The 55,648-nt window shown below is 64.8% G+C and carries 56 protein-coding genes and 1 pseudogene (1 of these 57 running past the window's edge); 43 read left to right on the top strand and 14 right to left on the bottom strand.

What is annotated here, in order from left to right:
- From GGI48_RS30060 to GGI48_RS30000, 13 genes are all read left to right on the top strand, one after another.
- A protein-coding gene (locus GGI48_RS30060; protein WP_179601609.1) for a polysaccharide biosynthesis/export family protein crosses the window boundary here: on the top strand, positions 1 to 651 show its 3' portion. 369 nt of this gene lie to the left of the window's left edge; only the last 651 of its 1,020 coding nucleotides appear in the window; the start codon falls outside the window, past its left edge; the stop codon is at positions 649 to 651.
- An 11-nt stretch (positions 652 to 662) separates the two neighbouring features.
- A complete protein-coding gene (locus GGI48_RS30055) occupies positions 663 to 2,255 on the top strand; it encodes a lipopolysaccharide biosynthesis protein (protein ID WP_179601607.1) in 1,593 nt (530 codons plus the stop codon).
- The gene (locus GGI48_RS30050; RefSeq protein WP_179601605.1) at positions 2,252 to 3,367 is read left to right on the top strand and encodes a glycosyltransferase family 4 protein; all 1,116 of its coding nucleotides are present in this window, start codon (positions 2,252 to 2,254) and stop codon (positions 3,365 to 3,367) included. Before GGI48_RS30055 ends, GGI48_RS30050 begins: the two co-directional genes overlap by 4 nt.
- Positions 3,364 to 4,725 (top strand): O-antigen ligase family protein, encoded by a 1,362-nt coding sequence (locus GGI48_RS30045; RefSeq protein ID WP_016965628.1) that lies wholly within the window; start codon positions 3,364 to 3,366, stop codon positions 4,723 to 4,725. Before GGI48_RS30050 ends, GGI48_RS30045 begins: the two co-directional genes overlap by 4 nt.
- Positions 4,726 to 4,752: 27 nt before the next feature.
- The gene (locus tag GGI48_RS30040) at positions 4,753 to 5,718 is read left to right on the top strand and encodes a glycosyltransferase (RefSeq protein WP_103740406.1); all 966 of its coding nucleotides are present in this window, start codon (positions 4,753 to 4,755) and stop codon (positions 5,716 to 5,718) included.
- Entirely contained in the window at positions 5,711 to 6,847 is a 1,137-nt protein-coding gene (locus tag GGI48_RS30035; protein ID WP_047304499.1) for a glycosyltransferase, read from the top strand. The genes GGI48_RS30040 and GGI48_RS30035 overlap by 8 nt, the downstream gene beginning before the upstream one ends.
- A 1-nt stretch (position 6,848) precedes the next feature.
- Positions 6,849 to 7,847, top strand: coding sequence for a polysaccharide deacetylase family protein (locus GGI48_RS30030; RefSeq protein ID WP_179601603.1), 999 nt, complete (start codon positions 6,849 to 6,851; stop codon positions 7,845 to 7,847).
- Positions 7,844 to 9,151, top strand: coding sequence for a lipopolysaccharide biosynthesis protein (locus GGI48_RS30025; RefSeq protein WP_179601601.1), 1,308 nt, complete (start codon positions 7,844 to 7,846; stop codon positions 9,149 to 9,151). The genes GGI48_RS30030 and GGI48_RS30025 overlap by 4 nt, the downstream gene beginning before the upstream one ends.
- Positions 9,151 to 11,079, top strand: a complete 1,929-nt coding sequence (locus tag GGI48_RS30020; RefSeq protein WP_179601599.1) for a hypothetical protein — start codon at positions 9,151 to 9,153, stop codon at positions 11,077 to 11,079. Before GGI48_RS30025 ends, GGI48_RS30020 begins: the two co-directional genes overlap by 1 nt.
- Positions 11,076 to 11,777 (top strand): GNAT family N-acetyltransferase, encoded by a 702-nt coding sequence (locus GGI48_RS30015; protein ID WP_179601597.1) that lies wholly within the window; start codon positions 11,076 to 11,078, stop codon positions 11,775 to 11,777. Before GGI48_RS30020 ends, GGI48_RS30015 begins: the two co-directional genes overlap by 4 nt.
- A complete protein-coding gene (locus GGI48_RS30010) occupies positions 11,774 to 12,898 on the top strand; it encodes a GNAT family N-acetyltransferase (RefSeq protein WP_179601595.1) in 1,125 nt (374 codons plus the stop codon). The genes GGI48_RS30015 and GGI48_RS30010 overlap by 4 nt, the downstream gene beginning before the upstream one ends.
- The gene (locus GGI48_RS30005; RefSeq protein ID WP_047304505.1) at positions 12,895 to 13,674 is read left to right on the top strand and encodes a ChbG/HpnK family deacetylase; all 780 of its coding nucleotides are present in this window, start codon (positions 12,895 to 12,897) and stop codon (positions 13,672 to 13,674) included. The genes GGI48_RS30010 and GGI48_RS30005 overlap by 4 nt, the downstream gene beginning before the upstream one ends.
- Before the next feature lie 196 nt (positions 13,675 to 13,870).
- The gene (locus GGI48_RS30000) at positions 13,871 to 14,134 is read left to right on the top strand and encodes a DUF2790 domain-containing protein (RefSeq protein WP_047304506.1); all 264 of its coding nucleotides are present in this window, start codon (positions 13,871 to 13,873) and stop codon (positions 14,132 to 14,134) included.
- A 57-nt stretch (positions 14,135 to 14,191) separates the two neighbouring features.
- Here the strand turns inward: GGI48_RS30000 and GGI48_RS29995 are convergent, their stop codons facing one another.
- The gene (locus GGI48_RS29995; RefSeq protein ID WP_047304507.1) at positions 14,192 to 14,458 is read right to left on the bottom strand and encodes a DUF1652 domain-containing protein; all 267 of its coding nucleotides are present in this window, start codon (positions 14,456 to 14,458) and stop codon (positions 14,192 to 14,194) included.
- A gap of 325 nt (positions 14,459 to 14,783) precedes the next feature.
- Between GGI48_RS29995 and GGI48_RS29990 the strand changes: the two genes are divergently transcribed.
- A complete protein-coding gene (locus GGI48_RS29990; RefSeq protein ID WP_179601593.1) occupies positions 14,784 to 15,089 on the top strand; it encodes an NIPSNAP family protein in 306 nt (101 codons plus the stop codon).
- Positions 15,090 to 15,182: 93 nt separating this feature from the next.
- On the opposite strand, the pseudogene ilvA reads toward GGI48_RS29990, so the two are convergent.
- Positions 15,183 to 16,205, bottom strand: a pseudogene (gene ilvA / locus GGI48_RS29985) (threonine ammonia-lyase, biosynthetic); the annotation flags it as partial.
- 332 nt (positions 16,206 to 16,537) lie between these two features.
- Here ilvA and GGI48_RS29980 point away from each other — a divergent pair.
- Together GGI48_RS29980 and map are read left to right on the top strand one after the other, a co-directional pair.
- A complete protein-coding gene (locus tag GGI48_RS29980) occupies positions 16,538 to 16,738 on the top strand; it encodes a ParD-like family protein (protein ID WP_047304509.1) in 201 nt (66 codons plus the stop codon).
- A complete protein-coding gene (map, locus tag GGI48_RS29975) occupies positions 16,735 to 17,499 on the top strand; it encodes a type I methionyl aminopeptidase (protein WP_016964547.1) in 765 nt (254 codons plus the stop codon). Before GGI48_RS29980 ends, map begins: the two co-directional genes overlap by 4 nt.
- Before the next feature lie 3 nt (positions 17,500 to 17,502).
- Here the strand turns inward: map and GGI48_RS29970 are convergent, their stop codons facing one another.
- Entirely contained in the window at positions 17,503 to 18,444 is a 942-nt protein-coding gene (locus GGI48_RS29970; RefSeq protein WP_016964546.1) for a magnesium transporter CorA family protein, read from the bottom strand.
- A gap of 7 nt (positions 18,445 to 18,451) precedes the next feature.
- The gene (locus GGI48_RS29965) at positions 18,452 to 20,038 is read right to left on the bottom strand and encodes a RimK family protein (RefSeq protein ID WP_016964545.1); all 1,587 of its coding nucleotides are present in this window, start codon (positions 20,036 to 20,038) and stop codon (positions 18,452 to 18,454) included.
- Between the two features lie 93 nt (positions 20,039 to 20,131).
- Between GGI48_RS29965 and GGI48_RS29960 the strand changes: the two genes are divergently transcribed.
- Positions 20,132 to 21,235, top strand: a complete 1,104-nt coding sequence (locus GGI48_RS29960) for a GNAT family N-acetyltransferase/peptidase C39 family protein (protein WP_047304512.1) — start codon at positions 20,132 to 20,134, stop codon at positions 21,233 to 21,235.
- A gap of 99 nt (positions 21,236 to 21,334) precedes the next feature.
- On the opposite strand, the gene GGI48_RS29955 is transcribed toward GGI48_RS29960, so the two are convergent.
- The 3 genes from GGI48_RS29955 to lpxO form a co-directional block, all read right to left on the bottom strand.
- Entirely contained in the window at positions 21,335 to 22,486 is a 1,152-nt protein-coding gene (locus GGI48_RS29955) for a PQQ-dependent sugar dehydrogenase (protein ID WP_179601591.1), read from the bottom strand.
- 74 nt (positions 22,487 to 22,560) lie between these two features.
- Positions 22,561 to 22,941, bottom strand: a complete 381-nt coding sequence (locus tag GGI48_RS29950) for a hypothetical protein (RefSeq protein WP_047304514.1) — start codon at positions 22,939 to 22,941, stop codon at positions 22,561 to 22,563.
- A 173-nt stretch (positions 22,942 to 23,114) separates the two neighbouring features.
- On the bottom strand, positions 23,115 to 24,014 hold the full coding sequence (lpxO, locus tag GGI48_RS29945; protein ID WP_016965370.1) for a lipid A hydroxylase LpxO: 900 nt from the start codon (positions 24,012 to 24,014) through the stop codon (positions 23,115 to 23,117).
- Positions 24,015 to 24,377: 363 nt separating this feature from the next.
- On the opposite strand from lpxO, the gene GGI48_RS29940 reads away from it, so the two are divergent.
- From GGI48_RS29940 to GGI48_RS29930, 3 genes are all read left to right on the top strand, one after another.
- Positions 24,378 to 25,109, top strand: a complete 732-nt coding sequence (locus GGI48_RS29940) for an alpha/beta fold hydrolase (RefSeq protein ID WP_179601589.1) — start codon at positions 24,378 to 24,380, stop codon at positions 25,107 to 25,109.
- Between the two features lie 249 nt (positions 25,110 to 25,358).
- The gene (locus tag GGI48_RS29935) at positions 25,359 to 26,945 is read left to right on the top strand and encodes an ABC-F family ATPase (protein WP_016965368.1); all 1,587 of its coding nucleotides are present in this window, start codon (positions 25,359 to 25,361) and stop codon (positions 26,943 to 26,945) included.
- Positions 26,946 to 27,195: 250 nt separating this feature from the next.
- Positions 27,196 to 28,383 carry an MFS transporter gene (locus GGI48_RS29930; protein ID WP_179601587.1) on the top strand — a complete coding sequence of 396 codons (1,188 nt, stop codon included), beginning with the start codon at positions 27,196 to 27,198 and terminating at the stop codon, positions 28,381 to 28,383.
- Position 28,384: 1 nt separating this feature from the next.
- On the opposite strand, the gene GGI48_RS29925 is transcribed toward GGI48_RS29930, so the two are convergent.
- Together GGI48_RS29925 and GGI48_RS29920 are read right to left on the bottom strand one after the other, a co-directional pair.
- Complete coding sequence (locus GGI48_RS29925) at positions 28,385 to 29,422, bottom strand: alpha/beta hydrolase family protein (protein WP_179601584.1); 1,038 nt, start codon at positions 29,420 to 29,422, stop codon at positions 28,385 to 28,387.
- Positions 29,423 to 29,686: 264 nt separating this feature from the next.
- Entirely contained in the window at positions 29,687 to 30,298 is a 612-nt protein-coding gene (locus GGI48_RS29920; protein WP_179601582.1) for an FMN-dependent NADH-azoreductase, read from the bottom strand.
- Between the two features lie 131 nt (positions 30,299 to 30,429).
- Between GGI48_RS29920 and GGI48_RS29915 the strand changes: the two genes are divergently transcribed.
- Together GGI48_RS29915 and GGI48_RS29910 are read left to right on the top strand one after the other, a co-directional pair.
- Entirely contained in the window at positions 30,430 to 31,338 is a 909-nt protein-coding gene (locus tag GGI48_RS29915; protein WP_047304517.1) for a LysR substrate-binding domain-containing protein, read from the top strand.
- Positions 31,335 to 31,694, top strand: a complete 360-nt coding sequence (locus GGI48_RS29910) for an MmcQ/YjbR family DNA-binding protein (protein ID WP_016968591.1) — start codon at positions 31,335 to 31,337, stop codon at positions 31,692 to 31,694. Before GGI48_RS29915 ends, GGI48_RS29910 begins: the two co-directional genes overlap by 4 nt.
- Here the strand turns inward: GGI48_RS29910 and GGI48_RS29905 are convergent.
- Positions 31,691 to 32,113: a DUF1294 domain-containing protein gene (locus GGI48_RS29905; protein ID WP_016968592.1), complete on the bottom strand. Its 423-nt coding sequence runs from the start codon at positions 32,111 to 32,113 to the stop codon at positions 31,691 to 31,693. The genes GGI48_RS29910 and GGI48_RS29905 overlap by 4 nt on opposite strands.
- Positions 32,110 to 32,940 (bottom strand): undecaprenyl-diphosphate phosphatase, encoded by an 831-nt coding sequence (locus GGI48_RS29900; protein WP_016968593.1) that lies wholly within the window; start codon positions 32,938 to 32,940, stop codon positions 32,110 to 32,112. The genes GGI48_RS29905 and GGI48_RS29900 overlap by 4 nt, the downstream gene beginning before the upstream one ends.
- Before the next feature lie 295 nt (positions 32,941 to 33,235).
- Between GGI48_RS29900 and GGI48_RS29895 the strand changes: the two genes are divergently transcribed.
- From GGI48_RS29895 to GGI48_RS29855, 9 genes are all read left to right on the top strand, one after another.
- Positions 33,236 to 34,870, top strand: coding sequence for a methyl-accepting chemotaxis protein (locus GGI48_RS29895; RefSeq protein ID WP_179602190.1), 1,635 nt, complete (start codon positions 33,236 to 33,238; stop codon positions 34,868 to 34,870).
- A gap of 88 nt (positions 34,871 to 34,958) precedes the next feature.
- Positions 34,959 to 35,522, top strand: coding sequence for a nicotinamide riboside transporter PnuC (gene pnuC / locus GGI48_RS29890; protein WP_016968595.1), 564 nt, complete (start codon positions 34,959 to 34,961; stop codon positions 35,520 to 35,522).
- On the top strand, positions 35,519 to 36,043 hold the full coding sequence (locus tag GGI48_RS29885) for an AAA family ATPase (protein WP_103740426.1): 525 nt from the start codon (positions 35,519 to 35,521) through the stop codon (positions 36,041 to 36,043). Before pnuC ends, GGI48_RS29885 begins: the two co-directional genes overlap by 4 nt.
- A 329-nt stretch (positions 36,044 to 36,372) precedes the next feature.
- On the top strand, positions 36,373 to 36,816 hold the full coding sequence (locus GGI48_RS29880) for a hypothetical protein (protein ID WP_179601580.1): 444 nt from the start codon (positions 36,373 to 36,375) through the stop codon (positions 36,814 to 36,816).
- 1 nt (position 36,817) lies between these two features.
- Positions 36,818 to 37,396 (top strand): hypothetical protein, encoded by a 579-nt coding sequence (locus GGI48_RS29875; protein ID WP_042942316.1) that lies wholly within the window; start codon positions 36,818 to 36,820, stop codon positions 37,394 to 37,396.
- A gap of 63 nt (positions 37,397 to 37,459) precedes the next feature.
- Positions 37,460 to 38,449: a heme utilization protein gene (locus tag GGI48_RS29870; RefSeq protein ID WP_179601578.1), complete on the top strand. Its 990-nt coding sequence runs from the start codon at positions 37,460 to 37,462 to the stop codon at positions 38,447 to 38,449.
- Between the two features lie 63 nt (positions 38,450 to 38,512).
- A complete protein-coding gene (locus GGI48_RS29865; RefSeq protein WP_016964704.1) occupies positions 38,513 to 39,193 on the top strand; it encodes a C39 family peptidase in 681 nt (226 codons plus the stop codon).
- Positions 39,194 to 39,245: 52 nt separating this feature from the next.
- Positions 39,246 to 39,986, top strand: a complete 741-nt coding sequence (locus GGI48_RS29860) for a hypothetical protein (protein WP_179601576.1) — start codon at positions 39,246 to 39,248, stop codon at positions 39,984 to 39,986.
- A gap of 47 nt (positions 39,987 to 40,033) precedes the next feature.
- Positions 40,034 to 41,335 carry a hypothetical protein gene (locus GGI48_RS29855; protein ID WP_047304523.1) on the top strand — a complete coding sequence of 434 codons (1,302 nt, stop codon included), beginning with the start codon at positions 40,034 to 40,036 and terminating at the stop codon, positions 41,333 to 41,335.
- 67 nt (positions 41,336 to 41,402) lie between these two features.
- On the opposite strand, the gene GGI48_RS29850 is transcribed toward GGI48_RS29855, so the two are convergent.
- On the bottom strand, positions 41,403 to 42,728 hold the full coding sequence (locus GGI48_RS29850) for a sigma-54 dependent transcriptional regulator (protein ID WP_179601574.1): 1,326 nt from the start codon (positions 42,726 to 42,728) through the stop codon (positions 41,403 to 41,405).
- Positions 42,729 to 43,082: 354 nt separating this feature from the next.
- Between GGI48_RS29850 and GGI48_RS29845 the strand changes: the two genes are divergently transcribed.
- Positions 43,083 to 43,349, top strand: coding sequence for a hypothetical protein (locus GGI48_RS29845; RefSeq protein WP_042941674.1), 267 nt, complete (start codon positions 43,083 to 43,085; stop codon positions 43,347 to 43,349).
- 254 nt (positions 43,350 to 43,603) lie between these two features.
- Here the strand turns inward: GGI48_RS29845 and paaX are convergent, their stop codons facing one another.
- Positions 43,604 to 44,527, bottom strand: a complete 924-nt coding sequence (gene paaX / locus GGI48_RS29840) for a phenylacetic acid degradation operon negative regulatory protein PaaX (RefSeq protein WP_047304584.1) — start codon at positions 44,525 to 44,527, stop codon at positions 43,604 to 43,606.
- An 82-nt stretch (positions 44,528 to 44,609) separates the two neighbouring features.
- Positions 44,610 to 45,203: a phenylacetic acid degradation protein PaaY gene (paaY, locus tag GGI48_RS29835; protein ID WP_179601572.1), complete on the bottom strand. Its 594-nt coding sequence runs from the start codon at positions 45,201 to 45,203 to the stop codon at positions 44,610 to 44,612.
- A 388-nt stretch (positions 45,204 to 45,591) separates the two neighbouring features.
- Between paaY and paaF the strand changes: the two genes are divergently transcribed.
- The 11 genes from paaF to paaE all read left to right on the top strand — a co-directional run bounded on the left by paaF (position 45,592) and on the right by paaE (position 55,637).
- Positions 45,592 to 46,365 carry a 2,3-dehydroadipyl-CoA hydratase PaaF gene (gene paaF, locus GGI48_RS29830; protein ID WP_179601569.1) on the top strand — a complete coding sequence of 258 codons (774 nt, stop codon included), beginning with the start codon at positions 45,592 to 45,594 and terminating at the stop codon, positions 46,363 to 46,365.
- A 46-nt stretch (positions 46,366 to 46,411) separates the two neighbouring features.
- On the top strand, positions 46,412 to 47,203 hold the full coding sequence (gene paaG, locus GGI48_RS29825) for a 2-(1,2-epoxy-1,2-dihydrophenyl)acetyl-CoA isomerase PaaG (RefSeq protein WP_016966236.1): 792 nt from the start codon (positions 46,412 to 46,414) through the stop codon (positions 47,201 to 47,203).
- 2 nt (positions 47,204 to 47,205) lie between these two features.
- The gene (gene paaH / locus GGI48_RS29820) at positions 47,206 to 48,726 is read left to right on the top strand and encodes a 3-hydroxyacyl-CoA dehydrogenase PaaH (RefSeq protein WP_179601567.1); all 1,521 of its coding nucleotides are present in this window, start codon (positions 47,206 to 47,208) and stop codon (positions 48,724 to 48,726) included.
- On the top strand, positions 48,719 to 49,168 hold the full coding sequence (paaI, locus tag GGI48_RS29815) for a hydroxyphenylacetyl-CoA thioesterase PaaI (protein WP_179601565.1): 450 nt from the start codon (positions 48,719 to 48,721) through the stop codon (positions 49,166 to 49,168). The genes paaH and paaI overlap by 8 nt, the downstream gene beginning before the upstream one ends.
- Positions 49,161 to 50,366 (top strand): 3-oxoadipyl-CoA thiolase, encoded by a 1,206-nt coding sequence (gene pcaF, locus GGI48_RS29810; RefSeq protein WP_103740433.1) that lies wholly within the window; start codon positions 49,161 to 49,163, stop codon positions 50,364 to 50,366. The genes paaI and pcaF overlap by 8 nt, the downstream gene beginning before the upstream one ends.
- Positions 50,367 to 50,446: 80 nt before the next feature.
- Positions 50,447 to 51,766, top strand: coding sequence for a phenylacetate--CoA ligase PaaK (paaK, locus tag GGI48_RS29805; RefSeq protein WP_042941093.1), 1,320 nt, complete (start codon positions 50,447 to 50,449; stop codon positions 51,764 to 51,766).
- 177 nt (positions 51,767 to 51,943) lie between these two features.
- Positions 51,944 to 52,933: a 1,2-phenylacetyl-CoA epoxidase subunit PaaA gene (paaA, locus tag GGI48_RS29800; protein WP_179601563.1), complete on the top strand. Its 990-nt coding sequence runs from the start codon at positions 51,944 to 51,946 to the stop codon at positions 52,931 to 52,933.
- 30 nt (positions 52,934 to 52,963) lie between these two features.
- A complete protein-coding gene (paaB, locus tag GGI48_RS29795) occupies positions 52,964 to 53,245 on the top strand; it encodes a 1,2-phenylacetyl-CoA epoxidase subunit PaaB (protein WP_047304531.1) in 282 nt (93 codons plus the stop codon).
- Between the two features lie 8 nt (positions 53,246 to 53,253).
- Positions 53,254 to 54,015: a 1,2-phenylacetyl-CoA epoxidase subunit PaaC gene (paaC, locus tag GGI48_RS29790; RefSeq protein WP_179601561.1), complete on the top strand. Its 762-nt coding sequence runs from the start codon at positions 53,254 to 53,256 to the stop codon at positions 54,013 to 54,015.
- Positions 54,002 to 54,532, top strand: coding sequence for a 1,2-phenylacetyl-CoA epoxidase subunit PaaD (paaD, locus tag GGI48_RS29785; RefSeq protein WP_179601559.1), 531 nt, complete (start codon positions 54,002 to 54,004; stop codon positions 54,530 to 54,532). The genes paaC and paaD overlap by 14 nt, the downstream gene beginning before the upstream one ends.
- Positions 54,533 to 54,560: 28 nt before the next feature.
- Positions 54,561 to 55,637: a 1,2-phenylacetyl-CoA epoxidase subunit PaaE gene (gene paaE / locus GGI48_RS29780; RefSeq protein WP_179601557.1), complete on the top strand. Its 1,077-nt coding sequence runs from the start codon at positions 54,561 to 54,563 to the stop codon at positions 55,635 to 55,637.
- Positions 55,638 to 55,648 lie beyond the last annotated feature (11 nt).

The raw sequence follows: 55,648 nt of genomic DNA, 5'->3' as shown, positions 1-55,648 counted from the left end.
CTGGAAGCCCAGTACGCCAAGGTGCTGAAGAAACCGCAGATCACCTTCTCGATCTCCCACGCCATGGCCCAGCTGGACAACCTGCGCACCAGCCTGACCAACCCGGCCACGGGCCTGAGCCGCGAGATCGTGGTGGGTTCCGATGGCCGCGCCAGCTTCCCGCTGCTGGGCAGCCTGTCGTTGCAGGGCAAGAGCCTCAACGAGCTGCAAACCCTGGTCAACCAGCGCTACGCCAAGGAAGTGGGCCAGGTCAGCGTCGACGTGCTGCTCAAGACCACCGCCGCCAACGAAGTGTTCGTGATGGGCGAAGTAGGCCAGCCCGGGGCCTACCCGATCCGCCGGCCGATCTCGGTGCTCGAAGCCCTGACCCTGGCCAAGGGCGCCGGCCCCACCGCGCGCCTGGACTCGGTGGTGATCATGCGGCGCAAGGGCAATCAGGTCGAAGCCCGGGTCTATGACGCCGATGCGGCGCTGGACGGCAAGGCCCTGCAGTTCGCCTACCTGCAACCGGACGACATGCTCTACGTGCCCAAGACCCGCCTGGCCAAGGCCGGGGCCCTGAGCAAGCAGCTGGCGGACGTGATCATGTTCCAGGGTGTCGGGTTCAGCTTCGGCTACCGCGTCGACAACAAAGAAACGAACAACAACTGAGTTCCCTCTTGATGACCAAGATCGAAAACTACCTGCACGAGTTCCTGCTCGTGTTCTTTGTCAATCGACGCCTGATCAAGCGGGTGTTCCTGGGCTTCGCCCTGATTGCGCTGCTGCTGCCGCTGGTGCTCAAGCAGAGCTTCGAGATCACCGCCGAAGTCATTGTGCAGTCCAAGAAACTGTCGCAGACCGACGCCAACACCGTGCTCACCCCGGACAGCGACAAGTTCATCCCGCCGTCGCTGGCGGACATGGAAACCGAAAGCAATATCCTGCGTTCGCCCACGCTGATCCGCGACACCATCGACCAGCTGCGCCGTGAAGGCCAGTTCGGCGGCAACGAGGGCCTGTTGACCAGGCTGATCGTCAAGCCGATCCGCAATGGCCTGATCGACCCGCTGCGCAACCAGGTGATCAACCCGCTGCGCGGCTTCTTCGGCCTGGCCGTGGACCCGGTGCGCGACACCAGCCTGGATGCCTTCACCGAGCAGGCGGTCAAGGACCTGAAGATCGGCACCCTGCCCGGCTCCAACGTGATCTCCATCGTCTACGCCAGCCCCAATGCCGCCGAGGGCACGCGCTTTGTCGAACGCCTGCTGGCCAACTACCTGAAAAACCGCCAGGACCTGCAATCCAACGAACTGCCCGAAGCCTTCTATGAACAGAAGAAGGCCCAGTACCAGTCGCGCCTGGATGACCTGGAAGGCAAGCGCCAGGCCTTGCTGGAAGCGGCCCACGCCTCCGATCCCAAGGAAGAGATCACCTTCCGCCTGAACGCCATCAACACCGAGGAGCAATCGCTCAACGGCTACCGCGACCAGGCCCTGGAGAACCAGCGCCGCCTGGACTACCTGCAGAAGAACCTGGCCGCCGCGCGCAAGGCCGGGATCACCGACTACACCTTCCCCTTCGCCTTCGCCAACACCGTGGACAACGTGGCTTACGAAGACCGCGAGATCAAGCAACTCGGCGAGCAACTGAGCAACCTGGTCAGCCAGTACGGCACCACCGCCGACACCTACCGCGCCGACAGCGTGCCGATGCAGCAGCAGCGCGAGCAGATCGTGCGGGCCCGGGCGCAGTTCCTCAAGGTGGTGGAAAACCGCGTGCGCGAGCGCAGCAGCGACCTGCAGATCACCCAGTCGGTGATCGCCCAGAAGACCGCGCGGATCAACGACTACAAGGCCCGGGTGCGCGACCTGCAAGAGGTGCTGAGCAAGCTGCGCCAGCTGGACACCGAGATCGATGCCTTGCACAAGGCCTTCTTCACCTACACCCAGCGCTATGAAGAAAGCCGTGGCGAACGCCTGATCAACGGCGAATTGTCCAACGCCCGGGTGCTCAGCCAGCCTTACGAACCCAGCGAGGCGGCGTTCCCCAAACCCATGCTGATCATTCCCCTGGGCCTGCTCACCGGCCTGCTGCTGGCGATTGCCCTGGGGTACGTCTACGAGTTTTTCGATCACCGCTTCAAGCATCCGGCCCAGGTCAGCGATCACCTCGGCCTGCCGGTGCTGATGGTGCTCAACGCGCCGTCGGAACAGCCGGTCAACCCCTTCCCGCGCTGGACCTGGCGCTGGGCCTGGCATTGGGCCAAGCAATGAGCGACCTGAGCATGGCGGCGCAACCGGTTGTGCACCTGATCCACAGCGGCGGTTTCTACGGTGCCGAACGCATGCTGCTGGATCACTGCCGGGTGACCCCGGGGCAGCATCGGGTGGTGTTCATCGACGCGCCCGAGAACTTGTTGCGGCGTTTTGCCCAAGCCGGGGTCGCCAGCCACAACTGCCACGGCCTCAAGCAGCTGCTGAGCAATCTGCGGCAGCAGCCGGGGCTGCTCAACGCCCACAACTTCAAGGCCCAGGTGTTTGCCTGGATCTGCGCCCGGCGCCTGGGCCTGCCCCTGGTGCTGACCCAGCACGGCTTCACCCCGCGCAGCCTGAAACAGAAGCTCTACACCTGGATCAGCCTGCGCCTGTGCCGCAGTTCCCGGGTGCGCCGGGTGGCCTGCGTGGCCCAGAGCATTGCCCAACTGCACCTGCAGGCCGGAGTGCCGGCGAACAAGCTGCGGGTGATCGCCAACGGCCTGCCGGAGCCGCAACGGCTGCCGCCGGCGAGCAAGGAAGGACCGCCCTTGCCGGAAACACGGATCCGCCGCGACGAGGCGGCGCCGCTGGTGGGTTTTGTCGGCCGCCTGAGTGCGGAAAAAGGCCCGGACCTGTTTCTCGACGCGCTGATCGGGCTGTGCCGCCAGCGCCCCACCCTCAAGGCCGTGCTGCTGGGCGACGGTGAACAGAACCTGGCGCTGCGCCAGCGTATCGACGAGGCCGGACTGACCGCGCGCATCCTGCTGCCGGGCTACCAGAACGACATGCAGCCCTGGCTAAAGCGCCTGAATGTGCTGGTGCTCAGCTCGCGCACCGAAGGCACGCCGATGATCCTGCTGGAAGCCATGCAGGCCGGCACCCCGGTGGTGGCCTTTGCCGTGGGTGGGATTCCTGATGTCCTGCAACACCGGCAGAACGGCTTGCTGGCCAAGCCCCTGGACAGCGCCGATCTGGCGCGCTGCATCGGCCGCCTGCTGGATGACCCCGCCCTGGCCGCAGAGTTGGCCGAGGCCGCCCGCGTCACCCAGCGCAAGCACTATCACTTGCCGACCCTGGCCCGCAGTTGGGATGAGCTGTATCGCCTGGCCAGGGAGAGCACCCCGGTATGATCGCCGCCCCGTTTCTCGGCCTCCTCTTGGGCCTTGCCAGCCTGCTGCTGCTCGCCAGCCCCTGGCCGTTTCTGGCGCCGCTGGTGGTGCTCGGACTGGTGGGCCTGGCGGTGCTCTATCGCCGCCCGGGTTGGGGCCTGCTGGGGATCTGTGCCCTGGTGCCCTTCGAGGGCCTGTTCAAGGACAGCGCGTTCTCCGGGGCCAAGCTGCTGGGGGCCTCGCTGATCCTGATCATGCTGTTCAAGCTGCTGTTGCGGCAGATCCCCGACACCCGCCTGCGCAGCAATCTGTGGCGGGCCCTGGGGCCGTTCCTGCTGTGCCTGCTGCTGAGCCTGCTGTACAGCGAGAACCTGCTGGTGTCCCTGGACAGCCTGCGGGAACTGGCGGTGGGCCTGGTGCTGTTTTTCGTCACCTTGCTGATCGCCCGGGAAACCCACCTGCTGATGCTCTGCCGCCTGCTGGCGGTCAGCGTGGCCATCACCTGTGTGATCGCACTGATCTCCGCCAAGTACCAGGTCGGCGGTCGGGCCATCGGCCTGCTGCAGGACGCCAACTACTTCGCCCTGCTGATCGCCATGGCGGTGCCGCCGGCGATTCTCCTGGCGCTGCGCTCGCCCCATTGGCCGGTGCGGCTGTTCTGGGTCGGCATCAGCCTGACCCTGATGGCCGGGATGACCAAGACCGACTCGCGCTCGGGCCTGTTGGTGGTGCTGTTCACCCTCGTCATCGGCGCCTGGCACTACCGCGAGCGGCTCAAGGGCCTGCGGCCCAAGCACCTGGGGTTCGCCATGTTCGCCGTGGCGATCGTCGTGCCCCTGGGGATCGCCGTGCTGCCGGCGGACTATGTGGCGCGCATCCAGTCCCTGAGCCTGCTCAAGTCCGGCGCCCATTCGGCGGACACCTCCCTGGGCCGGCGCACCTCCTACCTGGTGGTGGGCGGCCAGATGATCCGCGACAACCCGTTGCTGGGCTCGGGCCTGGGCACTTTCCCGATCCACTACGCGCAGACCGGTTTCGCCAGCAGCTTCTCGGAAAACATGAACGAGCCGGACCTGTTCCGTCGGGCCCACAACACCTACCTGGAGCTGTTCAGCGAGCTGGGGATTCCCGGCGGCTTGAGTTTCGTGGCGCTGATGCTCATGGGTCTGCGCAACTTCGAGCGGGCGCGCCAGGGCTTTCTCGCCCGAGGCCAGCGCGAGCAGGCCGACATCGCCACCCACCTGGGCCTGAGCCTGCTGGCGCTGGCGGTGTTCCTGCTGTTTCTCAGCGCGCCCAACCACAAGTACCTGTGGATCTTCCTGGCCCTGTCCAGCGTGCTGCGGCTCGAAGCCGAAGCAGATCCGCTGCCCACCTCATAAATGCAAACCTGGCCAAGGGAGGCAAAGATGCAAAGGATCAGCGTGATCGTGCCCATGTACAACGAGGCCCGTCACATCACCCGCACCCTGGACAGCGTGATCCTCGCGGCCCGGGTCGCGGCCATCGACTACGAGTTGATCGTGGTCGACAACGGCTCCACCGACCAGGGGCCGCAACGCGCCCGCGAGCTGGGGGCGCGGGTGCTGCTGTGCCCGGGGATCGGCATCGGCGCCCTGCGCAATCGCGGCGCCGCGGTGGCCACCGGCGATTGCCTGGCGTTCGTCGACGCCGACATCGAGGTGCCCGGCAACTGGCTGCAACTCTGGCAGCAGGTCCTGGCCGAGCAGCGGGCCGAGGTCTTTGCCCTGGATTGCGCCGCGCCGCGCTGCGCGCCCTGGTTCGCCCGGGCCTGGCAACGACGCAGCCTGGCCGGCGGCCGTCAGGCCCGGCAACGGCAATGGTTGCCCAGCGCCAACCTGTGCCTGCAGCGGGCCTGGTTCGAGCGGGTCGGCGGTTTCGACGAGCGCTTGCGCACCGGCGAAGACAAGGATTTCGGCCTGCGCCTGCACGCCGCCGGCGCCCGTCAGATCAGCCTGCCCGAGCCCCAGGTGCTGCACTGGGGCTTTGAAGGCAGCTGGGGCGAATGGGCCGGCAAGGAACGCTGGCGCCAGGGCAGCCACGGGCAGTTGCTCAAGGCAGCGGGACTGAATGTGCGCCTGTTGCGCTTCCCCTTGCTGTGCCTGGCCTGCGCCCTGCTCAGCGCGGCGGCGCTGCTGGCCCTGGTCGCGGGCCGGCCGGGGGCGGCCGCCCTGTGTCTGTTGCTGGGCGCCCTGGCGCCGCTGCTGCTGGCCCTGCGTCAGGGCTGGCGCCAACGCGATCCGCTGTTCGTCCTGCAACTCTGGCTGCTGCACGGGGTGCGCCTGCACCTGGGTGCCGTGGTCCTGGTGCAGGGTCTGTTCAACCGTACTGCCGTGAGACCTGACCGTGGCTAAGACCCTTTTCTGGCTGTGCCTGCTCCTGCCCTTCTATGCCTGGATCGGTTACCCGCTGCTGCTGGCCCTGCTCAGCCTGTTCGTGCGTCCGCGCCCGCTGCAGGCGGGTGAGCCGCTGTCGGTCAGCGTGATCATCGCCGCCCACAACGAAGGCCCGCACATCGAACACAAGCTGCGCACCCTGCTGCAACAGGATTACCCGGCCACGGACCTGCAGATCATCCTCGCCAGCGACGGCTCCAGCGACGACACCGTGGCCACCGCCCTGGCCGTGCGCGACTCGCGGATCGTGGTCCTGGACCTGCCCCGGGTGGGCAAGGCCGGGGCCCTGAACACCGCGGTGGAGCTAGCGCGCAACGACATCCTGGTGTTCACCGACGCCGACAACCAATGGTCCGGCGACACCCTGGGCAAGCTGCTGGCGCCCCTGGCCGACCCGCAAGTGGGCGCCTGCGGCGGGCACATGATCATCCCCAACCCGGGGCACAACCTGAGCCTGGGCGACAGCCTGTACCGGCATTACGAAGCCTGGTTGCGCCAGGCCGAGAACCGCACCGGCTGCATGGTGTCCGCCGACGGCGCGCTGCTGGCCCTGCGCCGCGAGCTGTTCCAGCGCATTCCCGCCGAGGTCAACGACGACTTCTTCATCAGCACCTGCGCCCCGGTGGCGGGCAAGCGCATCGTCTATGTCGAAGAGGCCCAGGTCCTGGACCAGGGCGTGGACGACGCCGACAAGCAGTATCGCCGGCGCCTGCGGGTCACGGTCGGCGGCCTGCAGAGCCTGGCCCAGCGCCGCGAGCTGATGAACCCGCTGCGCCACGGCGCCTACGCCATCGCCCTGATCAGCCACAAGCTGATCCGCCGCCTGGCCCCGGTGCTGTTGCTGCCCTTGCTGCTGAGCAACCTGTGGCTGTGGAACGCCGGGGTCTTCTACAGCCTGTGCCTGCTGGCCCAGTTGCTGGGTTACGGCGCCGGGCTGCTGGGCCTGCTGGACCGGCGCGGGCGCCTGCCCAAGGTGTTTCGTCTCGCCGGCTTCGTGCTGGTGACCCTGGCCGGCATGAGCATGGGCCTCTGGCAGTTTCTCCGCGGGCGGCGCTACGCCCTGTGGAACCCACAACAGAATCGCTGACATGAACCTCAAGCAATCCCTCAAGCGCCTGCTCGGCAGCGCTTACCTGCACAGCCTGGCCCGGGTGCGCCTGAGCGACGCCGGCGTGGTGCTGATGCTGCACCGGGTGCTGGCCGACGGCAGCGCCGCCAGCCTGCCCCATCGCGCCCCGCTGTGCGTCGGCCAGCAGCACTTCGAGCAATTGCTGCGCTGGCTGCGGCGGCACTTCGACTGCGTGCCCCTGGAGCATCTGCTGGAATACCCCGGTGGCGCGCGGCCCAGGCTGGCCCTGACCTTCGACGACGGCTGGCGCGACAATGCCGAGCTCGCCTACCCGTTGCTGGAGCGCTACGAGATGCCGGCGAGCATCTTCCTGTCCACCGACTTCATCGGCAGCCGTCAGGGCTTCTGGTGGGAGTCCATCGGCGAAACCCTGTGGCGGCAGGCCGACAGCGCCGCGTCCCAACCGCTGCTGGCGCAGTTGCGGGCACTGGCCCTGACGCCGCCCGCGGCGCTTTTGCAAGCCGGCCCCGAGCACGCCCGCAGCCGGCTGCTGGGCGAGTACCTGCAACGCCTCAAGGGGCTGGCCCCGCAGAGCCTGCAGGCCCTGGCCGACAGCTGCCCGGACGACCACCCGCCGCATAGCCTGGACTGGGCGCAGGTCAAGCGCCTGGAGCGTTCGGGGCTGGTGCGCTTCGGTCCCCATGGCGCCAGCCACGGGATTCTCACCCGCCTGGACGGCCCGGCGCTGCGCGCCGACCTGCAACGCTCCCACGCCGCCCTGCAGCAGCATTGCCAGGCGCCGCTGGGGGTGTATTGCTACCCCAACGGCGATCACAATCCCGAGGTCCGCGCGGCGGTGGCCGAGCTGGGTTATCGCTACGCCCTGGGCACTCGTCCGGGGCTGATCGAGGCCGAGGGCAATCCGTGGCTGGCCCTGCCACGCATTGATGTCAGCCAGGCCAGCGCCGCCCGCCCGGGCTTGCTGGCCTGGCGCCTGCTGCAAGGGGCCCGGGCATGAAGCGCGGCGGCTACCTCTGGCACCTGATCCTGAGCATGGGCACGCGGCTGGCAATGATCGGCCTGCGCCTGTTGCGCAACGTGTTGCTGGCGCGCCTGCTGGGCCCGGCGGATCGCGGCCTGTTCGCCCTGCTCAGCACCCTGCCGGACCTGATCGCGGCCCTGACCAGCGGCGGCCTCAACACCGCCGTCGGTTATGAAGCCGCGCGCCAGCGGCCCATGGGCCTGCTGCTGACCCAGGTGCTGGTCTACGGCTGCCTGCTGGCCAGCCTGCTGACCCTGGCCGGACTGTGCCTGATGCAGACCCTGGGCAGCCACTGGGAACTGAGCCTGCAACTGGGGGACCTGGCCTGGCTGTTGCTGCTGGCGGTGCCGCTGAGCGTGCTCAAGAGCGGCCTGCTGACCCTGCACAACGCCGACGGCCGGGTCGAGGCCTTCAACGCCCTGCGCCTGCTGGAATCCCTGGTGCCGCTGCTGCTGTTCGTCGGCCTGTGGTGGATCTGGCGCGACCAGCCGCTGTCGGCGGCCCTGGTCAGCTGGCTGGGCGGCACCTTGCTGGTGGTGGTGGTCGGCGTGTTATGGCTGCGGCGCTGGCATGACCTGCGCCTGCGCTGGCAGACCGGGGAGCAAGGCAAGCTGCTGCGCTACAGCGCCCAGAGCCACCCCGGGGTGCTGTCGCAACAGTTGATGCTGCGCTCGGACTACCTGTTTATCGGTGCCCTGCTGGACCCCGCCGCCCTCGGCTGGTACGCCATGGCCAGCGCCGCCGCCGAACTGCTGCTGATCATTCCCGAGGCGGTGACCACGCCGCTGATGAAGCGCCTGCTGCAGCAAGGCCACGGCATCGAGCAGCTCACCGCCCTGGCTTTGCGCCTGACCGCCACGGTGATGCTCGGCGCCTGCCTGGGCATGGCGCTGATCGGCCAGTGGCTGATCGTCACCCTGTTCGGCGCCGCCTATGCCCCGGCCTACGGCGCCCTGCTGGCCCTGCTGCCGGGGCTGTTCGGCCTGTGCTACGCGAGCATCCTGCGCCTGGACCTGCTGGGCAAGCAGCGCCCCGGCAGCCTGTCGCTGCTGCTGGCCGGCGGCGCCCTGCTCAACCTGCTGCTCAACGCGCTGCTGATCCCGCCACTTGGCATCGTCGGCGCCGGCCTGGCCTCGTCCATCGCCTACCTGGCGGTGAGCCTGGTGATGCTCGGCCTGTACTGCCGGCTCAGTGGCGTGCCCTGGTACCGCACCCTGCTTCTGCTGCCCGGAGACATTGCCCACGTGCGCCAATGGTTGCGCCCTAAGGAAAAGACCTGATGAAACCCCGTTACCTGTTCGCCCTGATGCTGATCACGGCGACCCCTTCGCTGCGCGCGGCGCCCATGCAATGGGCCGATATCCGCGACGGCAGCCTGTACCTGCAGGTCGACACCCCCGACACCCTGCAACTGCGCTGGAGCCCGGCCTGGCAAAGCGATGCCAACCAGGAGCAGCTGTACCTGCTGCAACCCGATGGCCAGTTGCTGCAACAGCTGGACATTCGCGCCGATCAACCCTACGGCCAGCGCGAGGTCCAGCTGCCCGCCGCCCGGGGCGACTATCGGCTGCAGGTGCCGGGCTACAGCTTTCGCAACTTCAAGGTCAGCCACGACAGCTCGACCCTGGCCCAGTTCGAACCGGCCAAGGTGCATTTCAGCGCCGATGTGCCCAGCGGCGTCGAGCTGTACTTTCGCGTGGCCGCCGGCGAACAGGCACAACTGGCCGGCAAGTATTACGGCGGGGTCAGCGTGCTCCAGGCCACGCGCCTGAGCGACGGCGAGCAGCGGCGCCTGGCGTTGGTGGAGCATCCGCAGTACGGGCAGTTCGACCGGATTGCCCTGCCCGTGGCCGGGCAGGACGAAATCTGGCGCCTGTCCCTGGGCGGCTCGGGCAAGGCGGCGTTCTGGCTCGACGGCAGCGCCAACCTGTTCGCCCAGGACCTGCGCCAGTTGCACCCGCTGCAATGGACCCCGAGCCGGGTCGAACTGACCCTCAAGCCACAAGGGCGCGGGCCGAGCCCGCAATTGGGGATCGCCCTGCCCTATGCCGAACCGCCGCCATCGACCTTCGACCTGCTGCGGGCCCTGGGACCACGGGCGGCCAACTTCTACAGCTTCGTCGATGTGATCCGCCAGGAGCCCGGACGGGAGCTGAGCTTCCGCCGTCTGTACCGCGAGACGTTCAACATCGACCGTGACATCACCCTGCTGGCCGGCACCGGGCGCCGCGCGGTGCTGGAGGCGGACAGCAGCAGTTTCGCCGGGCTCGACGCCTGGCTGGCGGACAGCGTGCAGCTGGGTAACCAGGGCCTGCACTACCTGGCGTTCGCCGACGAACCCAACCTCAACTACCCCAGCTATGGGGTGTTCGCTGACTATTTCGCGCGGATGCTGGAACACACCAAGGCCAACCCCGAGGCCCGGGCCGCCGGGGTGCGCATCGCCATGCCGGTCAGCTCGCGACTGCTGGACGGCCCCTTTCGCGTCGGCGCCGGGCAGCGCCGGGGCATCGACTGGGCCCGCCAACTGCTGGCCGAGCACGCGGCCGACATCGACGCCCTGGCCTGGCACGAGTGGATGATCCGCGACCTGCTGGCCACCCGTCGCTATCGCGCCAGCGTGCGCGCCGCCGCGGATCTGGTGGGCCTGGACGAGCAAGGCCGGCCGCGCAAGGCGTTGCTGCTGAGCCAGACCAATATCTCCAGCGGCCCGGACCTGAGCCCCTACCAGCAGGACACCCACTACGCCGCCCTGTGGTGGACCTCGGTGGTGATCAACGCCTCCCAGGACGGCCTGCTGGACATGCTCAACTGGTTCCAGGCCGCCGACGAACCGGAATACCCCAAGGGCATGCTGGCCCAGCAGGATGCCCAGCGCTTCAGCCTCAAGCCGGTGGCCGTGGCCCAGCAGTTCATCCAGCAACACTGGCTGGGCGAGGTCCAGGCCCTGGACAACCCGGCTTTTGAAGTGGATGCCCTGGCCCTGCGGGACGGCCCGCGCCACAGCCTGCTGGGGGTGGCCAAGACTCCGCGGGAGCAGACCATCGATCTGGGGGGCGCGCCACGGCTCTGCGAGTCCGCCCCCAGCCTGCAACTGCTCGGGGCCGATGGCCGCGCCCGCGCCGGCCAGTTGCAGTGCAGCCAAGGCCGGGCCAGCTTCCAGCTGCCCGGTGAAACCCTGTTCGCCTTGACCTGGAACACCCTATGAGTCGCTTGACCGGCCTGTTGGCCAAAATCCGCCGCAAGGGCCTGCGGGGCACCCTGCGGGTAGTGCGTGAACGCTTCTTCTATTACCACTGGGAACTGCTGACCCTGGAACGCACCCTGGCCCTGCCGGTGCCCTGCCCCATCAGCCCCAGCCGCTGGCCCCAGGTGCCTATTACCCGGGACCTGCTGCCGGCCTTCGACAAGTACTTCAAGGCCCAGTTGCCAGCCATTCGCGGCCTGCTGGACAAGGGCAGTCGCGGCAGCGCGCACCTGGATGAAGACGGCAACGTGATGATGATGGTCTGGGTCAGCGAGCGCGATTACTACGACGATCAACTGTACCGCTGCTGGATGCGCCTGCCGCCGGGCTGCCTGTATCAGTTCGCCGGTGAATGCGCGCCGCCCTTTCGCGGCTCCGGGGTGGTGATCCTGGCGCAGAAGATGCTCTGGGACGAGTACCGCGAACGGGGCTTCAAGGCCACCCGGGCCCTGGTCAATGTGCGCAACGAGCCGGCGCTGAAGATGCACATGCGCCTGGGCTTTCAGGAAGTCGGCGAATCCCTGCACGTGCACTGCCTGTTGCGCTGCCTGCACTGGCACCGCCGCCGGCCCTACCACCAGCCCCGTCTGCAGCACTTGCGCCGCGGTCGTCTGGCCCAATCCCCGGCCGCCACCGGCCATGACAAGGAGCGCTCGTGAAGCTGCGTTGGCAATGGTGCGCCAGCCTTGGCGCGCAAGACTTCCCCGCCGGGGCCTATGAACAACTGCGCCAGCAGGTCGAGGGGGCAACGCCGTTCAATCGCCTGAGCTGGCTGCGGGGCGCGGAACAGGCCCTGCAACAGCAGCAGTTGCAGATTCTCCTGGGCTGGCAGGGCGAACAGTTGCTGCTGTGCCTGCCGCTGATTCGCGGCCGCGAATCCCGGGCCGGACTGACGCTGCAGGTGGTGCGCCACCTGGGTCATCCCCTGAGCGACCGACTGGCGCTGCTGGTGGCCGAGGCCGGCCAGCACGCCATGGGCGAGGCGCTCGGGCACATCCGCCGCCGCCTGCCCCACGACCTGCTGCAACTGCATGAGCTGGTGGACGCCGAGCGCCTGCTGGCGCCCTGGCGCCGGGCCAGCAGCTACAGCCAGCTGGCCCTGAGCTGTCGCGTGCCGGAGCACCTGATCGTCGCCGCCGACCGCGACGAACCCAGCGGCAGCCTGCGCTATGAATTGCGCCGGGGCCGCAAGCGCTGTGGGGAAATCGACGCCCGGGTGGTTCGCCTGAACCCCGGGGCCGACGACATCGATCAACTGCTGCAGCGCCTGCGCGAGGTGGAGCAAGCCAGCTGGAAAGGCGCCGACGGCCTGGGGATCTTCTCCGGGCCTCAGCGACAGCAATGGATGGGCACCGCGTTGCGCGGGCTGGCCGCCGAGGGCGGTGTGCGGGTGGTGATGCTGGAGCACCAGGGACGCTGCATCAGCTATCGCCTGGGCCTGCTGGAGCGCGGACGCCTGTATGACTACAACATCGCCTTCCTCGCCGACTACGCCAATCTGGGCAGCGGCCGGCTGCTGCTGGACGAGTGGATTCGCTGGGGGCTGGAGGATGGCTGGCAGTGGGTGGACGCCTCGCGGGTCAGCCTCAGTCGTTCCAGCCATCAACTGCACGAACGCATGAGCGGCGTGGTCCTGCAGCAGCGCTGGAGCTTTTATTCCTGGCGCCCCCGGGGCCTGTTGCTGGGGCTCGTCGAACGCCTCTGGCTGCTGCTCAAACCGCGCCTCAAGGCCTGGCGCGAACGCCGCCAGGCCGGCAAAGCACAAGGAACCTGTCCATGAAACAGACCCTCAGGGTGACCCGCGCGAACCGGGTCATCGTCAACGCCGACGATTTCGGCCTCGACCCGGATTACAACCAATTGACCCTGCGCGCCTTCCAGCGCGGGGTGATCAGCTCGGCGACCCTGATGGCCAACATGCCGGCCTTCGAGGATGCCTGTCGCCTGAGCCATGAGCACGGGTTGCTGGGGCGCATCGGCCTGCATTTCAACCTGACCTACGGCGCGCCCCTGAGCCAGGGCATTGCCCGCCAGCCGCTGTTCTGCAACGCCCAGGGGCAATTCGAGCTGGGCCTGTCGCGCTCGGCCCTGCGCCTGCCGAAAGCGGCGGCCGAGGCGGTGTGGCAGGAGCTTCAGGCGCAGTGGCAACGCTGTGTCGACCAGGGCCTGCGGCCCAGCCATATCGATTCGCACCAGCATGTGCACAACCTGTGGCCGGTGGCGCCGATCGTCGCTCGCTTCGCCGCCCGCCAGGGGGTGCCTGTGCGCCTGGCGCGCAATGTCGGCGGCAATATCGGACCGCTCAAGCGGCTGTTCAAAAGCGCCTTGAACCGGCGCATCGCCTGGCTGGCGGGAGGCGCGGTGCGTTGGGTGTGCACGCCCAGGGACCTGCAGCAGGGCTTTCGCCCGGCCGGCGTGGTGGAAGTGGTGGCGCATCCGACCCGGTTGGCCGATGGCGATTTCGGCGACGACTACCTGCCACCCGGGCAATCCCTGGAGCAGTTGCTGAACCACGCCCTGCCCCAGCATCGACGGATCGCCTACAGCGAACTGTGAAGGCGGGCCGGCGAGCGCGGGCGGTATATAGGACAGGAACGAAATATTTCAAAATCTATCAAGAGACTCTTAATGATAGATTAATCCTAAATAAGCACTCTGTTTCGGAGCGCACTGGCCCGCAACGCTTTTAGGGCTTCGTGCAGCGGGTTCGGTCCCCAGACCGAACCGTCATTGTCTGTAATGGAGAACCAGTATGAACACACGCAAGCGCTTTGCCCTGGCCGCCCTGGCCCTGTGCGGATTCACCGGTCTGGCCCAGGCCTCGGATGTCAATGTGGAGGTGGTGCCTTATCAGTACGGCATGCGCCTGGACGTCGCCAAGGTCATCTCCATGACCGAGCCGCCGACCAGCCGCTGCGAGGTGGTGACCGCCAACATGCGCTACATCAACAAGGCTGGAGAACTGGCGGAAATCTCCTACCAGAAGCACGCCCACGCCTGCATGTACGAAAACTGACACGGCGTGCCGCAGGCACAGGGGCCCGCGCGGCTGAGCGTTGCCGGGTGAGCGCGCTCAATGGGCCCTGCGCTTGAGGCCTGACACCCCGCCCGGGGCATTGGCCAGGTCGTAGCGCAATTCGGCGATCAGTTCGTTGATTTCCCGGCAGCCATTGAGCTGGGCAGCGTCAATGCCGCTGACCACCAGTTCGACCCGGTCGGTTTCATGGTCGCCATAGACCTTGACCGTCATCGACAGGTCCGGGCTCAGGGTGCATTGGCAGCGTTTGGGCAGAAAGCTGCTCTCAATGATGTTGCGCAGTTCCAGGGCAGATAAAAACATGCTGACGCTCTCCTTTTATTCAACACGACCAATCAATGGGCAGATCCCTGCTGGCCGCGACGTCCGTGTTCGCTAGTGATCCTGGCTTGGATCGGTTTTGTCCTGACAGACCCAGCCAGGTTACAGAGTAAGCCGCTTTGGCGAGCTTGCTTAATTCGATTTCGCTCTCAGTACCCAGGGTTTTGACGTAAGCCGGCAATGGCTGGCGGTTGCGCTGCTGGTTTGCCGCCCCGCAGAATGCCCGGGTCTTGGTCCACAGCGTGGCCCGCTCGAAGAGTCGCACCTGATACAACGCTGATCCTTGCCCTCGCCCGGAGTTCCCTCCTTGATTACCTGCCATGTCAAATACGTGATCGATCCCTACCAACTGGCCGAGTTCGAAGCCTATTCCAAAGCCTGGATCGCCGTGGTCAAGCGTCTGGGCGGCACCCACCATGGCTATTTCCTGCCTTCCGAAGGGGCCAGCAACATTGCCTATTGCCTGTTCAGCTTCCCGTCCCTGGCCGATTACGAAGCCTATCGCCAGCGCGCTCTGAGCGATCCGGACAGCGTGGCCCTGGTGGCGTCGGTGATGGAGAAGAAGTTCATCCTCAGTTACGAACGCAGCTTCCTGCGCCCACTGCTGTCCTAGGAACCGGCCGGGCGGCGCTGCGCTTAGCCGGCGAAGAGGCCTGGAAGGCGGAGGGCTTGGCTGGCAAGCCCGCTGCTAGGCCGAAAGGCTGCTCAAGGCGGCGCGCTCGGCGACGTGGCGCAAGCTGTCGAAATTGATGTTGGCGCCGGAGTCGATGGCCACCAGGGTCTGGCCACTGATGCCGCTTCGGGCCACGTACTGCTTGATCCCGGCCACCGCCAGGGCGCCGGAAGGCTCGGTGATCGAGCGGGTGTCGTCGTAGATGTCCTTGATCGCGGCGCACAACTGATCGTTGCTGACGCTGATCACCTGATCCACGTGATGCCGGCAGATCTGAAAACCATGCTCGCCGATCTGCGCCACCGCGACACCGTCGGCAAAGGTTCCCACTTTGGGCAACACCACCCGCTCCCCCGCCGCCAACGCCTGCTGCAGGCAGTTGGAATGTTCCGACTCAACCCCGACGATGCGGATCTGCGGCCGCAGGTATTTGACGTAGGCGGCGATTCCGGCGATCAATCCGCCACCGCCCACCGGGACGAAGATCGCGTCCAGCGGCCCCGGCTGCTGGCGCAGGATCTCCATGGCCACGGTGCCCTGCCCGGCAATCACCTGGGGATCGTCAAAGGGCGAGACGAAGGTGCTGCCGGTGCGCTCGGCCAGGCTCAGGGCGTGGGCCAGGGCAAAGGGAAAGCTCTCGCCATGCAAAATCGCCTCGGCGTCGCGGCTGCGCACCCCCAGCACCTTGAGTTCCGGGGTGCTGGCAGGCATCACGATGCTCGCCTTGATCCCCAGTTCCCGCGCGGCCAGGGCCACGCCCTGGGCATGATTGCCGGCGGACGCGGTGATCACCCCCCGCCGCTTCTGCTCCGAGGTGAGTTGCGCCAGGCGGTTGTAGGCACCACGGATCTTGAAGGAAAAGGTCGGCTGCAGGTCCTCGCGCTTGAGCAGGACCTGATTGCCCAGCCGCTGCGACAAGGCGGGCGCCGCCTGCAACGGCGTGCAGATCGCCAGGTCGTAGACCGGCGCGGCGAGGATCATCTTCACGTAGCGTTCCAGCAAGGCCATGTCGGCGCTGGGCAAAGGGGTGCTGGCAAGACGGCTGGGGTGATTCATGAAGGTGCTCCTGGCTGTGTTCGGAGCCCGGGAGACAGAGAGAAAAAACCCGCCTCCAGGGCGGGTTGGGTGCAGTCGTCAGCAAGCCCGCCAATCGGTAATGGCGGTAATAATGCTTGGCTGGGAACGATCGGCAGAAAAAGTCATGGACCGGAAACTAACCGCGCCAGCCCCTGGCGGTCAACGCTTTTCTCCCAGGCTCACACAAAGCAACCCCGCTCCCCACCTGCTACCCGCTTGCCGCTTGCCGCTTGCCGCTTGCCGCTTGCCGCTTGCCGCTGATTATACGAAACATATACGATTCGTATATTTGCTCAAGGGAGCCCCCAGACATGGGCATCGTCAAGATCTCCGATGAACTGCACCAACAGATCCGCGTGGCCAGCGCCGCCATGGATCGCTCGATCAACGCCCAGGCCGAGTTCTGGATCAAGATCGGCCTGCTGGCCGAGCTCAACCCGCACCTGGCCTACAACGACCTGATCAACAAGTTGCTGCTCAACAAGACCGATCTGCTCAGGGGGCAAGCATGACCCAGGCCCTGATCAAGACCCCGGAACAACTGGCGCTGATGCGCGAATCCGGGCGGCTGCTGGCCGAGGTATTCACCTTTCTCGACGGTTTTGTCGCCTCGGGCCTGTCGACCCTGGAGCTGGACAGCGCGGTGGAACACTTCATCCGCCACCAGCTCAAGGCGCGCCCGGCGAGCAAGGGCCAGTACAACTACCCCTATTGCATCAACACCTCGATCAACGAGGTGGTGTGCCACGGCATGCCCCACGCCAAGGCCGTGCTCAAGGACGGCGACATCGTCAACATCGACATCACCCTGGAAAAGCACGGCTACATCGCCGACGCCAGCAAGATGTATCTGATCGGCGAGGTCGGCCCCAAGGCCCGGCGCCTGGTGGACACCACCTTCGAGGCCATGTGGGCGGCGATCAAGGTGGTGCGCCCCGGCGCTCGACTCGGCGATATCGGCCATGCCATCCAGGCCCACGCCGAGGCCAAGGGCTACAGCGTGGTGCGTGAATACTGCGGCCACGGTATCGGCCGGCAGATGCACGAGGAACCGCAGATCCTGCACTTCGGTCGCCCCGGCACCGGCCTGGAACTGCGAGAAGGCATGGTCTTCACCATCGAGCCGATGCTCAACCAGGGCAGCGCCCGGGTCCGCGGGCTCAAGGACGGCTGGACCGTGGTGACCCGCGACAACGGCCTCTCGGCCCAGTGGGAACACACGGTGGCGGTGACCCGCGACGGCTTTGAGGTGCTGACCCTGCAGCCGCAGTAAGACTCAGCAGGCCTTCTCGCTGTGCCCGCTGAGCCGCCGCAGCCCCAGGGACATGCCGGCCGCCGCCAGCAGCATGGCCAGCAGCAACAGCGAATAGGCGATCCACCACGGCGTGCCGGCGGTCATCATGCTGAATTCGGACATGCCGCCGATGCTGGCAATCAGGTTCAGCGGCAGGAACACCACGTTGATCAGGGTCAGCTTGCGCAACAGCTTGTTGGTGCTGTTGTTCATCAGGTTGCCCCGGGCGTCCATCAGCCCGGCAAACACCGTCGAGTAGATTTCCGCCTGCTTGTAACACTGGTTGTTCTCGATGATCAGGTCGTCGATCAGGCCAACCGCCTGCGGGCCGAAGCACTCCTTTTGCGCATGGTTGCGCAGCCGGGTCAGCAGCGCGCCATTGCTGTGCAGGGCGTTGAGGTAATAGATCAGGCTCTCGCTGAGGTTGAACATCTGCATCAGGTGGCGGTTTTCCATAGAGCTGTTGAACTTGTCCTGCAGCTCGCGGGCCACCAGCTTGATCACCTTGAGGTGCCCCAGGTAGTGATGGATGTTGTTGAGCAGCAGGTCCAGCAACACATCCAGCGGGGTATGCAGATTGTGCCGCGCGCCCAGCCCCTGCAACGGCGTGTGGTCGGGAGCGATCACCAGCAGCCGGTCCGGGGAAAACAGCAGGCCGCAGGACGACACCTCGAAGGACAGGCTGCCGCCGCCGGAATAGTTTTCCGGACGCTTCCAGATCAGGAACAGGTAATCGGGGTGGAATTCGATGCGCGACACCTCGTCCGGGTCCAGCGCCGAGGCCAGGGCGTGCTCGTCGAGCTTGAAGGCGCTGTGCAACAGGTCGCGCTCCGCCAGGTCCGGGTTGCTGAACAGCATGACCTGGGCGTCCAGCTCAGGCACTGCTTGCAGGCTGCCGTGGGCCAGCCGATAGCTGTGGATCATCGGCGCCTCACCAGGCCTGGCCGCGACGCTTGAGTTCCAGGCGCCGGACGAACTCCTCCAGCACCAGGGAATACAGGTCGTCCTGCAGGTAGGCGTCCTCGATGCCGGCATCGAGGTTGGGGTTGTCGTTGACCTCGATCACCACCACCTTGTCCCCGGACTGCTTGAGGTCGACCCCGTACAGCCCGTCGCCGATCAGGTTGGCGGTCTTCACCGCCAGTTCCACCACCGCCCGCGGCGCTTCGTGGACCGCCAGGGTGCGGCACTCGCCGTTGATGTCCTGGCCCTTGGCCTTGTGGTTGTAGATCTGCCAATGGCCCTTGGACATGAAGTACTGGCAGGCAAAGATCGGCTTGCGATTGAGCACGCCGATGCGCCAGTCGTACTCGGTGTAGAAGAATTCCTGGGCCAGTAGCAGCACCGAGTGCTCGAACAGTTCGGCGGTGGCCGCAAGCAGCGCCTGCTGGCTCTCGACCTTGATCACGCCTCGCGAGAAACAGCCGTCGGGGATCTTCAGCACCAGGGGAAAGCCCAGGCGTTCGCCGACCCGCTCGAAGTCTTCCGGTCGCTCCTTGTAGAGGATCTCGGTGGCAGGCATGCCCAGTTGATGGCCCTTGAGCAGATCGGTGAGATAGACCTTGTTGGTGCAGCGCAGGATCGAGGTCGGGTCGTCCATCACCACCAGCCCTTCGCTCTCGGCCTTCTTGGCAAAGCGGTAGGTGTGGTTGTCGACGCTGGTGGTTTCGCGGATCAGCAACGCGTCGTATTCGGCCAGCCGCGAGTAGTCCTTCTTCTCGATCAGTTCCACGTCGATGCCCAGGCCCTTGCCGACCCGGATAAAACTCTCCAGCGCCCGGGCATTGGAAGGCGGTAGTGCTTCATGGGGATCGTGGAGTATCGCCAGGTCATAACGGGCCAGTTGCCGGGATCGCGGCACCCGCCAGACTTTGCGGCTGAAACTGTCCAGCGAGTTGGCAAACTGATCTTCCTGATCATCGCGCAACTTGTGCAAGGCACCGGACTTCACGCCTTCGATATGCCAACTGTCAGTTCTCTTGAAATCAACTAACAGAATCGGACAGGGAAACAGTTCAAACAACTGGCGGGCCAACTCCTGCAATGGCTCGATATGCGTCCGGCCAAAGTAAAGAGTCAAGGTAAAACCTTCGGTATCACTGTAAAGATGATTGCTCAGGGCTTTTTCCAGGGTCTTGTCCAGGTCGTCCAGAGCCAGCCCGTAAAGGGCCTTGCGGGTCAGTTCGCTGATCGTGCGCACCGAGGGAATCACCCGGTGGCCGCGGGCCTCGGCCAACAACGAGCAGTAATAACCGTGCCCCAGGTACTTGTAGCTGCGGCACAGGTTGATCACCTGAACGCGTTTTCCCGGCACGCTTTCGCGGCTCTGTTCGAGGTATTCCTGGGCCGTGAGAATGTCTTCGCTGGGAAAGTAGGACGCCCAGTCTTCCTTGCGTTCGACAATGATGATGACTTGACTTGAAGTTCGGCCCAGTGGGGAAAAATAACTTGCCGAAGTGATTGTCGCCGGCAAACTTTGCTCGGATACTTCTCGCCAATGACCTTGTACCGCTGACATAAAGTTCGCTCTCGCTGAAGAACCTGACCCTTTCTATTAAGCACGAACTTTTTTTGAAGTCTCGTTTCGTTACGCAACTTTTACGGCGGTTATATGGATCTTGTCTTTCGCACTGCAACCCCCGACGATCTGCCGGCGCTGGTGGCCCTGGAACAGCAATGTTTCACCAGCGACCGGCTGACCCCGCGCAGCTTCTTGTGGATGATCAACCGCGCCCACGGCCAACTGCTGGTGGCCGAGCATCAGGCACGCTTGCTCGGCTATGCCCTGGTGCTGTTTCATCGCGGCACCTCGCTGGCGCGCCTGTACTCCATCGCCATTGCCGAGGACGCCCGCGGGCTGGGCCTGGGCAAACGCCTGCTGCAACGGATCGAGGCCTGCGCCCTGGCCCATGACTGCGCCTATCTGCGCCTGGAGGTACGCACCGACAATCCGGCGGCGCTGGCCTTGTACGAACGCCATGGCTACCGGCGCTTTGCCCGGATCCATGACTATTACGAAGACCACGCCGATGCCCTGCGCCTGGAAAAGCGCATCCTTCAGCACCGCGAAACCCGCTCCATCCGCGTGCCTTACTACCAGCAGACCACCGACTTCACCTGTGGCCCGGCCTGCCTGCTGATGGCCATGGCCGCCCTGCAACCCTCGCGCTCGCTGGAGCGGCGCGAGGAACTGCAGATCTGGCGCGAAGCCACCACAGTATTCATGACTTCCGGCCACGGGGGCTGCAGCCCCCAGGGCCTGGCGCTGGCGGCCTGGCGCCGCGGCTTTGCCGTGCGCCTGCAGGTCAACAGCGCCGGGCCGCTGTTTCTCAATGGCGTGCGTGACGAGCATAAAAAGGACGTCATGCGCCTGGTCCACGACGAGTTCTGCAAGGAGCTGGACGCCAGTGAGGTGCAGCAGGTGCTGGGCGGACCGCTGGACCTGCCCAGGCGCCTCAGTGAAGGCGGCCAGCCCCTGGTCCTGATCAGCAGCTACCGCCTGACCCGTTCCAAGGCCCCCCACTGGGTGATAGTCACCGACTGCGACGACGACTTCGTCTACCTGCACGATCCGGATGTGGACCACAGCCAGCACCGCCAGCCCATGGACTGCCAGCACTTGCCGGTGAGCCACGGCGAGTTCGATAAGATGTGCAGTTTTGGCAGCAGCAAGCTGCGCGCCGCGGTCATCCTCTCCTCGCGCCCCCAGGCGTAGGAGCCGGCTGGCCGGCGAAGCGATCCTTGAGCCTGGTGCTGTGCTCGCCGACGCTTTCGCTGGCAAGCCAGCTCCTACGGCTGTGGGTGTTGGGGCGGGTTATTCCAGGCCAACCTTGTACAGGCCGCCCTGATCCTCGTCGGTGAGCAGGTACAGATAACCGTCCGGCCCCTGGCGCACGTCGCGAATGCGCACCTTGAGGTCCCCCAGCAGACGCTCTTCTTGGGTGACACGGTCGCCGTCGAATTGCAGACGAATCAGCTCGCGGTCGGCCAGGGCGCCAATGAACAGGTTGTGCTGCCAGGGCTTGAAGCGCTCGGCGTCGTAGAAGGCCATGCCGCTGATGCCGGGAGATTTCTCCCAGACGTGATGCGGGGCCAGGGTACCCGGGACCGTCTGGCCCGTGGCCTCGGGAATCGGCTGGCCGGAATAGTCGACCCCGTGGGTCGCCAGGGGCCAGCCGTAGTTCTTGCCCCGCTCGATCAGGTTGATCTCGTCGCCGCCCTTGGGCCCGTGCTCGTTCTCCCACAGGGTGCCGCTCCAGGGGTTGAGCGCCGCGCCCTGGGGGTTGCGGTGGCCAAAACTCCAGATCTCCGGCCGCACCCCGGCCCGGCCGACAAAGGGGTTGTCGTCCGGCACCCGGCCATCGGCATACAGGCGCACGATCTTGCCCTGAAGCTTGTCCAGGTCTTGGGCGGTGGCGCGGTTGTTGTTCTCCCCCAGGGTGATGAACAGGTAGCCGTCGCGGTCGAACACCAGCCGAGAACCGAAGTGATTGCCGGTGGACAGCTTCGGCTCCTGGCGGAAGATCACCTGGAAATCCTTGAGCCCGCTCAGGTCATCGCTCAAGCGGCCGCGACCCACCGCGGTGCCGGCAGTCCCGCCCTCGCCACCGCCCTCGGCATAGGACAGGTACACCAGGCGGTCCTGCTGGAAGTCCGGCGACAGCGCCACGTCGAGCAAGCCACCCTGGCCATTGGCCCAAACCTTGGGCACCCCGCTCAAGGGAGCCGAAAGCTTGCCGTCCGGGCTCACCAGGCGCAGGTTGCCGGGACGCTCAGTGACCAGCATGCCCTGGCGATCCGGCAGGAATGCCAGGGCCCAGGGATGCTGCAAGCCTTGCACCACCGGGGTCAGGCTGAGACGGCCCTGCTCACTGGCAAAGGACTGGGCACTGGCCGCCGAAGCGGGCAAGGCACTGCCCAGCAGAACGCTGGCGCACAAGGTGGCCAATAGGGTTTTACGCAACATGCTCGCTTCCTTCTATGGCTCAAGAGAATCCCTGGCGACCCGCGCGGCGGCGGCCGCCCATCCAGCAAGGCACCTCAGCGCCGGTTGCTGTTGTCGCTATCGTTGTTTCGGGGACTTTGCACCCGCGGATCGGGGTTTGGCCGCTGCACCCCGCCACGGGGATAGCCATTGCCGATACCGCCATTTTCCAGGCTGGGCGGCCGGCCAATGGGCGCGGTGCTGGGGCCGCGCACCGGCGGACTGGCGCTCCGGGTGCCCTGCATGCTGTTGGGATTGGCCCGACGAATGGGGTTGCTGTAGGGGTCGTTGTTGCCGCTGTTGGGCAGGTTTTGCGCCAGCTGCATGGCACCTGGCAGCGGATTGAAAGGAGGCGTTTCAGGGCTGGCGGCCCAGGCGGCGCCACTGGCCCAGGCCAGCGTGATCAATGCGGCAAGGCCGCGAGCCAGACGGTTCATGACAAGCCTCCTGAGGAGCGACAAGGTATCGAATACGATTCCACGCTACGCCCAGGGTTCGGCTTTGTTAATTAAATAATCCGGTAGAACCTGTAACACCCGGTGTCCGCGGCCAGCCCCTGCGCAGGCCCGCCTCCAGATGCAGGAGCAGGCCAAGAGGCGGGCTGGGCCGGTCAGATATAGATGAACAGCAGCAGCAAGGCGGCGAAGATCGCCCACTTTTCCAGGTAGTAGCGGGTGCGGTTGCGCTTCTTCAGTTCCTTGCCCCGCAGGCGGATCTTGTACAGCTTGTTGAAGGCGCGGTTGAGGCCACCGGTCTTGTCCCCGGCGTCGTTGGGCGAGCCGGCGGCGGACATCACGGTGCGGCTGAACCAGCGGTTGAACGCTGCCGCCCAGCGATACTGCATCGGCCGCTCGACGTCGCAGAACAGAATGATGCGGTTCTGCTCGGTGGTGTTTTCCGCGTAGTGGATGTACGTCTCGTCGAACATCACCGCTTCGCCGTCGCGCCAGTGGTAGCGCTCGCCGTCGACTTCGATGAAGCAGCCTTCGTTGTTCGGCGTGGACAGCCCCAGGTGATAGCGGTAGGACCCGGCATACGGGTCGCGGTGGCGAACCAGGCGCGAACCGGGCGGCAGCTCGGCGAACATCGCCGCCTTGATCGAGCCGATGCTCTGCACCAGTTCAGTGGTGCGCGGGCACAGTTTCATCGCCGAAGGGTGGCTGTCGCCGTACCACTTGAGGTAGAAACGCTTCCAGCCGGTCTTGAAGAACGAGTTGAAACCCACGTCGTTGTACTGGTCCGAGCGCTTGATCTCCCCGGCCTGCAGCAACTGCTGACCTTCGGCGCGGATCTCTTCCCAGTGCTCCTGCAGCTTGTTCATCTCGGGGAAGTCGGCCGGGTCCAGGTAGGGCCGGTTGGGAAACTTGGAGAACAGATAGAGGAAGCAGTTGATGGGCGCCAGGAAGGTCGAGTGATCGCTGAGTTGGCGTCCCAGTTTATGGCGCACGCGCCCCCGCAGGTGTACGTACGCAATGGATAAAACGTATACAGCGGCAATGATGAGTTTCACGGAAATCGTCACACGTCAGAAGAGAACATGCTGCGCCCCTGAAAGCCCGGAGGGCCAAAGGCAAATGGCAGCGTCTGAGTTGAAAAAAACATGATCGGCGAAGGCTTGCATCGCCGATCCGGCCCTCGGCATCTGGCCGTCGGCTGGCATTTTAGCCACAGTTTGTAACCAAGGGTTAACTCAAATTTGTGAAAAGCTGCGTGACTTCTGGAGAAAATTGCCGGTATCGGGTGAGGTTTTGATTCAGCTCAACAAAACCCTCTGCAGCCCTCTGGCCTGCCTCTATGGGCTGTGTCGAACGAGTGGCTGCGCTATGCTGCGCGCCGCCCACTTCCCTTCCACCCCGCAAGGACAGCGCCACTGATGGCCACCCCTCTTTCGCCGACCCTGGTGCTGCTGCCGGGGATGGACGGCACCGGCACCCTGTTCGAACCGCTGCGCCAGGCCCTGGACCCCAGCCTGCCCGTGCAAGTGCTGGATTACCCCGCCGATCAGGTGCTGGGCTACTCCGCCCTGGTGGAACGCGTATGGCAACAACTGCCGACGGACCGCCCGTTCGTGTTGCTGGGCGAGTCGTTTTCCGGCCCGGTGGCCGTGAGCCTTGCCGCCCGGCGTCCGGCGGGCCTGCTGGGGCTGGTGCTGTGCTGCAGTTTCGTGCGCAACCCACGGCCGGCGCTGGCGCCCCTGGCGCCGCTGCTCAGACTCATGCCCGTGCAGCGCTTGCCCTTCTGGCCGATGGACGCCCTGCTGCTCGGCGGTTTTTCCACGCCATCGCTGCGCCAGGCCTTGGCGACCGCCATTGCCCAGGTGGCGCCGTCCGTATTGCAGGCCCGGCTGCAGGAGGTGATCGCGGTGGACGCGAGCCGGGCCCTGAGCGAAACCTCAGTGCCGCTGCTGTACCTGCGGGCCTCCCGCGATCGGCTGGTGCCGGCCTCGGCGGCGGCCCTGGTCCGCCAGTTGCGCCCGGATGCGCGCCTGGTGGACATCCACGGGCCGCACTGCCTGCTGCAGGCCGCGCCGCAAGAAGCTGGCGCACCGTTGCAAGCCTTTATCCAAGCGCTGATTCCTGCCCACAACGCAGCCGGTGACCACTGAACATCGCGCCCACAGGGTAAATTCCCTACCCGAGCGTCATACAACTGCTCGTTTACATATGCGACAATGCGCACAAATTCCAACACGCACCCCGCACTTTTTGCTCAGCAACCCGGCCCTGGCGCCGGAATGTTGCGCTCGACGTACGCCCGCTGGCTCAGCTCCACACTCAGACCGGCCCGACCTGGAAGGCTCCAGATCGCGCTTTGTGGATTCAAGGTCGGCGCTAAATCATTGGTAGGTAAGTAATTGATCTCCACAGCTAACATCACCATGCAGTTCGGCGCCAAGCCACTGTTCGAGAACGTTTCGGTCAAGTTCAACGGTGGCAACCGTTACGGTCTGATCGGCGCCAACGGTTGCGGCAAGTCGACCTTCATGAAAATCCTCGGTGGCGACCTCGAGCCGTCCGGCGGCCAGGTCATGCTGGAGCCCAACGTGCGCCTGGGTAAACTGCGCCAGGACCAGTTCGCCTACGAAGAATTCACCGTGATCGACACCGTGATCATGGGTCACGAGGAGCTGTGGAAGGTCAAGGCCGAGCGCGACCGCATCTACTCGCTGCCGGAAATGACCGAAGAAGACGGCATGGCCGTGGCCGAGCTGGAAACCGAATTCGCCGAGATGGACGGCTACACCGCCGAATCCCGCGCCGGTGAATTACTGCTGGGCCTGGGCATTCCCCTGGAACAGCATTTCGGCCCGATGACCGAAGTCGCGCCAGGCTGGAAACTGCGGGTGCTGCTGGCCCAGGCGCTGTTCTCCGATCCGGAAGTGCTGCTGCTGGACGAACCGACCAACCACCTGGACATCAACACCATCCGCTGGCTGGAAAACATTCTCACGGCGCGTAACAGCACCATGATCATCATTTCCCACGACCGGCACTTCCTGAACAGTGTCTGCACCCACATGGCCGACCTGGACTACGGCGAGCTGCGCCTGTTCCCGGGCAACTACGACGAGTACATGATCGCCGCGACCCAGTCCCGCGAGCAGCTGCTGTCGGACAACGCCAAGAAGAAAGCCCAGATCGCCGAACTGCAGACCTTCGTCAGCCGCTTCTCGGCCAACGCCTCGAAAGCCAAGCAGGCCACGTCCCGGGCCAAGCAGATCGACAAGATCCAGCTGGCCGAAGTCAAGCCGTCGAGCCGGGTCAGCCCGTTCATCCGCTTCGAACAGACCAAGAAGCTGCACCGCCAGGCAGTGACCCTGGAGCGCATGTCCAAGGGTTTCGATGGCAAGACCCTGTTCCAGAACTTCAGCTTCACCGTCGAAGCCGGCGAGCGCGTGGCGATCATCGGTCCCAACGGTATCGGCAAGACCACCCTGCTGCGCACCCTGGTGGGCGAGCTGACCCCGGACGCCGGTTCGGTGAAATGGACTGAAAGCGCGGAAATCGGCTACTACGCCCAGGACCACGCCCACGACTTCGAAGACGACGTCAGCCTGTTCGACTGGATGGGCCAGTGGACCCAGGGCGAGCAGATGATCCGTGGCACCCTGGGCCGCATGCTGTTCTCCAACGACGAGATCCTCAAGTCGGTGAAGGTGATTTCCGGTGGTGAGCAAGGCCGCATGCTGTTCGGCAAGCTGATCCTGCAAAAGCCCAACGTGCTGGTGATGGACGAACCGACCAACCACTTGGACATGGAATCCATCGAGGCCTTGAACCTGGCCCTGGAGAACTACCCGGGCACCCTGATCTTCGTCAGCCACGACCGTGAGTTCGTTTCGTCCCTGGCCACTCGCATCATCGAGCTGAGCCCAAGCGGGGTGACCGACTTCAGCGGCACCTACGACGACTACCTGCGCAGCCAGGGCGTCATGTTCTAAAGGCAGCGGCAAGCGGTAAGCGGCAAGAAGAAAGCCCCGTCCGGTGTGACGGGGCTTTTTCGTATGCCCCCCTCTCGTAGGAGCCGGCTTGCCGGCGAAAAGGCCCTTGAGTCGGCATTGCCCCAGAGAACGCCTTCGCTGGCAAGCCAGCGCCTACGGTGCGGAGGGGAAAGATCGTTAGCCTGCTTCCTTTTATAATCGCGCCACGCGATGATGCGGATCTCTAACCGCCGCACGCGAACGAGCCTTCATGCCAGAGCCACAAAGCCCCGCTCAAAGCTCCATGGCGATCACCCTGCAGATCGTCTCGATCGTCATCTATACCTTTATCGCCTTCCTCTGCATCGGCCTGCCGATTGCCGTATTGCCCGGGTATGTGCACGAACAATTGGGTTTTAGTGCGGTGGTTGCTGGCTTGACCATTGGCTCGCAATACCTGGCCACCCTGCTCAGTCGGCCCATGGCCGGGCGCATGTCGGACACCGTGGGCACCAAGCGCTCGATCATTTACGGCTTGCTGGGGATTCTGCTCAGTGGCCTGCTGACCCTGGGTTCGGTGCTGCTGCAAGACTGGCCGCTGGCGAGCCTGAGCGTGCTGCTGGGGGGACGCCTGCTGCTGGGCGTGGCCCAGGGCCTGATCGGGGTCGGCACCATCAGTTGGTGCATGGGCCAGGTGGGCGCGGAGCACACCGCGCGCTCGATTTCCTGGAACGGCATCGCGTCCTATGGCGCTATCGCCATGGGCGCGCCGCTGGGGGTGGCGATGGTGCAGCAGTACGGCTTCGCCAGCCTGGGGATCGCCCTGTCGCTGTTGGCGGTACTGGCGCTGCTGTTGATCCGCAACAAACCCTCGGTGCCAGTGATTCGCGGCGAGCGCCTGGCGTTCTGGGCGGTGTTCGGACGCATCGCCCCGTTCGGCGCCAGCCTGTGCCTGGCTTCCATCGGCTACGGCACCCTGACCACCTTTATCACCCTGTTCTACCTCAGTCGCGGCTGGACCGGCGCGGCCTATTGCCTGACGGTGTTCGGGGTGTGCTTTATCTGTGCGCGCCTGCTGTTCATTTCCAGCATCAGCCGCGTTGGCGGCTTTGTCGCGGCCATTGCCTGCATGTGCATCGAGACTATTGGGCTGGTCCTGCTCTGGCTGGCGCCGTCCACCGCCTGGGCACTGATCGGCGCCGGACTTGCCGGCTGCGGTCTGTCGCTGGTGTACCCGGCCCTGGGGGTGGAAGCCATCAAGCAGGTGCCCAACAGCAGCCGCGGCGCCGGCCTGAGCGCCTATGCGGTGTTCTTCGATCTGGCCCTGGCCATCGCTGGCCCCTTGATGGGCGCCGTGGCGCTGAACCTGGGGTATGGGTGGATCTTCTGCTGCGCCGCCCTGCTCTCGATCAGCGGTCTTGGCCTGACCCTGCTGCTCAAGCGCCGGGCCGGCGCCTGAATCACTGGTCGGCGGTCTGCATCCCGGCCCGGCTTGGGCGCCCCAGGGTATGGGCGAAGAACTTGCCGGCCTCGGCAATCAGGTTGCGATGGATATCCTCGCGGTCGACACCGTCGGCATCGGTGCACAGGGCCGGCATGGCCGCCAACTGTTCGGCGGTGCACGGCGCCATGAACACGAAGTGCCCGGCGCCGGCCAGCAGTTTGAAGTCCGGCGCCACCGGCAGCTTGCGGGCCAGGGCCGCGGCGTTCTTGTCCAGGGCCACCAGCTGGTCACCATCGCCGCTGTAGAGCAGCACGGGCACATGCACCCCGGCCAGGGTATGGCGGCCGAACTTCAGGCTCAGGGGCGCCATCAGCATCAGCGCATGCACCCGCGGATCGGCCACTGGCTGCAGGTCGTCGCGGTCGACGATCAGCTCGCCCCGGGTGTTGCAGGCATCACGGTCATCGGGACGCTCCTGGCAATAGCGCCGCAGGCGATCCAGGTCGGGGGTGGCGCCGGACAGGATCAAAGCCGTCTCGCCGCCGGCGGAATAGCCAATCACCCCGACCTGCTCGGCATTGACGAAGGGCGACAGCATCGGATCGCCCAGGGTCGCGGTAATGGCTTCGGAAATCTGGATCGGCCGGCCATACAGATTGCTCAAGGTGCCCAGGCGGCTGTGGTCCTTGGAGTTGTCGCCGGGATGAATCACCGCCACCACCACGAATCCCTTGCGCGCCAGGGAGGTGGCCAGGTCGTGCAGGGCCAGGGGCGTACCGGTATTGCCGTGGGACAGCATCAGCATCGGAAAGCGGCCAATGGCGATCTTGGCGTCCCGCGAGGCGGCGATCTTGTAGCCTTCGAGCACACTGGCGTGCTCGATGCCGGTGGACGGATAAAAGGCGATGGCGCGCATCGGCTGCAGGTCCAGGGGATCGAGAAAGCTCATCTCATGAAAGCCCACGCTCCAGTGCGGATGGGGCCCAGGGGCGGCCTGCACCGAAATCAGGCTGCTGAGCAGGCAGATCAGTAACATTGCACTAAGACGTTTCATGACACGCCCACCTTTGCCGCTGGATCGAGAAAGCCCTTTGCTCCTGCCATCCCTTGCCGCCAAGGCCTTGAAGCGAGATCGGCCCGACACCCGGTATGCACAGCGAGGAAACACCTCTGCGCTGATCACCAAACCTGCATAACCTGGGCCAGAAAGACTGAAAACCAGCAATAAAAAAACTCCGCATCCTGATCACTTTGAACAGTGATCAGAATACAGAGTCTAGTGCTGCCTGCCGTGCAGGAAAGCGTCTTTACACAAGTCTTACGCGGCGGCGAAGAGTTGCTCGCTGATCTGCGCCTGGGCATCGCTCAGGGCTTTGTTGCGCACTTCTTCACCGTAGGCCAGGCCGTGGGCACGGACGAACTCGATGTCGGTGATGCCGAGGAAGCCGAACAGCAGCTTGAGGTAATCCTCGTGGGCGACCCCAGTGGCCTGACCCGCATGCAGGCCGCCGGCGGTGGAAACCACTATCACTTTCTTGCCACCGCACAGGCCTTGCGGGCCGGCTTCGGTGTAGCGGAAAGTCTGGCCGGCTACGGCAATGCGGTCGATCCAGGCCTTGAGCTGGGTCGGAATGGTGAAGTTGTACATCGGCGCGGCAATCACCACGGCATCGGCGGCCTGGAACTCGGCCAGGGCCTGGGCGCTGAGCTGGGCTTCGTGCTGCTGCGCGGCATCGCGCAGTTCGGCGGCGGTGCCGGCGGCCACCAAAGTGGCGGCGGAGAAATGGCTGATGGCATCCGCGGCCAGGTCGCGGTAGGTCACGGTCAGGTCAGGCAGGGCGGCTTTCCAGGCCTGGACCACGCTGTGGCTCAGCTGGCGGGAGGCCGAGTTGTCACCAAGGATGCTGGAATCGATATGCAAGAGTTTCATCTGGGATCTCCAAGTGAGGACCGCCACTGGGCGATCGGATGTGCGCAATCCTACAGATGAATTCAATGGCTGATTAGCCAGTACAAATGCGATAGTTCGTCCCATCAGCAGGACAATCGAGCCCTCCTCTCATGCAAGACCTCAACGATCTGTATTACTTCGCCAAGGTGGTGGAAGCCGGTGGCTTCGCCGCTGCCGGGCGTTTGCTGGGCATTCCCAAGTCGCGGCTGTCGCGGCGCATCGCCGAACTGGAAGAGCGGCTCAAGGCCCGGCTGCTGCAACGCACCACCCGCCAGCTCAAGCTCACCGCCGTGGGCGAGCGTTACTTGCGCCATTGCCAGGCGATGCTGCTGGAAGCGGAAATGGCCGACGAAGCCGTGGCCAGCATGGCCAGCGAACCCCGGGGACGCCTGCGGGTGTCGAGTCCGGTGGGGCTGGCCCATGAGTTGCTGACACCGCTGGTCAGCAGCTACCTGCAGAAATACCCCCAGGTGCAGCTGGAGATGCTCTTGCTCAACCGCCGCGTCGACCTGGTGACCGAAGGCATCGACGTGGCCCTGCGGGTGCGTGAACACGGCGATGAAGACCCGCTGCTGGTGACCCGCCGCCTGCGTCCGGCGCAAACCGTAATCGTCGCCACTCCCGACTTCCTCAAGGAGCACCCGGTGCAGCATCCGCAAGACCTGCGGCAGGTGCCCATTCTTGGCGCCCTGGAGGCCGATCGGCTGGTGCACCTGCGTCTACTGGACCAGCAGGGCAATGCCTGCGACCTGGCCCTGGAAGCGCGCCTGGGCATCGATGACTTCATCATGCGCCGCGCCTGTGCCCTCGCCGGCCTGGGCTGCACCGTCCTGCCGATGATGTATTGCGAGGCCGAACTGGCCAGCGGCCAACTGGTGCAGATGCTGCCGCAATGGTCATTGCCCGGCGGCTGGCTGCAAGCGGTGTATCCTCACCGCCGCGGTGTGTTGCCGGCCGTGCGGGCCTGGATCGAGCACCTGAGCCAATCCTTCGAAGGCTGTGGAGAACGACTGCTGTGAAAGATGCAATCCTCACTGAACAACAAGTGGCGCAATTCTGCCTGGACCTGCCCGGAGCGCGGGAGGACTACAAATGGGGCGGTGTGCGGGTGTTTTCAATTGCCGGCAGCAAGATGTTCGCCCTGCAGAACCTGCGGGGCAGCTCCCTGGCGTTCAAGGTCGACCAGGAGCTGTTTCTCGGTCATGTCGACCGTCCGGGCATTGCCCCGGCGCCCTATCTGGCGCGGGCGCACTGGATCATCATGCAAACGCCCTACCCGCTGGGTGCCGAGGAACTCCGGGCACTGCTGCAACGCTCCCATCAACTGGTGGTGGGCAAGTTGCCCAAGCGGGCGCAGGTCGGGTTGCTGCTCTAGAACAGGCTCAGCAGGCTGTTTTCCAGGAACAGCCGGTCAATCCAGTAGACCTGATGCACGGCCACGATCAGCCAGAACAAGGTCTGATAGGACAGCTTGCGGGTCTTGTGCCGCAGCAGTTGCTGGGCCAGCAAGGCCCCGGGCCAGCCGCCGGCCAGCTCCAGGGCGTGCAGCACATTCTCCGGCGTGCGCTGCCCCTCTGCCCTGGCCCGGCGCTTGTCGTGCCAATACAGCAGGAAGGTCAACAGGCTGACGGCGCCATAGGCGACCAGGGGGATGATCGAAATTGCTCGCCACCACAGGGACAACGAGCCGAACAATGGCAATGCGCACAGCAGGACAAATACCAGCAACTTGAGCTTCAGGTGGTGGATACGCGCGCCACTGCCGACGCGCGCTTCGCTACGGCCCGTCGTCACGATTTGGCCGCCGTCCAGTCGACCCAGCCGAACTGCCAGGTCGCCAGAATCAACAGGCCGAAGGCGATGCGGTACCAGGCGAACGCCGCGTAGCTGTGGCTGGCAATGAACTTCAGCAGGCCCTTGACCGCGATCATGGCGAAGATGAAGGCGGTGACGAAGCCGATGGCGAACACCGGAACATCATCGGGCTGGAACAGGTGCCGGTACTTGTAGCCCGAATACACCGCAGCCCCGACCATGGTGGGCATGGCCAGGAAGAACGAAAACTCGGTGGCGGTCTTGCGCGACAGGCCGAACAGCAGCCCGCCGATGATGGTCGAGCCGGAGCGCGAAGTCCCCGGGATCATTGCCAGGCACTGGGCACAACCGACTTTCAGTGCGTCCTTCCAGGTGATCTCGTCCACGCTTTCGGCGTGCACCCGATGCTCGCGCCGCTCGGCCCAGAGCATGATGACCCCGCCGATCACCAGGGCCGTGGCCACAGTGATGGGGTTGAACAGGTAGGCATGGATCAGGTCGGCGAAGATCACCCCCAGCACCACCGCCGGGAGGAAGGCGATCAGCAGGTTGACCGTGAAGCGCTGGGCCTTGGGCTGGCTCGGCAGGCCGATCACCACCTCGAGGATCTTGCGTCGAAACTCCCAGACCACGGCCAGGATCGCTCCCAGCTGAATGATGATGTTGAAGGCCATCGCCCGCTCGCCACCGAAGTCGAGCAGGTCAGCGACAATAATCTGGTGTCCGGTACTGCTGATGGGCAAGAACTCGGTCAAGCCTTCGACAATCCCGAGTATCAATGCCTGTGCGGCGCTCCAAAAATCCATCAATCCCCCAATAAGGCGATGCTCCAGGCATGCCTCTTTTTTAAGTAGTCGACTCAGTCACTGCGCTTGGCGCGGGTGAAATTTCCCCGGCCGCCAGTTCAACACAAGCCCATGAAAATTCTGTGAAAAAGGCAGAAAGGTTCAGGTTTTGCGCGAAAGCGCCGAAATCCTAGCAGACAGGCGCAAAATACACCGCGATGTTATTGGACTTCCGTAGGGTAGGCGCTCGAAGGCCGGCGTGCTTGGATGCTCACGGCCTTTTATGACAAGTACAAGAATCAGGAGTGACCGGATGATGAATAGCTTGCGCAAGATGTCCATCAGTCAGCGTTTGTGGCTGATCCTGATCGTGGCGGTGCTGACCCTGGTGACCCTGGGCGTGATGATGCTCGGGCAGATTCACCGCGACCTGTACCAGGCCAAGGCACAGAAAACCCAGCATGTGGTGCAGACCGCCGCCGGGGTGCTCAATTACTACCAGGGCCTGGAAGCCGCCGGCAGCCTGAGCCGCGAACAGGCACAGCAACAGGCGCTGCAAACCATCCGCGGGTTGCGCTACAACCAGAACGACTACTTCTGGATCAACGACCTGACGCCGGTGATGATCATGCACCCGGCCAACCCCAAGCTCGACGGACAGAACCTGGCGGCGGTCAAGGACCCGGACGGCTTCCAGGTGTTCAACGAAATGGTCGCCCTGGCCAAGGCCAAGGGCGCCGGCATGGTGGATTACCGCTGGCCCAAGCCCGGGGCCGAGCAGCCGGTACAAAAGACCTCCTATATACAGCTGTTCCAGCCCTGGGGCTGGATCATCGGTTCCGGGGTGTACATCGACGACCTGCAACAGGAGTTCTATGCCCAGGTCCTGCAGGCCTCTTCCATTGGCCTGGTGATTGCGCTGCTGATGACCGCCCTGGTGGTGCTGATCGTGCGCAGCATCGTCAACCCGCTGCGCGAAACGGTGCACGCCATGGCCAACATCGCCAGCGGCGAAAGCGACCTGACCCGGCGCCTGGATACCCACGGCCAGGACGAAGTCACCGAGCTGGCCCGGCACTTCAATGGCTTTACCGCCAAGTTGCGCGGGGTGGTGACCCAGTTGCAGTCCAGCGCCGCCGCGCTGGCGCAGTCCTCCAGCGAGCTGGGCAGCAACGCCAGCGAGGCCCAGGAGCGCAGTCAGCAGCAGTCCCAGCAGATGGAACAGGTGGCCGCGGCCATCAGCCAGGTCACCAGCGGCGTGCAGGATGTGGCCAGGAACGCCGAACACGCGGCCAGCGAAGTGCGCGAAGCCGAAGCCCAGGCCCGGCAGGGCCAGCTCAACATCGACGGCAGCCTGCAGCAGATCGATCAGTTGTCCACGACCATCGACCAGGCCGTGGAAGTGATCCGCACCCTGGCGACGGAAAGCACCCAGATCGGCACCGTGCTGGAGGTGATCCGCTCCATCGCCGAGCAGACCAACCTGCTGGCCCTGAACGCCGCCATCGAAGCCGCCCGGGCCGGGGAACAGGGCCGGGGCTTTGCCGTGGTGGCCGACGAAGTGCGCCTGCTGGCCCAGCGTACCCAGCAGTCCACCGCGGAAATCCAGGGCATGATCGAACGTCTGCAGAGTCACTCCGAAGCCGCGGTCAAGGTCATCGGCGACAGCAGCCGGGCCTCGCAGTCGACCATCGAACAGGCCGGGCTGGCCGGCACCAGCCTCAACGCCATCGGCCAGGTCCTGCGCACCCTCAACGAACTGAACGCCTCGATCGCCAGCGCCACCCTGCAACAGGCCCATGTGGTGGAGGACATCAACCACAACGTCGGTCAGGCGGCGGGCCTGTCCCAGGGCACGGCGCTGGCCGCCCAGCATTCCAGCGCCGCCAGCCGGCACCTCAAGGAGCTCTCGGAACAGCTCAACGGCCTGCTGCGCCAGTTCCGCGTCTAGTCGCCACCGCTTGCGCGGCTCCGGGCTAACGTCCGGGGCCGACTCTGGGTACAATCCGCCCCCTCCTCCACTTCCCCAAGGAACCGCCATGTCCGGGCTTGAACTGTTTGCCGCTGCGCTAGGCGTGATCGCCGTCTGGCTGACGGTCAAGCAGAACCCCTGGTGCTGGCCCATCGGCCTGGTCATGGTGCTGCTCTACAGCTGGATCTTCTACGAGGTCAAACTCTATTCCGACATGCTCCTGCAGGTGGTCTACGCCGTGTTGCAGCTCTATGGCTGGTGGCAGTGGACCCGGGGCGGCGATCAGCATCAAGGGCGTCCGGTCAGCCAGTTGCGAACCGCCGGCCTGCTCCAGGGCCTGGCCCTGGGCGCGCTGGGCAGCCTGTTGCTGGGGGCGGCCATGGCCCACTGGACCGACGCCGCGCAACCCTGGCTCGACGCCGCCCTGACCGCCTTCAGCCTGGTGGCCCAGTGGTGGATGGCGCAAAAGCGCGTGCAGTGCTGGCCGTTATGGATTGCCGTGGACGTGATCTTCGTCGGCCTGTTCCTCTACAAGGCGCTGTACCTGACCGCCGCCCTCTACGCCCTGTTCACCCTGCTGGCGGTCCAGGGCTGGCGCACCTGGCGTGCCGACCCGGCCCTGCAATCGTGAAGGTGCTGGTCCTCACCGGCCCCGAATCCAGCGGCAAGAGCTGGCTGGCGGCCGAGCTGCAAGCGCATTTTGGCGGCCTCCAGGTGGGCGAGTACGTGCGTCACTTCATCGAAGAGGAACGCCGCGACACCTGCCTGGCTGACATCCCCACGATCGCCCGCGGCCAGTTGGCCTGGGAGGATCAGGCGCGCTCGCAGCAGCCGGCCCTGCTGATCCTCGATACGCACCTGTTGAGCAACCTGCTGTGGAGCCAGACCCTGTTCGGCGATTGCCCGGCCTGGCTGGAGCCGCAACTGCTGGCCCGCCACTACGACCTGCACCTGCTGCTATCGCCGGAGGATGTGGACTGGAGCGATGACGGTCAGCGCTGCCAGCCGCAACTGGCGCAGCGCCTGGCCTTCTTTGCCGATACCCGGCAATGGCTGGAGCGCCATGGGCAAGCCTATCGGGTGATTCGCGGGGACTGGCAGGCGCGCCGGCAACAGGCCTTTGCCGAGGTCCGGCAACTGCTGCAGGACTGATCCGGCAACGCTGGCCGGGCGCCAGAGTGTCCATTTCTGAAACACCCGGCGGCGGGTCAGGCCGCTAATTAAGGGGCCTGCGCCACGCGCGGGTAAAACTGTTAAGTCACTGATACACCCCCGCAGCAACCCCTGTTCCAGAGCATTTGCAAGGTTATGGCTAGTGGCCGCTATGGCGAACTGTCTCAAGCATGAAACAGTCAGGCCGCCAAACGCCGGGACGTATTCGCAAGCCATTGAATCGACAAGACAAATCAAAAGCGGCACGGCTTCTGCTCTCTCCCTGTCAACGCTGACTAGGGCCAGCACTGAGAAGAAGGAATGCCGCCGTGGGGACTCTGAAGCAAGGTTTCACCCGCCTACTGCTGATCGGCTGTGCCGTCAGCGCGGTGCACTGCCTTCCGGTCCTGGCGGCAGGCGATGGCCAGATCGTTCTGGAACGCCAGGTGCATCCGACCCCTGCCGGTCGCCCCCTGAATCTTGATCCCAACCCGACCACGGTCAACGCCAATCCGTCGGGGCCGGTCACCGGCACACTCAACAACGAAATGAGCGACAGCGAGTTCGCCGGGATCAACAGCGGCTCGCTGGTTCGCGGCGCCGTGATGCCCAACGGCAGCGGGGTCGCCGGCCTCAATGTGGTGACCAACCCCAATGGCCTGCCCGGCATGAGCGCTGGTCACGGTGGCGGCTCCGGGTCGTCGATCTCCGGGTCGATCAACCGCTCCATCAGCTCCGGCATGGCGCCATTGAGCAACATTGGAGGCCATTGAGATGAAGCCCTCACTGCTCTTTCTCGCCCTGCTGGCCTGCACTTCGGCCATGGCCGATAGCGCCACTCAGGTCCAGGACACCGCGACCCTGATCAACTCCGGCTCGAGCTACACCGGCAACCTCAACGTCAACCAGGCCGCCGGCGACCAGCAACAGCAGACCAACGTGCGGGCCATCGCCATCGGCACCAATGCCAAGGCCAGCACCAGCGTGACCCAGAAGATCACCACGCCAGCCGACCGCTCGGTCAATGCCAGCAGCACCATCGGCGGCCACTCTTTCAGCAACGGCAACGGCGCACTGGGTGTCAACCAGTCCTCCGGGGCCAACAACCAGATGGTCAATGCCTTGCGGATCAGCATCAGCGCCAATCCGCAAAGCATCGACGACAGCGCGCTCTCGCAGCAGAACGTCGCGCTGTTACCAAGCTCGGGCGCATCTGACCCTCAGCAAGGCAGCCGCCAGGTCGTTACCAGCGACCAGGCCTTCACCGGCAGCCGTGGGGTGATTCAGGTGAACCAGAGTGCCGGGGTGGGGAACCGCATGGCTAACACCCTGAGCATCCGGGTCGCCGATTGACCCGTCGTAGTGCAATTAGAAAGTACCAACACTTAACCAACTAATAAGCACCGGAGAAACACCATGAAACCTACAATGGCTCTCAAACCACTGGTTTTCGCACTGGCCGCAGTCATGGCAATGGCCGCTCAGGCAGGTGGTAACGAACATGGTAACAACGGCGGTCATGGCAATGGCCATGGCGATCACAACCAAGGTCCGGATCTCAACACCCTGCTGCAAATCACCGCTGGGGCCGGTGCTGCAGTAATCGACGTGCAGAACAGCAACACCAACGTGGTGAAAAATCAGGGCACCAACAACAACGCCAAGATGGACAACTCCCTGAACAGCTCCAACGGCAACATGGGTGCCAACGTCGCCGCCGGCGACGGCAACCAACAAGACAACGCCGCTGCCCTGGCAACCGCTGACGAAAGCTTCATCTTCGGCAGCGCCGTGGCCGCCTCCAGCGCCACCCAGGTCAACAACAACAACTACGTGAAAAACTCGTCGACACAGAACAACGCTACGATGAACAACTCCGGCAACAACGGCTCCGGCAACATCGGCGTCAACGTGACCGCCGGCGACTTCAACCAACAGAAAAACAACCTGGCCATTGCCGTATCCGGTGGTCGCGTAGCCACCGCCGCCGCCTCGGCCAACCAAGCCTCCACCAACCTGGTGGTGGATAACAAAGGTGTCCAAGCCTACAAAAAAGACACCCTCACTGGCGGCTTCGTGGCCTCCGGCACCTACAAAGGCACCGGCAGCGGCAAGATCGAAGGCGGCGACGATCACAGCGGTCATGGCTATGGCGACAACAAAGGCCACGGCAACGACGATCAAAAACTCACCTTCAAGGAACAAGGCACCATCGAACTGGCCGGCTACTGGACCCAGCAAGTGCTGACCAAAGACGGCTGGAAAAACCCAGTGGTCAACAACGCCAGCATGACCAACTCGATGAACGGCTTCTCCGGCAACGGCGGCGCCAACGTCTCGGCCGGTGTGGGCAACCAACAAAGCAACTCGCTGTCCATCGCCGCCGGCTGCAAAGCCTGCATGTAGTAGCGATCGTAACGAAAGCCCCGGAAACGGGGCTTTTCCACAGTCTCACCAGGCGTAACGATCATGCGTACTGCGATCATCATTCTACTGTTGAGCCTATGCGGCCCCGCTTACTCCGCGCAGATGGCCGTGGCCGGACTCGCGGGCGGCGGCCTGATCTTCAAGCAAGTGCAGAGTGTGCGTGAGCGCAAATTCAGCGACATCGTCGAACAGAAGACCGACTTCAGTTGCGGTGCTGCGGCACTGGCAACCATCCTGCGTCAGGCCTACTGGCTGGACGTCAACGAAGAACAAGTGATCAAGGGCATGCTGATGAATTCGGACCAGAAGCTGGTCCAGACTCAGGGCTTCTCGATGCTTGACATGAAACGCTACGCGGAAAGCATCGGCATGCGCGCCAGGGGCTACCGGATTCCTCCGGAAAAGCTCGAGGCGGTGACCATTCCGGTGGTCGTACTGATGGAAATTCGCGGCTACAAGCACTTCGTGGTGATGCAGCGGGCCCAGAAAGACTGGGTCTATATCGGTGATCCGGTGCTGGGTCACAAACGCTACACCCATGAAGACTTCGTCAAGGGCTGGAACGGCATCGTCTTTGCCATCATCGGCCCGGGCTATGACAAGGCCAATGCCTTGCTCGATCCGCCCGCCCCGCTGACCGCGAAAAACAAGCTCGATACCTTCTATCCAGTCAAAGATGCGGAACTGATGGATTTCGGTTTCATCCAGAGCGACTTCTTCTAGGAGGAGCGCGCAACGATAAAAAAAGGGGGGCAGGACGCTCCGGGAGCAGCAGATGAAGACTACATACTGGCTGGCAGCGGCCTGTCTCGCAGCAGCGCTTCCAGCCCATGCTGGTTTCAAACCCATCGAAGTTCAGGATCAGGAACTCTCACAACTGCGTGGCCGCTATGTGATGCCGGGACGGATCATCAGTTTCGGCATCGTCATGAGCAGTACCTGGCGCAATGCCAGCGGCGACCTGATAGGCGCCACCAGTAGCCTGCAGATCCAGCAATCCACCGTCACCCCGCAATTCTACGTCACCACCATCAGCCAGACCGGCAACGGCAGTACCCCCTCTCAAGGCTCCGGCAACGTGATCGGTGGCGCCGGCCTGGGCACCGGCCAGGGCGTGACCCAGGTGGTGCGCGCCGCCGGCGACGGCAACAGCGCCTACAACAACGTCAGTATCAATGTCAGTGAAGCCAACCAGGCGCCCGGCCTGAGCAGCAACCCCGGCCAGGCCCTGCTCAGTGGCCAGACCATCTCCGGCAGCAATGCCGCCGGCAGTGTCTCGGTGTCGGCGATCAATGGCGGGATCCAGATGGCCATTCTGGCCAGTGCCAACCAGGGCGGCACCTTGCAGCAGGTGGGCCAGGGCAACGTCCTGCAGAACACCCGGCTGCTGGGCAACAGCAACCTGGTCAACAACCTGACCCAGCTCAACGTGGTCCTGCAAAACAACGGCCCCAGCAAAGGCGCGCTGGACTGCAACCTGACCACCCTAAATGGACTACGCAATATGAAATTCTGAACTAAGCTACTTTCGACCATTGGGGTTCACAAGGGACGGTTTATTTCATGTATCGATCGGTTTCACTGCGCGCGGTTGTATGTTTGAGCACTCTATTTCCGGCGGCGGCCTTGCAAGCGGCGCCCGATGCGGACGTAGAGACCCTGAAACAAGAACTTCTGGAGCTGAAGCAACGTTACGAAGTGCAGCAGAAGGCGCTGGCAGTGCTGGAACAACGGGTACGCCAAGTCGAGGACCAGCCCGCGGCGCCGCCACCCAAGCGCCTGGCAAAATCACCCGCCGACCTCAAGGGCAATCAGCAGGTTGCCGGCAGAGGGGCCGCAGCAGCGTCTGGGGGCGCTGCGGGTGGTGCCAGCTATGGCCAGTCGCTCAAGGATGACTCGACGCCGGCGCAAAGCGTGACCAACCTCTACGACGAGGCCAGCGGCTTCTTTGGCGGAGGCAAGTTCAGCGTTGAAACGGGCATCAGCTATGCCCGCTACGACACCCGCCAACTGACCCTCAATGGCTTTCTGGCCCTGGACTCGATCCTGCTGGGCACCGTCAACCTGGACCGGATCAAGTCCGACACCTGGACCCTGGACCTGACCGCCCGCTACAACCTGGACAACCGCTGGCAGTTCGATATAAACGCGCCGGTGGTCTATCGCGAGTCGACTTACCAGTCCGGTGGCGCTAACGGCGGCAGCAGCCAATCCATCTCGGAAAGCACCGTCACTCGCGATCCGACGCTGGGCGACGTCAACGTCGGGGTGGCCTACAAGTTCCTCGACGAGTCCGACTCCCTGCCTGACGCCGTGGTCAGCCTGCGGGTCAAGGCGCCCACCGGCAAGGACCCATTCGGTATCAAGTTCATCAATCCGGACCCGGGCAACAACAACCTGGTGGTGCCTGAAAGCCTGCCGACCGGTAATGGTGTGTGGTCGGTGACTCCGGGGATCTCGCTGGTCAAGACGTTCGACCCGGCGGTGCTGTTCGGCAGCCTGTCCTACACCCACAACCTGGAAGAATCGTTCGGCGACATCAGCTCCAATGCCGGGCAGAAGATCCCCGGCAAGGTGCAATTGGGCGACAGTTTCCAGATTGGCGCCGGTGTAGCCTTCGCCCTCAACGAAAAAATGAGCATGGCGTTCTCGGTATCGGACCAGATCCAGAAGAAGAGCAAGATCAAGTACACCGGCCAGGACTGGCAATCGGTGGAGTCCAGCGACGCCAACGCCGCCTACTTCAACGTCGGCATGACCATTGCTGCCACCGAGCACCTGACCATCGTGCCCAACCTGTCCCTGGGCATGACCCAGGACGCACCGGACTTCACCTTCAGCCTGAAATTCCCGTACTACTTCTGATCCACCCAAAACAACAAGGCCCGCGGCGATTCCCCAATCGCCGCGGGCCTTGGCGTTTTTCCCCGCCCTAGCGGATCTGATGCTTGTGCAGCAACCGGTAGAAGGTCGGGCGCGAGATGCCCAGCACCCGGGCCGCAACGCTGAGGTTGTCGCTGTGCCGGTTAAGCACATCGCACAGAGCCTCGCGTTCGGCGCGATGCTTGTAATCCTCCAGGGTGCCCATGGGCAGGTTGTGGGCCTGGAGGCTCTGCAGCCCCAGATCACTGGCCTGAATCTGCCGCCCCTCGGCCAGCACCAGGCCCCGGCGCACCCGGTTGGCCAGTTCACGGACATTGCCCGGCCAATCGTGCTTGCCCATGGCCACCAGGGCATCCTCGCTGAAGCTGCGGGGCCGGCGTCCGGTTTCCTGACTGTAGAAATGGGCAAAGTGACTGGCGAGCATGCCCAGGTCGCCGTGACGCTCGCGCAAGGGCGCGGTGATCACCTGCAACACATTCAGCCGGTAGTACAGGTCTTCACGGAAGCGGCCACCGGCGATGGCCGCCTCCAGATCGACGTGGGTCGCCGCCAGGACTCGCACATCCACTGGAATCGGCTGGCTGCCGCCAACCCGCTCGATGTGTTTTTCCTGCAGAAAACGCAACAGATTGGCTTGCAGCTCCAATGGCAAGTCGCCGATTTCATCGAGAAACAAGGTGCCGCCATGGGCCGCCTCGATACGTCCGACCTTGCGCTGATGGGCCCCGGTAAAGGCGCCCTTTTCATGGCCGAAGAGCTCGGACTGGATCAGGTGCTCGGGAATCGCCCCGCAGTTGATCGCCACAAAGGGCTTGTCATGACGCTGGGACTGGCGATGCAGGGTGCGCGCCACCAGTTCCTTGCCGGTGCCGCTCTCACCGCGAATCAGCACCGGCGACTCGGTGGGCGCCAGTTTGCTCAGCAACTTGCGCAAGTCGCGGATCGGCCGGCTGTCGCCAAGCAACTCGTGCTCGGGCTGATCCACATGAATCGAACCCTGGCCGCGCAGGCGAGCCATGCCGAAGGCCCGGCCCAGGGTGACCTGAACCCGGGACACGTCGAACGGCAGCGTATGGAAATCGAAAAACCATTCGCAGACGAAGTCGCCGACCTTCTGCAGCCGCAGCACTTCAGGACTCAACACCGCGATCCACTCGGTGCCGCTGTGGCTGATCAACTCCTTGACCGCCTCCGGACGCTCCAGATGAAAGGGCTGCAGGCGCAGCAGGCCGACATCGCAGGAACGCTCGCGGGCCGCTTCCAGGTCACAGCTGTCGACATCCCAACCTATGGTGCGCAATCCGGGTAATAGGCGATGACAGTCGTCACAAGGATCGACCACCAGCAAGCGACGCTGCACAGGAGCTTCGAGCATGAGTATTCCTTGACGCCAAAAGTTCGAAAAAGTTATTAGAAACAGTGGTTTGGCCAACCTGGCTGTAACATTAGCAAGAACTTGACGCCCGAATGTATCAATTGCTTATAGCGTCGATTACCAAAAGAACTAAGGCAGCGGCGAACGGGCTCTGCGAGCGACTGATTGTCGCAGTAGTTTTTAAAAAGCGCCGCAACTAATGGCCCGCGCACAACCGCGCAGCACGAAAGTTGTAAAAACTTGTTTTCCGGTGTGACCCGATCCCCACCTCAGTGCATCAGTACACATAACCAGCCGAACGGTAAGCCCAACCGACGGCACATCATCTGATTGGGCACACAGAGAGAAGACCCCATGAACGCCCCGCTCCGTAGAAACGAAGCACTTTTGATCGCCGACCGCGCATTCAAGCCATTTCAATGCGTGGCCTGGGCCCCACAGGACGGGAACGGCGAACTGAGCCTGACCGTCATCGACCGTACCAGCACCCGTATCGGCCAGACCCGTATTCCCACCAGCGCCTACTCCGATCCGGCCCAGCTCGAAGACCTGCTCAAGCAAGCCCGGGCTGAACTGAGCCAGGAAGGTTATATCTTGCAGTCCTGGGCCATGCCCAAGTAAGCGATGCGATTAACGGATCACCCCAAGGGGTGATCCGTTATTCAAGACAAACAACTAAGCACCCTATCTATTCCCACTCCCGCGACAACTTCCACGCCCTGCCCCTGATTGTTTGCGCTGTTATGAACAGCGCATCCCGAAGCATGTTTCTGGCAACTAGCCAGCGCACTTTGCGCGCATTTGCCCCGTGACCGCCAGCCCCGCCCCATCGACGAATTACTGAGACTGGCGGAACCGGTCAGCGCCTGTTGCGGCTAGAGCAAACCGCCAAAACGCCGGTAGTAACTCTCGCCGACATCGGGAAGCGGACCGTCGGCGTTCTCCAGGGCGCTGGCCAGCCATTGCTCGGCCCTGGCCTGGATCAGGCGGTAGATGTTGCGGCACAGCTGGCGGGCCGCCCGTCCCTCCCAGTCCCCGGGAAGCAGCTCGTCCGGCAACTGCGGATCACGCAGCAACAGTTTGCGGTACTCGTGGATCAGCAGCAGGCGGGCCAGGAAACAGTCGGCCGGCTGCAGGTGCTCCTGCTCGCGCAGGGCCTGCCAGAGCGGGCGGAACAGCTGGATGAACTCACTGTAATGGGCCGCCAGTTCATCGATGTTCCAGCTCTCGCGCACTTGCAGGCGCAGGGCCCTGGAACCCAGGACATCCTCGGCCGTGGTGCTAAAGACAATGGTGTCTTCCTGGGCGCCCAGTTCCAGCAAGGTGGCATTGACGTCGGCGCGATCGCTGCGCGGACAAGCCAGCAACAGCGGCGACATCGCGGCGAAACCTTGCCACTCCAACTCCTCCCGCACCTGCTTGCGCAACTCCGGCTGCAACTGCGAGAGCATCACCAGGCACCAGGAGCCATCCCAGGCCGGCACGGCGGCGCTGTACACCCGCTTGAAGGCCTTGTCGAAACGCCGGCGACCGCTGAGGGTCAGGCTGTAATAGCTGCGACGCCCGACCTTTTCAGCGCTCAGCCAGCCCTCCTTGCTCAAACGGAAGATCGAAGTGCGGATCAGCCGCTCATTGATCCCCATGGGTTCCAGCAGTTGAATCAGGCTGCCCAGCCAGACCGTGCCGCCATGGGGCTCGATGGCATCGCCATACAAGGTGATGATCAGCGAGCTGGCGCGGATCGGGGTCTGTTCCTGAAAGCGTTTGATCAGATGGTTCAGTGGCGCGAGGGACGACATGGACGTACCGGAAAAAAAGGAAGAAATATAGCGGGTTTCCAGGGCCAGCAGCGGCCCGAGCTGTTGATGATCGCGCTTTGCCTCATTGGCCGTGCTTGGGCCGCACCTGGCTGCCGGCAAACCGTGGCCGGTCGGCCTCCACCTGCGGCAGCGGCTCACAGACCTGCATCTGCTCCAGGCAGCGTCGGGTCAGGTGCTGGTATTCGCGGGTGCCGGCCTGTTTCCAGGCCACTTCCTGATCACTCAAGGTCCGCGTGACCCGGGCTGGCGCGCCCATCACCAGCGACTGCGGCTCGCACGCGAAGCCGGCCTTGACGAACGCCGCCGCCGAAACGAAAGAGCGCGACGCGATCACCGCCTTGTCCATCACCACCGCGTTCATGCCCACCAGCGCATCGGCGCCGATCCGGCAGCCATGCAACACCGCGCCATGGCCGATATGACCATTGCGCTCGACCACCGTATCGCTGTCGGGAAAGCCATGCATGACGCAGGTGTCCTGCAGATTGGCGCCCTCTTCGAGGATGATCCGCCCGAAATCCCCGCGCAGACTGGCCAGGGGCCCGACATAGCAGTGCGGACCGACGATCACATCACCGATCAGCACCGCCGAAGGGTGGACATACGCACTGGGATCGACCACTGGAGTCAATCCATCGAGGCTGTAACACGTCATGTTCTCTCCCCGCCCGAACACTCAAAGACCATCGTTGTAGGAGCCGGCTTGCCGGCGAATGCGCCAGCGCAACAGCGCGACGCGATTCAAGCCCATTACAAACCAACAATGCCGGCATTCTGTATCAGATCATTCTCAGCACACAAGAAGCCGTGGCTGGCCAGCACGCCACACACCAAGAACAGCCAGGCTCCCCTCATTCATCGCCTGATCAAGCCAGCCCCTCTGCCCAGTCACACCCCCATCCTCGGCAAACAACGAGACACATTAATCTCAGTCACTATTGGTTTTATGTATCGCATTGACGATATACTCGGCGAAAACCGGCTCCCCAGCCGATCCAATAATCGAGCCGGCAACCGGCCGCAACCTCCCGAGGAGGTTCACCATGCCTCAACACCTTGCAGTCCAAACCCTGAGCGGCGGCATTCGCCTGATCACCCTGCAACGTCCGCAAGCCCTCAACGCCCTGACCACCGCCCTGCTGGCGGAGCTGGCGCAGAGCCTGGCAGAGGCCGAGGCCGACCCGCAGACCCAGGTCGTGGTCCTGACCGGCAACCGCAAGGCGTTTGCCGCCGGTGCCGACCTCAAGGAAATGGCCGAACGCGACCTGGTCGGCATCCTCAACGATCCGCGCCAGTCGAGCTGGAAACAGATCCGCGGTTTCCGCAAACCGCTGATTGCCGCAGTCAACGGCTTTGCCCTCGGCGGCGGCTGCGAACTGGCCATGCACGCCGACATCATCATTGCCGGCGAGGACGCGCGCTTCGGCCAACCGGAAATCAACCTCGGGATCATCCCCGGCGCCGGCGGCACCCAGCGCCTGCCGCGCACCGTCGGCAAGTCCCTGGCCATGCAGATGGTGCTCACCGGCGAAGCCATAGATGCCCGGCACGCCCTGCGCGCCGGCCTGGTGAGCGAAGTCACCCCGCCGGAGCTGGTGGTCGAGCGCGCCCTGCAACTGGCCCGGCTGATCGCCAGCAAGGCGCCGCTGGCGCTGCGCCTGGCCAAGGAGGCGCTGCTCAAGGCCATGGACACCGACCTGGCCAGCGGCCTGCGCTTCGAACGCCACGCCTTTACCGTGCTCGCCGGCACCCGCGACCGCGAGGAAGGCATCGCCGCCTTTCAGGAAAAACGCCCGGCGCAGTTCTCGGGCCACTGAGAACAACCCGCACCGTCCCTTTTGCCTTGCACAGAGTGTCCCGACCATGAACTTCGCCACCATCCTGTTCTCCATTGACCAGGGCGTCGCCCTCCTCAGTCTCAACCGCCCCGAACAGCTCAACAGCTTCACCCCGCAGATGCATGGCGAGGTGCGCAGCGCGCTCAAGCAAGTGCGCAACAACCCTGAAGTGCGAGTGCTGCTGCTGACCGGTGAAGGCCGCGGCTTCTGCGCCGGGCAGGACCTGGGCGAGCGTAACGTCGCCCCCGGCGAGACCGCGCCGGACCTGGGGCAATCCATCGAGCAGTTCTACAACCCGCTGGTGCGCGAGCTGCGTGACCTGCCGCTGCCGGTGATCTGCGCGGTCAACGGCGTGGCCGCCGGCGCCGGCGCCAACCTGCCCCTGGCTTGCGACCTGGTGCTGGCGGCGCGCTCCGCGAGCTTTATCCAGGCGTTCTGCAAGCTGGGGCTGATTCCCGATTCCGGCGGCACCTGGCTGCTGCCCCGGCTGGTGGGCATGGCCCGGGCCAAGTCCCTGGCCCTGCTGGGCAATCGCCTGAGCGCCGAGCAAGCCGAACAATGGGGGCTGATCCATCAATGCGTGGACGACGCCGCGCTGCGGGACGAAGCCCTGCGCCTGGCCCGCCACCTGGCCAGCCAGCCCACCTATGGCCTGGCCCTGATCAAGCGCAGCCTGAATGCCAGCCTGCACAACAGCTTCGACCAGCAGCTGGATCTGGAGCGCGACCTGCAGCGCCTGGCAGGCCGCAGCGCGGACTACCGCGAGGGCGTCAGCGCCTTCATGGAAAAACGCAGCCCCGTCTTCAAGGGGTGCTGAACATGGACCCACTCAGCCAAAACGCACGCATTGCCGTGATCGGTGCCGGGGCCATGGGTGCCGGTATCGCCCAGGTCGCGGCCCAGGCCGGGCATCCGGTGCTGCTGCTGGACAACCGGCCGGGAGCCGCGGCCCAGGCCATTGCCGCGATCGACCAGCGGCTCGGCCAGCGAGTCCTCAAGGGCAAGCTTGAACAGAGCGCCCTGGAGGCCATTCGCCAACGCCTGCAGCCGGCGCAAAACCTGGAGCAACTGGCAGACAGCGACCTGATCATCGAAGCCATCGCCGAACAGTTGCCGGCCAAGCAGCAACTGTTCGCCGAACTGGAAGCCCTGTGTCGCGCCGATTGCATCCTTGCCAGCAACACTTCCTCTTTGTCGATCACCGCGATGGCCGCCGGCCTGCGCCATCCACGGCGCCTGTTGGGCCTGCACTTCTTCAACCCCGCGCCGGTCATGGCCCTGGTGGAAGTGGTGCACGGCCTGGCCAGCGATCCGGCCCTGGCCCAGTGTCTGTACCGGACCATGAGCCGCTGGGGCAAGCATCCGGTGCATACCCGCTCGACCCCGGGTTTTATCGTCAACCGCGTGGCCCGCCCCTTCTACGGCGAGAGCCTGCGCCTGCTGCAGGAAGGCGCCGGGGACTGCGCCACGCTGGATGCGCTGCTGCGCGAGGCCGGCGGCTTCGCCATGGGCGCCTTCGAACTCACCGACCTGATCGGCCAGGACATCAACTACGCGGTGACCTGCTCGGTGCACGCGGCGTACTACGGTGATCCACGCTTCCAGCCGTCGCTGATCCAGAAGGAACTGGTGGACGCCGGCTACCTGGGACGCAAGACCGGCCGCGGCTTCTACGCCTACGCTGAAGGCGCGCCGCGCTCGGCCGCCGCCCGACTGAGCAGCGACAGCGCCGTCGAACACTGCGTGCTGGAGGGCGACCTGGGCTGGGCCGCGCCCCTGGTCCAGCGCCTGGAAGCGCATGGCGTCCAGGTGATCCGCCGCGACGGCCGCGGCCTGCTGCGGGTCGGCGAGGCGATCCTGATGCCGAGCGACGGGCGCCTGGCCGGCCAACGGGCCCGAGACGAAGGCCTGGGCAACAACCTGGTGCTGTTGGACCTGGCGCTGGACTATCGCCAAGCCAGCCGCCTGGCCATCAGTTGCCCCAGCGCGATCGCCCCCCAGGCTCTGGATCAGGCGGTTGCCCTGCTGCAGCGGGCCGGGCTGCAGGTCAGTCGGCTCAGCGATACCCCGGCCCTGGCGGTATTGCGCACCGTGGCCATGCTCGCCAACGAGGCCGCCGATGCCGTGCTGCAGGGCGTGGCCTCGGCCGCGGACATCGATCTGGCCATGCGCAGCGGCGTCAACTACCCCCTGGGGCCCCTGGCCTGGGCCGACCGGCTGGGCCTGGAACCGCTGCTCAAGGTGCTGGAACACCTCCAGGGCGCCTATGGCGAGGAACGCTACCGGCCGTCCCTGCTGTTGCGCCGCCATGCGGCTCAAGGGAGGGGCTTTCATGACTGAGCATGAGGCCATGGAACTGGCTCGACGCTGCGCCCAGCGTCTTTTCGAACGCGACCGGGCCAGCAACGCCATGGGCATGCGCCTGCTCTCGGTGGCCCCCGGCGCGGCGCGCCTGGGCATGACCGTCACCCAGGACATGCTCCAGGGCCACGGCACCTGCCACGGCGGCGTGCTCTTCGCCCTCGCCGACTCGGCCTTCGCCATGGCCTGCAACAGCTACGACCAAGCCACGGTGGCCATGGGCTGCAGCATCGACTACATCGCACCGGCGCAGTTGGGAGACACCCTGACCGCCGACTGCCATGAACAGAACCGCAGGGGGCGCACAGGGCACTATGCGGTTCGCATCGAAAACCAGCAGGGACAGCTGATTGCCCTGTTTCAAGGCAAATCCTACAAAGTGTGCGGCCCAGTGCTGACACAGGAGACAGACCATGAATGACGCACTGATCATCGACGCCGTCCGAACCCCCATCGGCCGCTACGCCGGAGCGCTGAGCAGCGTGCGCGCCGACGACCTGGGAGCGATCCCCTTGCGCGAACTGCTGCGCCGTCACCCGCAGATCGACTGGAGCGAGGTCGACGACCTGATCTACGGCTGCGCCAACCAGGCCGGCGAAGACAACCGCAACGTGGCGCGCATGTCGGCGCTGCTGGCCGGGCTGCCCACCGGAGTATCGGCGGTCACCCTCAACCGCCTGTGCGGCTCCGGGCTGGACGCCGTCGGCAGCGCCGCCCGAGCGATTCGCAGCGGCGAGGCCGGGCTGGTCCTGGCCGGCGGCGTGGAATCCATGTCCCGGGCGCCCCTGGTGCTGGCCAAGGCCGAAAGCGCCTTCTCGCGCCAGGCCGAGCTGTACGACACCACCCTGGGCTGGCGCTTCGTCAACCCCTTGATGCAACAGCAATACGGCATCGACTCAATGGCGGAAACCGCCGAGAACGTCGCCGAACAGTTCGGCATTTCCCGCGCCGACCAGGACGCCTTCGCCCTGCGCAGTCAATTGCGGGCCAGCGCGGCCCAGGCCAGCGGCCGCCTGGCCCGGGAAATCGTCCCGGTAAGCATTGCCCAGCGCAAAGGGCCGCCACTGGAGGTCGCCGTGGATGAGCACCCGCGGGCCGCAACCACCCTGGAACAGCTGCAGAAACTGCCGACGCCCTTCCGTCCTGACGGCAGCGTCACCGCTGGCAACGCCTCGGGACTCAACGACGGCGCCTGCGCCCTGCTGCTGGCCAGCCCGGCCCTGGCCCAGCGCCATGACCTGCGGGCCCGGGGCCGGGTGGTGGCCATGGCCACCGCCGGGGTCGAGCCCAGGATCATGGGTATCGGCCCGGTGCCGGCCAGTCGCAAGGTGCTGGAGCTGGCCCAGCTCAGCCTGGCGGACCTGGACGTCATCGAGCTCAACGAGGCCTTTGCCGCCCAGGCCCTGGCGGTGCTGCGCGAACTGGGGCTGGCGGACGACGACCCGCGGGTCAACCCCAACGGCGGCGCCATTGCCCTGGGGCATCCCCTGGGCATGAGCGGCGCGCGCCTGGTGACCACCGCCCTGCACGAACTGGAGCAGCGTCAGGGGCGCTATGCCCTGTGCACCATGTGCATCGGGGTCGGCCAAGGCATTGCCCTGATCATCGAGAGGCTGTAACTACTTCAGGAATTCCCCCTGCATGCACTCAGAGCCCGCTGACCGGCGGGTTGCACGACAACAACAATTCGAGTGAAACCATGAACATGCCGATTGCCCGAAGCGTGCCCGAAATACAGCTGGACCCCATGGAAACCGCCAGCATCGACCAGTTGCGCCAGCATCAGCTGGAGCGCCTGCGCTGGAGCCTGAACCACGCCTACGAGCGGGTGCCCCTGTATCGCCAGCGCTTCGACGCCCTGGGCGTGCACCCCCAGGACATCCGCCACCTGGAGGACCTGGCCCAGCTGCCCTTCACCACCAAGTCCGACCTGCGGGACCACTATCCCTACGGCATGTTCGCGGTGCCGATGCAGGAGGTGGTGCGCCTGCACGCCTCCAGCGGCACCACTGGCAAACCCACGGTGGTCGGCTACACCCGCAACGACATCGACACCTGGGCCCAGGTGGTGGCGCGCTCGATCCGCGCCGCCGGCGGCCGACCGGGGGACAAGGTGCACATCTCCTACGGCTACGGCCTGTTCACCGGCGGCCTGGGAGCGCATTACGGCGCCGAGCGCCTGGGCTGCACGGTGATCCCCATGTCCGGCGGCCAGACCGAAAAGCAGGTGCAACTGATCAAGGATTTCCAGCCGGACATCATCATGGTCACGCCCTCCTACATGCTCAACATCGCCGACGAGATCGAACGCCAGGGCCTGGATCCGCAGCAACTGGCACTGCGCCTGGGGATCTTCGGCGCCGAGCCCTGGACCGATGAGCTGCGCGGCGCCATCGAGCGGCGCCTGGGCATCAGCGCCCTGGACATCTATGGCCTGTCGGAAATCATTGGCCCCGGGGTGGCCATGGAATGCGCCGAGACCCGCGACGGGCCGACCCTGTGGGAAGACCACTTCTATCCCGAGATCATCGATCCGCTGACCGGCCAGGTCCTGCCCGACGGGGAAATGGGCGAACTGGTGCTCACCTCCCTGACCAAGGAGGCGCTGCCGATGATCCGCTACCGCACCCGCGACCTGACCCGCCTGCTACCGGGAACGGCACGCCCCATGCGGCGCATCGACAAGATCACCGGCCGCAGCGACGACATGCTGATCATTCGCGGGGTCAACGTGTTCCCCACCCAGGTCGAGGAGCTGGTGCTCAAGGCCGAGCACCTGGCGCCCTGCTACGAGATCCACCTGTACCGCCACGGCAACCTCGACAGCGTCGACATCCACGTCGAGCTCAAGGGCGAGCACCAGCACCTGGGGGACCAGCAGCAGCGGGCCATCTGCAGCGAGCTGAGTCGCCACATAAAGAACCATATCGGCATCAGCTCGCGTATCGTTTTGCAGCCGCCTTTCAGCCTGAAACGTTCCGAAGGCAAGGCCTGCCGAGTGATCGACAAGCGTAAGTAGCATTCATTTGTTGCCAACAGCCCCGTGATCACGGGGCTTTTTTTTGCCTGAAAGCCCGGCTGGCCGGAAAAGCGATACACAAACAAAACATGACACGTTATTTTGTGTTTGATATTTATTTGTGTATCACATATAAACATCACAGCCTCACCCACACCTCAACCCGGGAGACACTGCATGTACGCACAGCTGGTAGACACGGGGGTCAAGCGCATCACGCCGCTGGCAGAAATGTCCGAGCAGGAGCGCACCTTCCAGGAAAAAATCGATGGCGAAATCAAGATCGAGGCCAAGAACTGGATGCCCGACGCCTACCGCCAGACGCTGATCCGGCAGATCTCCCAGCACGCCCACTCGGAAATCGTCGGCATGCTGCCCGAAGGCAACTGGGTCACCCGCGCCCCGACCCTCAAGCGCAAGCTGCAACTGATGGCCAAGATCCAGGACGAGGCCGGCCACGGCCTGTACCTGTACAGCGCCATGGAAACCCTGGGCGCCGACCGCGACGAGGAAATCGCCAAGCTCCACAGTGGCCGCGCCAAGTATTCGAGCATCTTCAACTACCCAACCCTGAACTGGGCCGACATGGGCGCGGTGGGCTGGCTGGTGGACGGCGCCGCCATCGTCAACCAGGTGGTGCTGCAGCGCACCTCCTACGGCCCCTACGCCCGGGCCATGGTGCGCATCTGCAAGGAAGAGAGCTTCCACCAGCGCCAGGGCTACGAAATCCTCCTGACCATGATGCGCGAGGGCAACCAGGCGCAGAAGGACATGGTCCAGGACGCCATCAACCGCCTGTGGTGGCCGGCGCTGATGATGTTCGGCCCCGGCGACGAACATTCCCCCAACAGCGCCCAGTCCATGGCCTGGAAGATCAAGCGACAGAGCAACGACGAACTGCGCCAGCGCTTCATCGACCAGACCATCCCGCAGCTGGAGCTATTGGGCTGCACCTGCCCCGACCCGGACCTGAAGTGGAACGCCGAGCGCGGCCACTACGACTTCGGCGAAATCCAGTGGCAGGAATTCTACGAGGTGCTCAAGGGCAACGGCCCATGCAACCAGGAGCGCCTGGAAACCCGCCGCCGGGCCATCGACGACGGCGCCTGGGTGCGGGCCGCCGCCGTGGCCCACGCACAAAAGCAAAGCAACAAGAACGCCGCCTGAGCGCGCCCAGCCTGATCCGGAGTCAATGCCATGTCTGAATGGACCCTTTACGAAGTCTTCGTGCGCAGCAAGCACGGCCTCAATCACAAGCATGTCGGCAGCGTGCACGCCGCCGACGACGCCATGGCCATGACCAACGCCCGGGATCTCTATACCCGGCGCAGCGAAGGCGTGAGCCTGTGGGTCGTACCCTCGGCGCAGATCGTCGCCTCCTCCCCGGACGACAAGGACCCGCTATTCGATCCCGCCGACGACAAGGTCTATCGCCACGCCAGCTTCTACCAGCTGCCCCCCGAAGTCGGACACATGTGAGGCTGGCCATGAACCCTGCAAACGATCTGATCAACTCCCTGCTGCGCCTGGGCGACAGCGCCCTGATCCAGGGCCAGCGCCTGTGCGAGTGGTGCGGCCGGGCCCCGGCCCTGGAAGAAGAGCTGGCGCTGATGAACGTCGGCCTCGATCTGGTGGGCCAGGCCCGCAACTGGCTGGACTACGCCGCCGAACTGCTGGCCGATGGGCGCGACGCCGATCACCTGGCGTTCCGCCGGGACGAGCGTGCCTACCGCAACCTGCTGCTGGTGGAGCAGCCCAATGGCGATTTCGCGGTGACCCTGCTCAAGCAGTTCTTCTATGACGCCTGGCACCTGGAAACCCTCAAGGGCCTGAGCCAGTCGGCGGACGCGCGGATGGCCGGGATCGCCGCCAAGGCCGTCAAGGAAGTCACCTATCACCTGCGGCGCTCCAGCGAATGGGTCGAGCGCCTGGGAGACGGCACCGAGGAAAGCCACCAGCGCATGCTGCAGGCGCTCCCGCGGCTGTGGCGCTTCACCGGCGAGCTGGTCGATATCCACGCCACCGAAGTCGAGCTGCACCGGGCCGGCCTGTGGGCCGATCCGGCCCAGGTCGCCGAGGCCTGGCGCGCCAAGGTCGAGAGCCTCTTCGCCCGGGCCACCCTGCCCGTGCCCGAGGCACCGAGCCATTTCTATCTGGATGCACGCCGGGGCCTGCACACCGAACACCTGGGCCCGCTGCTGGCCGAGATGCAATTCCTGCCGAGGGCCTACCCCGATGCGGTCTGGTGAACTGATCGGCAGCGACCAGGGCGCAAGGGGCCTGCAACAGGGCGACCTGGACCTGGCCTGGAGCACCCTGGATCAGGTCATGGACCCGGAGGTGCCGGTGGTCAGCGTGCTCGACCTGGGCATCGTCCGCGACCTGGACTGGCAGGCCGGCCATCTGCAGGTGGCGCTCACCCCCACCTACTCCGGCTGCCCGGCCACCGAGGTGATCGAAAACGACATTCGCCAGGCCCTGGAACAGGCCGGCTTCAAGGCACCACGCCTGATGCGCCAACTGACCCCGGCCTGGACCACCGACTGGATCACCGAACGCGGTCGCCAGCGCCTGCGGGCCTACGGCATCGCGCCGCCCTCGGGCAGCAGCAAGCGCAGCCTGCTGGGGGACGCGCCCCAGGTGCTCTGCCCGCAATGCGGCAGCGCCCACAGCGAACGCCTCAGCGAATTCGGCTCCACCGCCTGCAAGGCCCTGTACCGCTGCCGTGACTGCCTGGAACCCTTCGACTATTTCAAGTGCATCTGAGCCGCCCGCGCCTCAGAGGAGAATCAGCATGAGCCAGTTCCACCGCTTGACCATCAAGGACGTTCGCAGCGAAACCCGCGACGCGGTGTCCATCGCCTTCGACATTCCCCAGCACCTGCAAGCGCAGTTCCACTTCACCCAGGGCCAGCATCTGGTGCTGCGCGCCGAGCTTGAAGGCGAGGAAGTACGGCGCTCCTATTCGATCTGCAGCGGCGTCAATGACGGCGAACTGCGCATCGCGGTGAAGCGCGTCGTCGGCGGGCGTTTTTCCGCGTTTGCCAACGAACAGCTCAAGCCCGGGCAGTCGCTGGAAGTCATGCCTCCGGCCGGCCGCTTCCATGTCGAGCTGGAGCCGAGCCGGCGCGGCCACTACCTGGCGGTGGCGGCGGGCAGCGGCATCACGCCGATCCTGTCGATCATCAAGAGCACCCTGGAAGGCGAGCCTTTGAGCCGTTTCACCCTGCTCTACGGCAACCGTTCCAGCGCCTCGGCGCTGTTTCGCGAACAGCTGGAAGACCTGAAGAACCGTTATCTGCAGCGCCTGAACCTGGTGTTCGTGTTCAGCCGCGAACAGCAGGACATCGACCTCTATAACGGCCGCATCACCCAGGACAAATGCCAGCAACTGTTTTCCCGCTGGCTCGACGTCCAGAAACTGGACGCGGCCTTCATCTGCGGCCCCCAGGCCATGACCGAAACCGTGCGCGACAGCCTCAAGGCCGCCGGCATGGGCGCCGAGCGCATCCACTTCGAACTGTTCCACGCCGCCGGTGACAGCCAGAAGCGCCAGGCCCGGGAAGCCGCCCGCGTCCAGGACCCGCAGGTCAGCCAGATCACCGTGATCAGCGATGGCCGGGCCCTGGCCTTCGACCTGCCGCGCAACAGCCTGAGCCTGCTGGATGCCGGCAACGCCCAGGGCGCCGAGCTGCCGTATTCGTGCAAGGCCGGGGTCTGCTCCACCTGCAAGTGCAAGGTCATCGAAGGCGAGGTGGAAATGGACAGCAACCACGCCCTGGAAGACTACGAAGTGGCGGCCGGCTATGTGCTGTCCTGCCAGTCCTTCCCCCTCAGCGACAAGGTGGTCCTGGACTTCGACCAGCCCTGAGCAGACCCGCC

Source organism: Pseudomonas protegens, assembly GCF_013407925.2.
Taxonomy (GTDB): Bacteria; Pseudomonadota; Gammaproteobacteria; order Pseudomonadales; family Pseudomonadaceae; genus Aquipseudomonas; species Aquipseudomonas fluorescens_AP.
Note: the sequence above shows the minus strand (reverse complement) of the source record. Positions and strands in the feature narration are given on the sequence as shown.

Excerpts from the sequence above, each read along its gene's own strand:
- GGI48_RS30055 (WP_179601607.1), top strand. The coding sequence starts at position 663 with ATGACCAAGATCGAAAACTACCTGCACGAGTTCCTGCTCGTGTTCTTT.
- GGI48_RS30050 (WP_179601605.1), top strand. The coding sequence starts at position 2,252 with ATGAGCGACCTGAGCATGGCGGCGCAACCGGTTGTGCACCTGATCCAC.
- GGI48_RS30045 (WP_016965628.1), top strand. The coding sequence starts at position 3,364 with ATGATCGCCGCCCCGTTTCTCGGCCTCCTCTTGGGCCTTGCCAGCCTG.
- GGI48_RS30040 (WP_103740406.1), top strand. The coding sequence starts at position 4,753 with ATGCAAAGGATCAGCGTGATCGTGCCCATGTACAACGAGGCCCGTCAC.
- GGI48_RS30030 (WP_179601603.1), top strand. The coding sequence starts at position 6,849 with ATGAACCTCAAGCAATCCCTCAAGCGCCTGCTCGGCAGCGCTTACCTG.
- GGI48_RS30025 (WP_179601601.1), top strand. The coding sequence starts at position 7,844 with ATGAAGCGCGGCGGCTACCTCTGGCACCTGATCCTGAGCATGGGCACG.
- GGI48_RS30020 (WP_179601599.1), top strand. The coding sequence starts at position 9,151 with ATGAAACCCCGTTACCTGTTCGCCCTGATGCTGATCACGGCGACCCCT.
- GGI48_RS30015 (WP_179601597.1), top strand. The coding sequence starts at position 11,076 with ATGAGTCGCTTGACCGGCCTGTTGGCCAAAATCCGCCGCAAGGGCCTG.
- GGI48_RS30005 (WP_047304505.1), top strand. The coding sequence starts at position 12,895 with ATGAAACAGACCCTCAGGGTGACCCGCGCGAACCGGGTCATCGTCAAC.
- GGI48_RS30000 (WP_047304506.1), top strand. The coding sequence starts at position 13,871 with ATGAACACACGCAAGCGCTTTGCCCTGGCCGCCCTGGCCCTGTGCGGA.
- GGI48_RS29995 (WP_047304507.1), bottom strand. The coding sequence starts at position 14,458 with ATGTTTTTATCTGCCCTGGAACTGCGCAACATCATTGAGAGCAGCTTT.
- GGI48_RS29980 (WP_047304509.1), top strand. The coding sequence starts at position 16,538 with ATGGGCATCGTCAAGATCTCCGATGAACTGCACCAACAGATCCGCGTG.
- map (WP_016964547.1), top strand. The coding sequence starts at position 16,735 with ATGACCCAGGCCCTGATCAAGACCCCGGAACAACTGGCGCTGATGCGC.
- GGI48_RS29970 (WP_016964546.1), bottom strand. The coding sequence starts at position 18,444 with ATGATCCACAGCTATCGGCTGGCCCACGGCAGCCTGCAAGCAGTGCCT.
- GGI48_RS29965 (WP_016964545.1), bottom strand. The coding sequence starts at position 20,038 with ATGTCAGCGGTACAAGGTCATTGGCGAGAAGTATCCGAGCAAAGTTTG.
- GGI48_RS29960 (WP_047304512.1), top strand. The coding sequence starts at position 20,132 with ATGGATCTTGTCTTTCGCACTGCAACCCCCGACGATCTGCCGGCGCTG.
- GGI48_RS29955 (WP_179601591.1), bottom strand. The coding sequence starts at position 22,486 with ATGTTGCGTAAAACCCTATTGGCCACCTTGTGCGCCAGCGTTCTGCTG.
- GGI48_RS29950 (WP_047304514.1), bottom strand. The coding sequence starts at position 22,941 with ATGAACCGTCTGGCTCGCGGCCTTGCCGCATTGATCACGCTGGCCTGG.
- GGI48_RS29940 (WP_179601589.1), top strand. The coding sequence starts at position 24,378 with ATGGCCACCCCTCTTTCGCCGACCCTGGTGCTGCTGCCGGGGATGGAC.
- GGI48_RS29930 (WP_179601587.1), top strand. The coding sequence starts at position 27,196 with ATGCCAGAGCCACAAAGCCCCGCTCAAAGCTCCATGGCGATCACCCTG.
- GGI48_RS29925 (WP_179601584.1), bottom strand. The coding sequence starts at position 29,422 with ATGAAACGTCTTAGTGCAATGTTACTGATCTGCCTGCTCAGCAGCCTG.
- GGI48_RS29920 (WP_179601582.1), bottom strand. The coding sequence starts at position 30,298 with ATGAAACTCTTGCATATCGATTCCAGCATCCTTGGTGACAACTCGGCC.
- GGI48_RS29915 (WP_047304517.1), top strand. The coding sequence starts at position 30,430 with ATGCAAGACCTCAACGATCTGTATTACTTCGCCAAGGTGGTGGAAGCC.
- GGI48_RS29900 (WP_016968593.1), bottom strand. The coding sequence starts at position 32,940 with ATGGATTTTTGGAGCGCCGCACAGGCATTGATACTCGGGATTGTCGAA.
- GGI48_RS29895 (WP_179602190.1), top strand. The coding sequence starts at position 33,236 with ATGAATAGCTTGCGCAAGATGTCCATCAGTCAGCGTTTGTGGCTGATC.
- pnuC (WP_016968595.1), top strand. The coding sequence starts at position 34,959 with ATGTCCGGGCTTGAACTGTTTGCCGCTGCGCTAGGCGTGATCGCCGTC.
- GGI48_RS29875 (WP_042942316.1), top strand. The coding sequence starts at position 36,818 with ATGAAGCCCTCACTGCTCTTTCTCGCCCTGCTGGCCTGCACTTCGGCC.
- GGI48_RS29870 (WP_179601578.1), top strand. The coding sequence starts at position 37,460 with ATGAAACCTACAATGGCTCTCAAACCACTGGTTTTCGCACTGGCCGCA.
- GGI48_RS29865 (WP_016964704.1), top strand. The coding sequence starts at position 38,513 with ATGCGTACTGCGATCATCATTCTACTGTTGAGCCTATGCGGCCCCGCT.
- GGI48_RS29860 (WP_179601576.1), top strand. The coding sequence starts at position 39,246 with ATGAAGACTACATACTGGCTGGCAGCGGCCTGTCTCGCAGCAGCGCTT.
- GGI48_RS29855 (WP_047304523.1), top strand. The coding sequence starts at position 40,034 with ATGTATCGATCGGTTTCACTGCGCGCGGTTGTATGTTTGAGCACTCTA.
- GGI48_RS29850 (WP_179601574.1), bottom strand. The coding sequence starts at position 42,728 with ATGCTCGAAGCTCCTGTGCAGCGTCGCTTGCTGGTGGTCGATCCTTGT.
- GGI48_RS29845 (WP_042941674.1), top strand. The coding sequence starts at position 43,083 with ATGAACGCCCCGCTCCGTAGAAACGAAGCACTTTTGATCGCCGACCGC.
- paaX (WP_047304584.1), bottom strand. The coding sequence starts at position 44,527 with ATGTCGTCCCTCGCGCCACTGAACCATCTGATCAAACGCTTTCAGGAA.
- paaY (WP_179601572.1), bottom strand. The coding sequence starts at position 45,203 with ATGACGTGTTACAGCCTCGATGGATTGACTCCAGTGGTCGATCCCAGT.
- paaF (WP_179601569.1), top strand. The coding sequence starts at position 45,592 with ATGCCTCAACACCTTGCAGTCCAAACCCTGAGCGGCGGCATTCGCCTG.
- paaG (WP_016966236.1), top strand. The coding sequence starts at position 46,412 with ATGAACTTCGCCACCATCCTGTTCTCCATTGACCAGGGCGTCGCCCTC.
- paaH (WP_179601567.1), top strand. The coding sequence starts at position 47,206 with ATGGACCCACTCAGCCAAAACGCACGCATTGCCGTGATCGGTGCCGGG.
- paaI (WP_179601565.1), top strand. The coding sequence starts at position 48,719 with ATGACTGAGCATGAGGCCATGGAACTGGCTCGACGCTGCGCCCAGCGT.
- pcaF (WP_103740433.1), top strand. The coding sequence starts at position 49,161 with ATGAATGACGCACTGATCATCGACGCCGTCCGAACCCCCATCGGCCGC.
- paaK (WP_042941093.1), top strand. The coding sequence starts at position 50,447 with ATGAACATGCCGATTGCCCGAAGCGTGCCCGAAATACAGCTGGACCCC.
- paaA (WP_179601563.1), top strand. The coding sequence starts at position 51,944 with ATGTACGCACAGCTGGTAGACACGGGGGTCAAGCGCATCACGCCGCTG.
- paaB (WP_047304531.1), top strand. The coding sequence starts at position 52,964 with ATGTCTGAATGGACCCTTTACGAAGTCTTCGTGCGCAGCAAGCACGGC.
- paaC (WP_179601561.1), top strand. The coding sequence starts at position 53,254 with ATGAACCCTGCAAACGATCTGATCAACTCCCTGCTGCGCCTGGGCGAC.
- paaD (WP_179601559.1), top strand. The coding sequence starts at position 54,002 with ATGCGGTCTGGTGAACTGATCGGCAGCGACCAGGGCGCAAGGGGCCTG.
- paaE (WP_179601557.1), top strand. The coding sequence starts at position 54,561 with ATGAGCCAGTTCCACCGCTTGACCATCAAGGACGTTCGCAGCGAAACC.